Origin of the sequence: Sedimentibacter sp., from assembly GCF_032080165.1 — a bacterium.
Lineage (GTDB): Bacteria > Bacillota > Clostridia > Tissierellales > Sedimentibacteraceae > Sedimentibacter.
The window spans coordinates 173,014-230,684 of sequence record NZ_DAMASY010000005.1 but is presented as its reverse complement, the minus strand read 5'-3'; the positions used below and the strand labels follow the sequence as shown (position 1 = coordinate 230,684).

At 35.6% G+C, this 57,671-nt stretch carries 51 protein-coding genes, 1 pseudogene and 2 other annotated features (2 of these 54 only partly in view); of the genes and pseudogenes, 14 read left to right on the top strand and 38 right to left on the bottom strand.

Annotated elements, in window-relative coordinates:
- Positions 1–3,339: the 5' portion of an alpha-2-macroglobulin family protein gene (locus tag RT412_RS09340; protein WP_313340303.1), read on the bottom strand. 1,515 nt of this gene lie to the left of the window's left edge; only the first 3,339 of its 4,854 coding nucleotides appear in the window; the start codon lies at positions 3,337–3,339; its stop codon lies beyond the left edge, outside the window.
- 236 nt (positions 3,340–3,575) lie between these two features.
- Here RT412_RS09340 and RT412_RS09335 point away from each other — a divergent pair, with 236 nt between their 5' ends.
- Positions 3,576–4,256: a DUF3298 and DUF4163 domain-containing protein gene (locus RT412_RS09335; protein ID WP_313340301.1), complete on the top strand. Its 681-nt coding sequence runs from the start codon at positions 3,576–3,578 to the stop codon at positions 4,254–4,256.
- Between the two features lie 55 nt (positions 4,257–4,311).
- Here RT412_RS09335 and RT412_RS09330 read toward each other — a convergent pair whose 3' ends face one another.
- The gene (locus RT412_RS09330; RefSeq protein WP_313340425.1) at positions 4,312–4,806 is read right to left on the bottom strand and encodes a superoxide dismutase family protein; all 495 of its coding nucleotides are present in this window, start codon (positions 4,804–4,806) and stop codon (positions 4,312–4,314) included.
- Positions 4,807–5,004: 198 nt separating this feature from the next.
- Here RT412_RS09330 and RT412_RS09325 point away from each other — a divergent pair, with 198 nt between their 5' ends.
- Positions 5,005–5,172, top strand: a complete 168-nt coding sequence (locus tag RT412_RS09325) for a hypothetical protein (RefSeq protein ID WP_313340299.1) — start codon at positions 5,005–5,007, stop codon at positions 5,170–5,172.
- 82 nt (positions 5,173–5,254) lie between these two features.
- Positions 5,255–5,833: a cupin domain-containing protein gene (locus RT412_RS09320; protein ID WP_313340297.1), complete on the top strand. Its 579-nt coding sequence runs from the start codon at positions 5,255–5,257 to the stop codon at positions 5,831–5,833.
- 95 nt (positions 5,834–5,928) lie between these two features.
- Here RT412_RS09320 and RT412_RS09315 read toward each other — a convergent pair whose 3' ends face one another.
- Positions 5,929–6,213 carry a hypothetical protein gene (locus RT412_RS09315; protein ID WP_313340295.1) on the bottom strand — a complete coding sequence of 95 codons (285 nt, stop codon included), beginning with the start codon at positions 6,211–6,213 and terminating at the stop codon, positions 5,929–5,931.
- Between the two features lie 288 nt (positions 6,214–6,501).
- Between RT412_RS09315 and RT412_RS09310 the strand changes: the two genes are divergently transcribed.
- On the top strand, positions 6,502–7,425 hold the full coding sequence (locus RT412_RS09310) for an LD-carboxypeptidase (RefSeq protein WP_313340293.1): 924 nt from the start codon (positions 6,502–6,504) through the stop codon (positions 7,423–7,425).
- Between the two features lie 88 nt (positions 7,426–7,513).
- Positions 7,514–7,810 (top strand): metalloregulator ArsR/SmtB family transcription factor, encoded by a 297-nt coding sequence (locus RT412_RS09305; protein WP_313340291.1) that lies wholly within the window; start codon positions 7,514–7,516, stop codon positions 7,808–7,810.
- A 94-nt stretch (positions 7,811–7,904) separates the two neighbouring features.
- Here RT412_RS09305 and RT412_RS09300 read toward each other — a convergent pair whose 3' ends face one another.
- From RT412_RS09300 to RT412_RS09260, 9 genes are all read right to left on the bottom strand, one after another.
- On the bottom strand, positions 7,905–8,498 hold the full coding sequence (locus tag RT412_RS09300) for a 4Fe-4S binding protein (RefSeq protein WP_313340289.1): 594 nt from the start codon (positions 8,496–8,498) through the stop codon (positions 7,905–7,907).
- Positions 8,499–8,705: a 4Fe-4S dicluster domain-containing protein gene (locus RT412_RS09295; protein WP_313340287.1), complete on the bottom strand. Its 207-nt coding sequence runs from the start codon at positions 8,703–8,705 to the stop codon at positions 8,499–8,501. It abuts the gene before it with no gap.
- Positions 8,706–8,874: 169 nt separating this feature from the next.
- Entirely contained in the window at positions 8,875–9,117 is a 243-nt protein-coding gene (locus RT412_RS09290; RefSeq protein WP_313340424.1) for a LysR substrate-binding domain-containing protein, read from the bottom strand.
- Positions 9,118–9,190: 73 nt separating this feature from the next.
- Complete coding sequence (ligD, locus tag RT412_RS09285; RefSeq protein ID WP_313340285.1) at positions 9,191–11,596, bottom strand: DNA ligase D; 2,406 nt, start codon at positions 11,594–11,596, stop codon at positions 9,191–9,193.
- 4 nt (positions 11,597–11,600) lie between these two features.
- Positions 11,601–12,374, bottom strand: a complete 774-nt coding sequence (locus RT412_RS09280; protein ID WP_313340283.1) for a Ku protein — start codon at positions 12,372–12,374, stop codon at positions 11,601–11,603.
- A gap of 106 nt (positions 12,375–12,480) precedes the next feature.
- Positions 12,481–13,356, bottom strand: coding sequence for a YitT family protein (locus RT412_RS09275; protein WP_313340281.1), 876 nt, complete (start codon positions 13,354–13,356; stop codon positions 12,481–12,483).
- Positions 13,357–13,435: 79 nt separating this feature from the next.
- A complete protein-coding gene (locus tag RT412_RS09270; RefSeq protein WP_313340279.1) occupies positions 13,436–14,143 on the bottom strand; it encodes a B3/4 domain-containing protein in 708 nt (235 codons plus the stop codon).
- A gap of 170 nt (positions 14,144–14,313) precedes the next feature.
- On the bottom strand, positions 14,314–15,171 hold the full coding sequence (locus RT412_RS09265; protein WP_313340277.1) for an AraC family transcriptional regulator: 858 nt from the start codon (positions 15,169–15,171) through the stop codon (positions 14,314–14,316).
- A gap of 36 nt (positions 15,172–15,207) precedes the next feature.
- Positions 15,208–15,705 (bottom strand): flavodoxin, encoded by a 498-nt coding sequence (locus tag RT412_RS09260; RefSeq protein ID WP_313340276.1) that lies wholly within the window; start codon positions 15,703–15,705, stop codon positions 15,208–15,210.
- Positions 15,706–15,930: 225 nt separating this feature from the next.
- Here RT412_RS09260 and RT412_RS09255 point away from each other — a divergent pair, with 225 nt between their 5' ends.
- From RT412_RS09255 to iadA, 3 genes are all read left to right on the top strand, one after another.
- A complete protein-coding gene (locus RT412_RS09255) occupies positions 15,931–17,943 on the top strand; it encodes a sigma 54-interacting transcriptional regulator (RefSeq protein ID WP_313340275.1) in 2,013 nt (670 codons plus the stop codon).
- Positions 17,944–18,131: 188 nt separating this feature from the next.
- Positions 18,132–19,559, top strand: a complete 1,428-nt coding sequence (gene nhaC / locus RT412_RS09250; RefSeq protein ID WP_313340273.1) for a Na+/H+ antiporter NhaC — start codon at positions 18,132–18,134, stop codon at positions 19,557–19,559.
- 13 nt (positions 19,560–19,572) lie between these two features.
- Positions 19,573–20,715, top strand: coding sequence for a beta-aspartyl-peptidase (iadA, locus tag RT412_RS09245; protein WP_313340271.1), 1,143 nt, complete (start codon positions 19,573–19,575; stop codon positions 20,713–20,715).
- Between the two features lie 95 nt (positions 20,716–20,810).
- Here the strand turns inward: iadA and RT412_RS09240 are convergent, their stop codons facing one another.
- The 7 genes from RT412_RS09240 to RT412_RS09210 all read right to left on the bottom strand — a co-directional run bounded on the left by RT412_RS09240 (position 20,811) and on the right by RT412_RS09210 (position 28,318).
- A complete protein-coding gene (locus RT412_RS09240; RefSeq protein ID WP_313340269.1) occupies positions 20,811–21,458 on the bottom strand; it encodes an MBL fold metallo-hydrolase in 648 nt (215 codons plus the stop codon).
- Positions 21,459–21,625: 167 nt separating this feature from the next.
- Positions 21,626–23,149, bottom strand: a complete 1,524-nt coding sequence (locus RT412_RS09235; RefSeq protein WP_313340268.1) for a serine hydrolase domain-containing protein — start codon at positions 23,147–23,149, stop codon at positions 21,626–21,628.
- 53 nt (positions 23,150–23,202) lie between these two features.
- The gene (locus RT412_RS09230) at positions 23,203–23,886 is read right to left on the bottom strand and encodes a TetR/AcrR family transcriptional regulator (RefSeq protein WP_313340266.1); all 684 of its coding nucleotides are present in this window, start codon (positions 23,884–23,886) and stop codon (positions 23,203–23,205) included.
- Positions 23,887–23,950: 64 nt separating this feature from the next.
- A complete protein-coding gene (locus RT412_RS09225) occupies positions 23,951–24,535 on the bottom strand; it encodes an HD domain-containing phosphohydrolase (protein ID WP_313370369.1) in 585 nt (194 codons plus the stop codon).
- Positions 24,536–24,779: 244 nt separating this feature from the next.
- Positions 24,780–26,186, bottom strand: coding sequence for a HAMP domain-containing sensor histidine kinase (locus tag RT412_RS09220; RefSeq protein WP_313340261.1), 1,407 nt, complete (start codon positions 26,184–26,186; stop codon positions 24,780–24,782).
- On the bottom strand, positions 26,176–26,883 hold the full coding sequence (locus tag RT412_RS09215) for a response regulator transcription factor (protein ID WP_313340260.1): 708 nt from the start codon (positions 26,881–26,883) through the stop codon (positions 26,176–26,178). Before RT412_RS09215 ends, RT412_RS09220 begins: the two co-directional genes overlap by 11 nt.
- A gap of 85 nt (positions 26,884–26,968) precedes the next feature.
- Positions 26,969–28,318 carry an MATE family efflux transporter gene (locus RT412_RS09210; protein ID WP_313340259.1) on the bottom strand — a complete coding sequence of 450 codons (1,350 nt, stop codon included), beginning with the start codon at positions 28,316–28,318 and terminating at the stop codon, positions 26,969–26,971.
- Between the two features lie 211 nt (positions 28,319–28,529).
- Between RT412_RS09210 and RT412_RS09205 the strand changes: the two genes are divergently transcribed.
- On the top strand, positions 28,530–29,933 hold the full coding sequence (locus RT412_RS09205; protein ID WP_313340257.1) for a PQQ-dependent sugar dehydrogenase: 1,404 nt from the start codon (positions 28,530–28,532) through the stop codon (positions 29,931–29,933).
- 59 nt (positions 29,934–29,992) lie between these two features.
- On the opposite strand, the gene RT412_RS09200 is transcribed toward RT412_RS09205, so the two are convergent.
- The 10 genes from RT412_RS09200 to RT412_RS09155 form a co-directional block, all read right to left on the bottom strand.
- Complete coding sequence (locus RT412_RS09200; protein WP_313340255.1) at positions 29,993–30,574, bottom strand: DUF4256 domain-containing protein; 582 nt, start codon at positions 30,572–30,574, stop codon at positions 29,993–29,995.
- 47 nt (positions 30,575–30,621) lie between these two features.
- Entirely contained in the window at positions 30,622–31,638 is a 1,017-nt protein-coding gene (locus RT412_RS09195) for a DUF362 domain-containing protein (RefSeq protein ID WP_313340253.1), read from the bottom strand.
- A 127-nt stretch (positions 31,639–31,765) separates the two neighbouring features.
- Positions 31,766–32,455, bottom strand: a complete 690-nt coding sequence (gene sfsA, locus RT412_RS09190; protein ID WP_313340251.1) for a DNA/RNA nuclease SfsA — start codon at positions 32,453–32,455, stop codon at positions 31,766–31,768.
- Positions 32,456–32,459: 4 nt separating this feature from the next.
- Positions 32,460–33,881 (bottom strand): Asp-tRNA(Asn)/Glu-tRNA(Gln) amidotransferase subunit GatB, encoded by a 1,422-nt coding sequence (gene gatB / locus RT412_RS09185; protein WP_313340249.1) that lies wholly within the window; start codon positions 33,879–33,881, stop codon positions 32,460–32,462.
- Complete coding sequence (gatA, locus tag RT412_RS09180) at positions 33,878–35,338, bottom strand: Asp-tRNA(Asn)/Glu-tRNA(Gln) amidotransferase subunit GatA (RefSeq protein ID WP_313340248.1); 1,461 nt, start codon at positions 35,336–35,338, stop codon at positions 33,878–33,880. Before gatA ends, gatB begins: the two co-directional genes overlap by 4 nt.
- Positions 35,338–35,628, bottom strand: a complete 291-nt coding sequence (locus RT412_RS09175; protein WP_313340246.1) for an Asp-tRNA(Asn)/Glu-tRNA(Gln) amidotransferase subunit GatC — start codon at positions 35,626–35,628, stop codon at positions 35,338–35,340. The genes gatA and RT412_RS09175 overlap by 1 nt, the downstream gene beginning before the upstream one ends.
- A gap of 11 nt (positions 35,629–35,639) precedes the next feature.
- Positions 35,640–37,388, bottom strand: a complete 1,749-nt coding sequence (gene aspS, locus RT412_RS09170) for an aspartate--tRNA ligase (RefSeq protein WP_313340245.1) — start codon at positions 37,386–37,388, stop codon at positions 35,640–35,642.
- 218 nt (positions 37,389–37,606) lie between these two features.
- Positions 37,607–37,860 (bottom strand) — a binding site (T-box leader).
- Positions 37,861–37,947: 87 nt separating this feature from the next.
- Positions 37,948–40,038 carry a glutamine synthetase III gene (locus RT412_RS09165; RefSeq protein WP_313340243.1) on the bottom strand — a complete coding sequence of 697 codons (2,091 nt, stop codon included), beginning with the start codon at positions 40,036–40,038 and terminating at the stop codon, positions 37,948–37,950.
- Between the two features lie 368 nt (positions 40,039–40,406).
- Positions 40,407–43,616: a carbamoyl-phosphate synthase large subunit gene (gene carB / locus RT412_RS09160; RefSeq protein ID WP_313340241.1), complete on the bottom strand. Its 3,210-nt coding sequence runs from the start codon at positions 43,614–43,616 to the stop codon at positions 40,407–40,409.
- Positions 43,616–44,680: a carbamoyl phosphate synthase small subunit gene (locus tag RT412_RS09155; protein WP_313340239.1), complete on the bottom strand. Its 1,065-nt coding sequence runs from the start codon at positions 44,678–44,680 to the stop codon at positions 43,616–43,618. The genes carB and RT412_RS09155 overlap by 1 nt, the downstream gene beginning before the upstream one ends.
- A gap of 413 nt (positions 44,681–45,093) precedes the next feature.
- Between RT412_RS09155 and RT412_RS09150 the strand changes: the two genes are divergently transcribed.
- Both RT412_RS09150 and RT412_RS09145 read left to right on the top strand, forming a co-directional pair.
- A complete protein-coding gene (locus RT412_RS09150) occupies positions 45,094–46,413 on the top strand; it encodes a glutamine synthetase family protein (protein WP_313340237.1) in 1,320 nt (439 codons plus the stop codon).
- Positions 46,414–46,444: 31 nt separating this feature from the next.
- Positions 46,445–47,014: an ANTAR domain-containing protein gene (locus RT412_RS09145; protein ID WP_313340235.1), complete on the top strand. Its 570-nt coding sequence runs from the start codon at positions 46,445–46,447 to the stop codon at positions 47,012–47,014.
- Between the two features lie 75 nt (positions 47,015–47,089).
- On the opposite strand, the gene RT412_RS09140 is transcribed toward RT412_RS09145, so the two are convergent.
- Genes RT412_RS09140 through RT412_RS09130 form a run of 3 tightly spaced genes read right to left on the bottom strand, consistent with a single transcriptional unit; the run spans position 47,090 to position 50,091 of the window.
- Complete coding sequence (locus tag RT412_RS09140) at positions 47,090–49,255, bottom strand: hypothetical protein (RefSeq protein WP_313340233.1); 2,166 nt, start codon at positions 49,253–49,255, stop codon at positions 47,090–47,092.
- Positions 49,239–49,562, bottom strand: coding sequence for a hypothetical protein (locus tag RT412_RS09135; protein ID WP_313340231.1), 324 nt, complete (start codon positions 49,560–49,562; stop codon positions 49,239–49,241). The genes RT412_RS09140 and RT412_RS09135 overlap by 17 nt, the downstream gene beginning before the upstream one ends.
- Entirely contained in the window at positions 49,546–50,091 is a 546-nt protein-coding gene (locus RT412_RS09130) for a sigma-70 family RNA polymerase sigma factor (RefSeq protein WP_313340229.1), read from the bottom strand. Before RT412_RS09130 ends, RT412_RS09135 begins: the two co-directional genes overlap by 17 nt.
- 589 nt (positions 50,092–50,680) lie before the next feature.
- On the opposite strand from RT412_RS09130, the pseudogene RT412_RS09125 reads away from it, so the two are divergent.
- From RT412_RS09125 to RT412_RS09115, 3 genes and pseudogenes are all read left to right on the top strand, one after another.
- Positions 50,681–50,824: pseudogene (locus RT412_RS09125) on the top strand (HTH domain-containing protein); the annotation flags it as partial.
- Positions 50,790–51,050 (top strand): WYL domain-containing protein, encoded by a 261-nt coding sequence (locus tag RT412_RS09120; protein ID WP_313340227.1) that lies wholly within the window; start codon positions 50,790–50,792, stop codon positions 51,048–51,050. The pseudogene RT412_RS09125 and the gene RT412_RS09120, both read left to right, overlap by 35 nt.
- Positions 51,051–51,120: 70 nt before the next feature.
- Positions 51,121–51,804, top strand: a complete 684-nt coding sequence (locus tag RT412_RS09115; RefSeq protein ID WP_313340225.1) for a flavin reductase — start codon at positions 51,121–51,123, stop codon at positions 51,802–51,804.
- A gap of 81 nt (positions 51,805–51,885) precedes the next feature.
- Here RT412_RS09115 and RT412_RS09110 read toward each other — a convergent pair whose 3' ends face one another.
- From RT412_RS09110 to RT412_RS09085, 6 genes are all read right to left on the bottom strand, one after another.
- A complete protein-coding gene (locus tag RT412_RS09110) occupies positions 51,886–53,322 on the bottom strand; it encodes an amidohydrolase (protein ID WP_313340223.1) in 1,437 nt (478 codons plus the stop codon).
- 9 nt (positions 53,323–53,331) lie between these two features.
- Entirely contained in the window at positions 53,332–54,069 is a 738-nt protein-coding gene (locus tag RT412_RS09105) for an amino acid ABC transporter ATP-binding protein (protein WP_313340221.1), read from the bottom strand.
- Positions 54,059–54,724, bottom strand: coding sequence for an amino acid ABC transporter permease (locus tag RT412_RS09100; RefSeq protein ID WP_313340219.1), 666 nt, complete (start codon positions 54,722–54,724; stop codon positions 54,059–54,061). Before RT412_RS09100 ends, RT412_RS09105 begins: the two co-directional genes overlap by 11 nt.
- Positions 54,725–54,747: 23 nt before the next feature.
- Positions 54,748–55,608 (bottom strand): transporter substrate-binding domain-containing protein, encoded by an 861-nt coding sequence (locus RT412_RS09095; RefSeq protein ID WP_313340217.1) that lies wholly within the window; start codon positions 55,606–55,608, stop codon positions 54,748–54,750.
- A 66-nt stretch (positions 55,609–55,674) separates the two neighbouring features.
- Positions 55,675–55,920: a binding site (T-box leader), on the bottom strand.
- Between the two features lie 77 nt (positions 55,921–55,997).
- Complete coding sequence (locus RT412_RS09090) at positions 55,998–56,972, bottom strand: tocopherol cyclase family protein (protein WP_313340215.1); 975 nt, start codon at positions 56,970–56,972, stop codon at positions 55,998–56,000.
- A gap of 106 nt (positions 56,973–57,078) precedes the next feature.
- A protein-coding gene (locus RT412_RS09085; RefSeq protein ID WP_313340213.1) for a DUF2812 domain-containing protein crosses the window boundary here: on the bottom strand, positions 57,079–57,671 show its 3' portion. Its footprint extends 781 nt past the window's final position; only the last 593 of its 1,374 coding nucleotides appear in the window; its start codon lies off the right edge, out of view; it ends in the stop codon at positions 57,079–57,081.

The window sequence follows — 57,671 nt, the reverse complement described above, 5'->3', positions numbered from 1 at the left end:
CAAAATATTGGTATAATCACCTATTACACCTTTTTGATTTACAACCGTTTTCTTACCTGTTTCTTTGTTTACAACGCTTACGTTGTAATTTACCTCTTCACCTGCAACAGCAGCGGTTCCGAAGGTTCTTAAGGATACATTGATATTATCGTCCTTAAGATATTCCTCACCCATTATTAAATCCACAAAAAATGGAAGGCTGACAGTTATATTTTTTGTACCGCTGCCCACATAAAGCTTATCTGATATACCCTGGTACGTTATCCTCCAGGATGTCAGATTGTCAGGCAGCTTAAATTTTACGTCTGCCTTACCGTCCTTATCGGTGGTCACAGATGTGAAAGCAGTCGTGTCGTCAAAATCATCTCTGAACGCATTGTCATTACCGCCGCCGCCTCCCATTTCTGCCATGCCGGGACCGTCGGTGTACGGATCAACATTAGAAAGATATGATTTAATAACCCCGGGATACCACGCATATCTGTATGGACCAAAATATAAATCATTTAAGGTATTTACATTCTTTTCAAATACGGCAAAATACGCTTCATCTACGACACTTATATTTATATCCGCTACGCATGGTCTGTTGTTCTCATCAAATGCATGTATACTAAAGGTCGCTTCCTCCCCCGGCTTGTATTCCTCCTTATCGGTTGCAACATCAAAATACATTTGTCTTTCTGTCACATCATATGCTATATAATTATCAACAGGATACATATATCCGTTCTTGATGTATATTCCTTGTATTAATACTCTTGAAATATAATCCTCCTTGAAAGGGAATTGTATTTTTGTACTGTCAAAATTAATGTAGTCAACCAGTCCGTTACGTGCAAACAGCAATATGAGATTGTCGTTGTCGCTGTCGTTTATGTCAGTATTATCGTATACTAACTTCATGCTGACATTCTCGTTTAATCTGTAGTATTCCTTGTCGTCATCTTTCTCTAAGCTGTAGGACAATCTGCTGTATGGTGTGTATATTCCACCAATATACGTTTCCTCCTGAATCGTTCCATTTACATCATAATATGATGCTGTTATTTTGTAGCTTTTGTCCTTATCAAAATTAGGTATCTGTACATTCGCAACACCTCCGACAATATCTACATTTTCATTATAGACTGTATTTTCAATTCTGTTGTAATTATAATATATCTGATTAACCTTGTTTATGAAGTCGTAGTGTTCCCCTGCCTTTTCCTTTTCATAATATATTTCCGTCATCATTACGTTGACAGGTGCATCTAAAGTTTTACCTCTTAAAGAGTCGAAATCAACATAATCTGCATTGTAATCCTTGATTATTAGCTCATGGAGCATAATGTCCACTGTAGTAGGATTATCAGCATTCCTGTCCATCTCAAGCATTTTATTATTTGGAAAAACACTGAAGCTGTCATACAGGTTTACCGCCATATCTTCCGCTTCCTTGTTGTAGCTGCTGATATTTACAGTTACAGGTCTCCAGCCCATACTCTTAACCGCAGTATTTATATTGAAGGTTTTTTCTCCGTTTTCACTTAATATTACTTCCTGTTCCGTATTGCTGTAATCTATAAATCCGTATCCGCCATAACCATATGTATTCACTCTCACTTTTAAATCAGGAACGGGATTCCCGTCAAAGAAGTCAGCATTAATTTTATACGTTAAATCATCACCGCTGTACATAACTTTTTTGCTCAACTCGCCGCTCATTGTGTACAAGGGCTTAGTGTACTTTCTCACTTCCACATATTCCGAAGATATCTGGAAATCATTGTCGTATACATCAATACGCAGTCCGCCTGATGCCGCATTTTTTAATTCAAATTTAGTTTCATATGTGCCGATATCCGTTAAGTCAGCTTCCTTACTGTCTACAGCCATTCCCGTATACGTCTCCACAAGATCTATTCTGACCTTATTTACGGCACCCTCGTGCCTGCGTCTCGCAAATCCCCACACGTTGACGATGTCTGTAGGCATGTATACGGGTCTGTCCGTATCTATATACCTGAAATATTCTGCCGCATAGTTCATGTCTCTGTAATAATAGTATTTAAACAATTCACCGTCAGCATAAATAAAATCATTGTAGCCATCAGCTTCAAGCCTCATAAATATCGTTTTATAATCCTCAGCTTTTTTGTTTATTGCCAATGCTCCGTTTTCGTCAGTCACGCCTATCTTTTCACCATTTAGAAATACACCGGCATTTTTAATACCCTTGCTGGTAATGCTGTCTATTGCATACACTAAAATCTGCTCTCCAAAAATTGCATTGTACAGCATCATATCGTTTATCTGCATGAACAAACAGGAGCTCGTACCTTCTACGCTGAACTCCAATAAATAATAACCTTTTTTCAGTTCGCCGGGTAATTCAAACAATGCTTTGGAGCTATAAGAAAATTCTGTATCAACAAAGGGTTTTTGATTTATTGTATTTATATTGGTTAATCTGCTGCCGTTTTTGACATCATCAGGAAACTTGCCCGTTGCGGCATATTTATTAATATCGTTGGCAAATTCATCATCGCTCTTGTACTGATATATGTTTATTGTAAACTCCTCATCATTGTATTGATTGTTTATATTTGCGCCGATTGCCTTTACGTTGCCTTCGGCTATATTAATCAGAGGGTTTTCGAAGTAAATTTTAGCAAGTTCATCAGGCTCAGTCTTAAAGCTTAAAACATAATCCTCTTTCAGTTCCTCGGAGCCGTCATCCAATCCAAAGCCTTTTTTAATTGTTACGGTATATTTCGTATTATTCTCTAATTTTTCGGGCGCAAAAATAACAGAGTTTTCATTTTTGATAAATCGGCCCTCCACTTCAGGTACAATTTCAAAATATTCATCTATCTCTTTAAGGTTGCTAAGGGAAAAATACATTTCTATGCCGGAATGAACGGGAACATAATTGCTCTCACAGCCGGGAATCGTACTTTCAACCTTAAATTCTTTCTTCGTTTGAAACGCCCACGAATATTCGTAGGGCTCATCATTTAACTTGACCTGATAAATTTTATCATTCTCTAAACTGTTTAACGGAATGATATTAAAAACAGTTTTGGATATTTCTTCGATTTTAAATTCTTCTTCAGGAACTATCTGAAGGTTTTTCTTAACATAACTTTTACTTATGTTATCCTTGCTAACCAACTGAAAGCCTGTAGAATTATCAATTCCCTGCTTATCCGATTTTAATGCGGTAAGCTCAAATTTATTCTCATCATATTCCTTTTCAACCTCAACAGGCTGATTAACCTCAGTATTATCCTTCTTAGTACATGCTGTTATTATTAAAATGATACACAAAAGTAACGCTAAAATTCTTCTACTCATGATATCCCCCAATTTTATTTACTATTACAGCAACATTATACTTTAGTTTCAGAAAATTTTCTACCACAATATGTAATTAGTTTTTACTGTTTTTATTTTAAAATGCGGACAAATATTTGTCCGCGACATATGAAAACAGTATATACTAATTCGCTTCAAGGGAACTTTTTATGCGAATTAGTATTATTTCGTACCTTTATTAATTATCCGCATAGTATAATGCAGGAGGGATTTAAATGAATAAGTCAAAAAAAGCTGAAATAGGAATGCAAAATTTTGAGGAAACCTTTAGATACAATAATGTAGATGTTATGAAGCTTACTATCAAGTATCCGGTTATAAAGCTTCATAATAACCCGGATGCACAGGCAATGATAAATAACCAAATAGCTATTGAGGTAAACGAATACCACAGATATGTTTCCGACTTTCTATACAATCAGGCAGTAAACGACTATAAAGATTCACAAGAAAATAACTACCCATTCCACGGCTATGAAGCATATATGGAATATATAATTACTTACAACGATAATTGCTTTTTAAGCTATTATTATGACAAGTATGAGTATACCGGAGGAGCTCACGGTATGACTTTAAGAAGCTCAGATACATTCGAGCTGAGCAGGGGCACAAAAATTCCGCTGTATTGTTATTTTAAAAGGGGTTCAAATTACAAACGTAAGCTTACATTTGAAATAATTAAGCAGGCAGACGAAAGATTAAAAGAAAATCCCGGTATTTACTTTGATGATTACGAAGGATTAATTATTAAAAATTTTGATGAAGATAATTATTTCCTTTCACCGGATGGATTGTCCATATACTATCAGCATTACGATATAGCCCCTTATTCCACAGGCATAGTGGTATTTACAATTCCATACGAAACAATAGGATGGTATCCATCCTGCTAAAACCTAAATTAAACATAGAACATACAACCGAGGGGACTGTCATGTCCCCCTTTACTCATTGCAATACAATTTCTCTTATTATCCCGCAAGCTAATCTCTTTCCCGAATTTCCTGACGGCTGCGTCCTCGAATCATCAGGGTTCTGGTGAATGATGATTGATTTTCCGATTATATCGGATACATTAAATCTATCTGTAAAAAATGACATCCTTGAATATCCGTCATTAGAAAATAAATTAGGAAAATCTCCAGCATGGTTTCCGTGAGGTTGATTATCCGGATTCCAATGTTCTCCTGCAGCTGTAAAAGGTTCATCAGGATTTCCTACATCACATGTACCGTTTTCATGTATATGAAAACCAAATGGACCTATCGGACTATTTCCGTCCGCTGCAGGGCTATATGGAGGTAAACCGTATATTTCGGCGGAAACTTCGGTTCCCCCCGTAACATCTATAAATGTTACCACACCCTTTATGTCCGGTTCTAACGGTCCTCCCGATATAAATGCTGCCGCTCTGCGTTGTTTATTAATGCCTTTATTCCCCATAAAATCATTTTTTAAAAAATTGCATTTGTAATTTTTGTACATACTATCCTCCAATTTTCAATATATAATATAGTATGGAAAATCGAAAAAATAGTTACGTGATTGTTGGATTAACCACTTATTTCAGAGTCCAATTTATTCCACGATTAATTTGCTTCAATAGATGAAAAAATAAAAAGAAAAATAAGAGGATATAAAATGAAAAAAGAATATAATAAAAAAATATTTACAGAAGCAAAACAACCTATGGATCAAATAAGAGCAGATTCTGTTCAATATATGGAATTAAATGATTTTGTGGAATTGGAAGGAAAAAAATACAAAAAAACGGATGACATTGAAGATATAATAAATAAATTAAAATAATAAAAAAATGGAGGTTTATCTCACCTTTTGGATTTATATAACATAAGATATTATGATATATAAAAGAAAGGAATGAGTAAATTTGTATAACAGAGCTTATCAAGACCCATATTACAGCAATTACCCCTGGTATAACTATAATCCACCCTCTTATAATCCGTATTTTATAAATGAATATGTTTTTCCTTATATGCCGATGATTACGGAAATGAATGATTACATCAACTATGCACAAAATAACGGAATGCTTGAATTAATAGATTATGGACCAGAACCATTTGTAGTCAATATTAAAGAAGCAACACTGCAAAATGATAATTTCCGTACTGCATTATGGACGGGAGATAACCTACAACTTACATTAATGAGTATTCCTGTAGGAGAAGAAATCGGCTTGGAAATGCATCCGGATACTGATCAATTTATCCGCATTGAAGACGGTCAAGGACTTGTTCTAATGGGAGACACCGAAGACAATTTAGATTTTCAAGAAATGGTATACGATGATTTTATATTTATAATACCTGCAGGAAAATGGCATAATTTAATCAATATGGGCAATAATCCATTAAAGCTATACTCATTATATGCGCCCCCTAATCATCCGCACGGCACGGTACATGAAACAATAGAAATTGCAGAACAAGAAGAAAACCTTTAAATAATGTTAATCAGCAAGATATAGGCTGTTGAAAAAGTTTATCATGTAAGGCGCCGGAAGTCAGGCAACCGAAGCAGGAGGGCTTTTTCGGCTGCCTATTGAACTTCAATATAGACATCTACATTATAATTAGGCGATAAAAACGAATCATTATTATCTATTAATATTTTAATCGGAACTATGGTTTCACCATTATTGTTAAATGCCATTTGGGAAATATATTTAACACTACCCTCATATTCACGCATTCTGTCAGCTACGGGAATACTTTTCACCTTTGCTCCTACCTGTATATCTTTGATAAATTCTTCTAAATCAAATCCCTTTATATAAAGCTTTTCTGTTTTCGTCTTTGATATCTTGATTTCTTGTTCAGACAATTTATAAATACCACCGACAGATAAATCTCCGACTGTATAATCAACTCCGTCGATTTGGTCATTTTTAATTTTAAATGTACCGGATGGGGAATTTCTGTCAGAGAAGATAATTAGTTCAGCCTTACCTGTATATTTAGCAAAACTATCGCAATAAAAATGAGTATTATTCCAATAGCATTTTGAACAGTAAAACTTCTTTAGATTTTTTAATAATTAACCAAATTTAATATGCTTTCATATAATGATTAGATAGATAACGCATATATTATTTTTATTAGGAGGATATAAATGGCTATCAGACCACCTATTCTACGAGCCGGTGATACCGTAGGAATAGTTACCCTCGGCAGCCCTCGCGATGCCGAAACAATTGATTCAAGAATACAAACCCTTCAAACAATGGGTTTTAATGTTTTAGTGGGTGATACTGTGTATTCTGATGCCGGTATTGTTTCTGCATCACCGGCAGAACGAGCATCGGATTTAATGAATATGTTTATTAACCCTAATGTCAGAGCTATTATACCTACAAGAGGTGGTACAGGTGTATCAGATATTATTCCTTATCTTGATTATGATCTAATAAGACGTAATCCCACGATTATTACCGGATACAGTGATATAACAATATTATTAAACGTTCTGTATGTATTGGCAGATTTAATTACCTTTCATAGTTTACTGTTAATAGATTTTCGACCTACCACTCCTGCATATAACTTCAATCAGTTTTTTACGGCAACATCAACATTGACTTCACCCAGACGGCTTGAAAATCCTCCCGGAATGCCATTAATAAGCAGAGTTCCCGGAAACGTAACAGGCACCATAGTCGGAGGTAACCTTACATCGTTCGTAGATTCATTAGGAACTCCTTTTGAGGTTGATACTACAAATAAAATTGTATTAATTGAGGAAACTCACGAAGCAGCAAGCCGTGTTTACAGAATGCTTGCTCACTTGATTCACGCAGGTAAACTCAGAGATTGCGCAGGAATTATAATGGGAGAATGTTCAGGCTGTTATGCAAATTACGACAAGTCGTATGAAGATTTAGTAAACGAAGTAATAGTACCGTTAGGCAAGCCTCTCATGACTAACTTAGCTTCAGGTCATGGAATTTACAAAATGGCTATTCCAATAGGTGCGGTTGCAAATCTCAATACTTACAATAATTCTTTAACAGTTATGGAACCTACTGTTTCTTTGTAGGTCAGATTTTTCAGCGACCTGAAAACTAATATTGCTAATTTACGGGATTTTATATATAATAACTATGTACCTGACAATGGAGGTTAATATGGATAATTTTAAAGATAATGATAAAATTATGATTGAATATGCAGAAATGCTAAAAGCTTTAGCTCATCCCGTAAGATTATGTATAGTACATGGATTAATAAACTGTAACGGCTGTAACGTGTCAAATATTCAAAACTGTTTAAACATGCCTCAATCAACTATTTCTCAACACCTATCTAAGCTTAGAAGCTATGGTATTATAACAGGTGAAAGAAACGGATTGGAGATTATCTATAGAGTCAGCAACGATAAAGTAAAAGCTTTAGTTGAAGCTCTTTTCGAAGAATATAAATAAGCGACTGACACCAAATTTTTGATTTGGTGTCGCTCGCTTATGCTGTAAGTAAAGCCAATAAAAATCCCAGTAATTAATACTATGATTTGTTATATTAATTTTTATTATTTAAATTGTACTTAATAGTAGAAATCCCATGAGTCATAGTGCCCATTGGACAGTAAACACACCACGAACGGGGTTTATATAATAGCATCGTAATAATACCCAAAATTGTAGAAGTCAGCATCATACTGTAAAATCCGAATGCAAATTGCGCAACCCATGATGAAACAAAATTTGTATTAACCCAATGCCATGGCACCTTAAAAGTCCATAGCAGTGTAATAACTTCTTTTAAGTTTGATGTCCCTGCAAAAACTAAATAGGTGTTAAAGAGCATAATCATAAACATAGTCATAAAAAATGTTAAAAATCCATATCTGAATATATTGGATTTTAAAAAATGCGGCATAGGTTTATTCCTTGATAATTGATATTTATTGCCTAACAAATTCAACAGCTGACCTCTGCCACAATATTTATTGCAATAGGTTTTTCCTCCGCCCTTTATAGAAATTATAAGCGGTATGGTAAAGCATATTAACCCTAACCAGGCAAAAATAATGTTAAATAATCCTAATATAAGATAAATAACCGAAAATATATATAAATATTCATTCCATGATTTCTTTTTATTTTTCTCCATCTATGCCACCTCTTCACCTGATACAATTTCTATTGTAGATGCCGGACAAATTTTTACACATTTAGAACATCCTACGCATTTATTTTTATCAACTTCTGCAAAAACTCCTGCCACAATATTGATTGCACTTAACGGACAAGCATCTGTACATGTTCCGCATGCAACACACCCTTTCATGTTAACTTGAGCCTTTTTTCTTACTTTCATATATTACCTCCCTGAATTACATCGATTATTATATCATAATATTGCAATATATCAATATTGTTACTATAAATTTTTTATGTACTTTTTTCCAATAAAAAAGACATAGATATATCTTCAGTCTACGCCTTCAAAGATTTGGTGCCGGATGCTTGTGGTATATTTTATTTAGCTATAATGTAATATTACGGTAAAATTCTTCATTTCTTTTTTTCATCAAGCTGTTGCAAGGATATATGAAATATAACGGTCTTTCAATTGAATAACCTTTCAATGAAAGATAGGATAATTCACCAAGTTCAACTTCCCGCTTAGCAACTTCTTCGTACATAAATGAAATAGCATCCGAATTTTTTAACACTTTTTTTATAATTCCAAAACTGCTTATTTCAAATATTTTATTAAACGAAAGAATTGAATCGTTATTTTGATATAAATAGTTTTCAAAAGTTCGCTGTGAACATCCGGTTTATACCTTTTGGTTCAAATTATTTAATCATTTGACTGTTTTGGAAGAAATCTTTCCAAGGGTCATCTCTCTCAATTCTCAAGAGTGCATCCTCCATATTGATACCGTCAGGAGCAACCGTATACAGCTCATCCCAGGATATAGGCATGGATACCCTTGCACCTTCTCTCGCTCTTAGAGAATAAGGAGCAATGCTTGTAGCACCTCTGGAATTTCGAATCCAGTCTATAAATATCTTGTCTGTACGCTTAGCTTTTCTTATATTACTCGTGTAACGATCAGACCATTTTTGCTCCATAACTTCTGCAACACGTTTTGCAAAATCACGAAATGCATCCCAGTCTGCCACAGGTTTAAAAGGAACAACCACGTGATACCCTTTGCCGCCGCTAACCTTCAGATATGAATTAAGCGATAGCTCATCAAGAATACCTTTGATATCCTCCGCGCCTTGACGCACCTTGGCTAAATCCATGCCTTCGTCCGGATCTAAGTCAAATACCATCATGTCGGGCTTATCAAGCTGTTCAACAATGCTTCCACAAATATGAAATTCAAGTGTTCCCATCTGTGCTTCGTATATAAGCCCGGCAGCGCTTTCAATGTAAAAATAATCTTCTATTGTGCCTATTCCGGTACTTCCCGGGCTTGAATGCTTCTTATAAAAACAATTTTGAGATATGCCCTTTGGACAACGAACGATGCTAAGAATCCTATGTCTTACATAAGGAAGCATTCGCGCAGAAACCTTTGAATAATATCTAACAATATCTTCTTTTGTAATTTCCGGCTCGCTGAAAATTATTTTATCCGGACTCGAAATTTTTACTCCTTCAATAATAAGGTTACTTGAATTTAATTCAATTGGTTTTTCTTCATTTACTGTTGGCTGAAGCATCTCCTCTTCCCTTTCTCTTTTTATTTCCTCCGGCTCCTTGTCTGTTCTTAAGCCCTTGTAGCTTGCCTGCCTTAACAAATTATCCTTAGTCCATTCGGCAAATTTAATTTCAGCAACTAATTCAGGCTCAAGCCACGTAATCTTTTCATTTAACCTAATATCAGGTGTAATTTTAAAAGGTGAATCCGCCCTCTTTAAATTCTCAAATTTATTTTCAAGAACTATCATATTTTTTTCACTGATTCCGGTACCGGCGCGTCCTGCATATACTAAATCATCACCCTCATAAATCCCCAGCAAAAGCGAGCTTACACCTCTTGATCTTTTATCGGAAAGTGAATATCCGCCGATTACAAATTCCTGTCTCTTATCACATTTAAGCTTTATCCAGTCACCGTTTCTTGTTCCGCTGTAAACAGAATCGGCTTTTTTGCCTATTATTCCTTCCATGCCTGCTTCACATGCAGCGGCAAAGCTTTCTTTTCCATGTCCTCTGATATAACGACTGTAATACAAATTTTGCGGGGCATCTTTCATTATGCTTTCAAGCATTTCTTTTCTTTTAATTAAAGGTTGTTCTCTTAAATCCACCCCATCAAGTGCGAGCAAATCAAATATAATATAAGTCAGATTTTGAGATTCCTGATTTTTCATATAATTCTGCAGAGCTTGAAAATCCGTCTTACCGGAAGCATCCGTAATTACTGTTTCTCCGTCCAGGACCATAGCCCTTCTATCAGCCCAATCAATAATTACAGAGCTTATGTCATAAAATCGGCTTGTATAATCATTGCCGTTTCTGGTTACCAATCTTACGTTATTGCCTTCAACAAATGACATAATCCTATATCCGTCATATTTTAACTCATAGAGCCAATCTTCCCCCTCAGGAATATTCCTGACTAATTTGGCAAGCTGTACATCTGCTTTGCTGAAAGGATTTTTAATAACTTTTTCTTCTTTACCCTCTTCTATTTCTGTCATAGTTCGTCCGGTTCTTACACTAAAAGTAAATTCAGATATCCCGTCTGTATTTTTGACATAATCATCTTTTTCCTTCAGAAAAAGCCAATTATCTTTTTTTTCACCGGCTTTTGCTTTTAACCTGATTAAAGCCCACTTTCCCTTGAGACGCCTTCCTTTCAGAACAAATTTAAGCACGCCTTCATTGAGTCCTTTTTCTACATTGACATAAGGCTCCCAATATCCTTCATCCCATATCATGACCACTCCGCCACCATATTCTCCCTTAGGAATTGTGCCTTCAAAATTTCTGTATTCTAACGGGTGGTCTTCAACCTGTATTGCCAACCTCTTTTCATGAGTATTATATGAAGGTCCTTTGGGTACAGCCCAGCTCAACATAGCTCCGTTCCATTCCAAACGCAAATCATAATGCTTACTGCGAGCCAAGTGGTGCTGTACCACAAATCTGAGCCCCTCTTCGGAATTTTCTGTTTTTCCTTCCGGCTCTAAGGTTCTTTCAAAATTCCTTTTTTGATTATACTCGTTAAGAAATTCTTTCATAAAATTATGCCGATTCCTTATCTTTCTTCGCTTTCTCCACGCTTGCTTTTAATGCATCCATAAGATCGATTACTTTGCCTGTATTATCGTTCTCCGCAGCAACCACTTCCTTTCCGGAAATTTTTGCCTCAATTAGCTCACGTAACCTTTCCTGGTATTCATCTTTGTATTTTGAGGGATTAAACGGAGTATCCATTGAATTAATCAAAACTTTTGCCATATTAAGCTCCTGTTCCGATACTTCGAATTTTGTGTATGGTTTTTGTAGTTCTTTAATTTCATCAGCATAAAACATTGTGGAAATAAGTATACCTTCCTGACGTGGAATGATGGCCATAAGCGTGTCCTTCGTCCCCATTACGGTCCTTCCTATGGCTATCTTCTGTTCAGCCATAAGTGCGGAACGTAAAAGTTCAAAAGCTTTTTCACCCCCGGGTTCGGGGGCTGCCTGATAAGTTTTTTCATAATAAACCGGAGAAATTTGGTCTAATTGTGCGAAGTGCAATATCTGAATGGATTTTTCTTTTTCAGTCTTGATTTTTTCTATTTCTTCATCTGTGATAACGACGTACTTGTCCTTATCATACTCGTATCCTTTTACTATATCTTTAGACGTAATTTCCTTGCCGCAATGTCCACAGGTTTTCTTGTATTTTATTCGACTGTTATCTTCCTTGTGCAGCTGGTTAAAATGTATGTCATTGTCCTGAGTTGCTGTGTACATTGCAATTGGAATTGCCACCATGCCGAAAGTTATTACCGATTTACGTGATATCATATTGAAACACCTCCAAGGATATTGTTTCCAGATATGTTACAAGTATTCGGCAAATATTTAGATATATGACAAAATCATCAATCTATTAGGCTGTTGAAAAAGTTCATCATGGTCCTTCCATATTAATATCTATAAATCTATTACCTTTACCCCAAACCGATACAATTGGCATTACCTTTACAAATGCAGCTTGGTCCGTCTCTTTAATATACTTCTGTATCATTATTGACTGATTGGGAGAACAAACCGTTTCTATTTGAACCTTTTCATCATTTGTATAACCACCCTTTACCTTAAATACAGTTACCCCTCTTCCTAATTTATGCATTACAAATTTGCTGATATCTTCATATTGTGAGCTGATTATTTCAAGCTTGTACAATTTAGTACCAAAACCAAACATTGCATAGTCACAGACCTTTGTTACTATCATTTGGCTGATTACAGAATAAAGAGCTATATTTCTTCCGAATGTAAATGCAGAAATGATTATTACAACACCGTCCAACATTAACATAATATAGCTTACATTTATTGAAGGAAAAAACTTCTTGTTCAAAATTCTTGCTATAGTATCAGTGCCTCCGAAGGAAAACCCTTTTCTAAGTATCATTCCCACACCGATGCCATAAAAAATTGAAAAGTATATAGAAGCAAGAAGCAGGTCATTTTCTACAAACTTAAATTCAATATTTTGCATCACCAATAAGACAGTGGGATACAAAATTGAAAGAAATATTATCTTTACAATTTCTTTTTTGCCCATGAGCAGATAGGTAACAATTAAAATTATAAATGTAATAAAGTAATAAATATATGAATAGTTAATATTCATATATTTCTCCAAAATAATTGCTAAACCGGTTATACCGCTTGTTATTAGTCCGTTTGGCTTAAGTATGTAATTAACGGAAAATGCTGTAATTACGCATCCTGTAACCAAATAAACCATGTTACTAAATAACTTTTTTATATTTTCCATGCTTTCCTCATAAATATGATATTTTTAGTCTGTTCGATTTCTATTTTCAAATATTTATTTATTATACTCATATTGCCGTTTACTCAATAACTACTTCTTTATTGTTAATATCAAGAATTGAAGCTTTACACGTTCCGCCTAAATTATCCTGTACTATTTTTGCTAAATCCTCCAGCGCACTTTCAAACTCTTCTATTCTTTTTTCATCAACCGATTCAATACACAGAAATGCATTTTTCGTATTTTCCGTAAGCATAGTCCTTACGGATTCACGCCAATTCCAGCATCTGCATATTGCTCCCTGACTGTCTTTATATACTATTTCACCTTCATAGGGCGGCTCGCTTTTATCGGTTCCCAATGTAATAAAGCTTTCATCTCCGACTGCTTTTGTTAATCTTATATTACCGTCAAAGGTATCAATATCCTCACCGCCGCAGGGCAACGCATATTTTAAAGAAATAGAGTTGTAAATATCAACCAAAGGATTAATATTTCCTAAATGATTCCCGTTATAAACTCTCTTTAGTAATGATTCAATGGATGATCTTGCGCCCTTCTTTGTTTTGAATTTTTGAAATGCTTCTCTCCATACTTTTATAACTTCGTTGCTGCTGAACTCTTCATTCTTTAAATATTTTAAAGCATCTTTTTCCGAATTTAAAATCATATCCATATATTTGTCTTTATCTTTAACAGAGTTATCTATGCCGTGGCAAACAACTACACCGATCCTTGCATCAGGAAATATGTTCCAAAAATCATCTTCTGTTATAAATTTTTTCATTTGAATACCTCCATAATATTAAATATAACTTTTTTTCTATAATTTGTACACTTTAATTATATTATTTTAAAACCAAAATACAAAGTTATTTTATTAATTTCATCAAATAAATAAGCCCAATGTAATATCCATTGAGCTAAAAACTTGGGTTTCCCCATTTTTTCAATTTATTACTTTTTAATTATTGGAAGCCATACCTCGCATTTATAATCCGGAGCTTGTTGATTTCCTTCAAAATAAACCTCTATATCAGGTACATTTGCGTATTCATAACCGGATGTTGGCAGCCACTCTGTTATAATACGTTTTTGCAGCTCTTGTATAGCATATGGCATAGCACCGATACATTCAAAAACAGCCCAGGTGCATGCCGGCACCAGATATTCGTCCATTCCTTCAGGTGTTGCCTTATCTGTAGCTGCTGCAATGTAGTAAGCTAATTCCTTATCATTTGTATTAGCACTTACTCCTAATAGCCCATATGGTTCACAATTAATTAATTCAAGAATAGAAGGTATAACTCCGCTTTGGATCGTTTCCTGCCAAAAAACCGGAACCTTTGCAAAGCACTCTTCACTGCTCATGCTAAAATTTTCTTTAACACCAACAATCTTAAATGCTTCCTTTGTTATAATTTTGTAATTCATTTCACTATCTCCTTTAATTGTTATTTTGAAGCTGATACGAGGATATGCTTTTAAGGATACTCCCTGTCTTTTAGCAGCAGTCGGAGAAATTCCATGAACATTTTGAAAAGCTCTGTTGAAAGCAGTAGGTGAATCGTAACCATACTTGAGAGCAATATCAATAATTTTATCGTTTCCGGTCTGTAAATCAAAAGCTGCCATTGTTAACCTTCTCCTCCTGATGTATTCAGAAAGCGAAACATCTGCAATATAAGAAAACATCCTTATAAAGTGAAAGGTTGAACAGCATGCTATCTGCGCCAGTTTATCATAGCTAATCTCTTTATCAAGGTTTTCTTCAATATAATCAATTGCTTCATTCAATCTTGATATCCATTCCATCGTATCATCTCCCTACAATTTAAAGTATATAGCGTTTTATAAATATAATCCTCTCAATTCTTGCACCAAAATGAGAGTTTGGTCAAGCCATTTTCTGACTTCTTCCGGTTCAGCAAGACCGTTTACTGCAATACCGGGTACAATTATGGAATTTGGACACTCTTTAGAAATATCATTTTCAATTTGTCCAAACCCTCCGCCACCGTGAGTACAAAACGGAATAATAGTTTTGCCTGCCAAATCATGCTGCCTGATAAAACTCGTAACAGGCGGAGCCAATGTTTTAAACCAATTGGGTGTACCTATAAATATTGTCTGATAATCATCTACAGATTCATTTCCTGAGATCAACTTGGGGCAAAATCCCCGTTCAATCTGGTTTCTTACTTCCTTTACCGCTGTATTGTAATTAAAGGAATAGTTATTGTCAGGCACTAATTCCCTTATATCACCATCTATCTGTGCTGCAATTTCAAATGCTAAGTTCATTGTATTCTGAAAAAGCGAATAATAAACTACCAGTGCTTTTTTCATATGTTATATTTCCTTTCTTAAAAGCCTACATATATAATACTTCATGACTATATGTCTTAGTCAAGTATTAATGTTATGTTTTTAAGACCATATGGATTGTTTTTCAGAAGCTTAAGCTCATTTTATATTGTAAAAATTCTGGATTTTGTTATAATTGATATATTAATTCGGAGCATATAAGTTGGTAATCGTAATTCACATAATAAATTGAAAGCGGTGAATGAAATGAAGAAAATACTTATTATCAGTGAAGGTATAAATACAGGAGCAATAATATCAAATCAACTAAAAAACCTGTTTGATAAATATGTAAATACAGAAAGTGTAATTGTATCCGAGTTGAAGTCAAAGAAGCCCGAGGCGGACTTAGTGCTGTACACCAGCTCCCATTTCAAAAATCAGGCTTCAAGATATATAGATTCAAATATACCTTCACTAATTGCAAGAAGAATTGTAAATCATAAAAACATAAAAGAAATAATAAGCATCGATGAAAATAAAGATGTGCTGTTTGTTAATGATAGTTATGAGTCAACAAAAGAAGCGATTGAACAGCTCATTGAACTTGGGCTTGATCATGTAAGGTATAATCCGTATTATCCGGGATGTACCGTATGTCCCGATTTGCAGATAGCGATTGTTGCGGGAGAAAGTCAGTTAGTTCCTTATAAGCCTGAAAAACTGATTGATATAGGCTCAAGGATATTAGATGTTCAATCTGTTCATGAAATAGCATCTGTTTTAAAAATTGAAAAGCAAGTAAACGACAGCGCGATAAAAGAATATATAAGAGATATAATTGATATTTCAAAAGAAATTGATGAAAGCAGAAAAGCTTATTATGAATCCGAGCAAAAGCTGCAGCTTATTGTAAACAATCTGGATTACGGAGTTTCATTTATTAGCAGTGAGGGAAAAATAATTAGTGTAAACTCTAAATTTGAATATATATTTGGGTTTAAGAAAAAAGATTTGCTTAGAAAAAATATACTCGACTTAATAAATATAGACCTGTTCAGCATTAATGATAATATAAAATTTGTATGCAAAATTGAAAACAGAGAAATATCAATTGAAATAAGGCAAGTCAACTTTTTAAAAAAATACGGATATATAGTTTCAGCTAAAATAAATAGGGATATACCTGCAACTGACATAAAATACAATCAGAGAATTAATGCATATATTCAAAGGAATCTACATAATTTCAATGATTATATTACAATTAATGCAAATGTAACAGAAATGATCGGCAGGGCTCGAAAATTTTCAAAAAGTGACGGAACCGTACTGATAACAGGAGAGAACGGCACCGGTAAGGAAATATTGGCACAGGCAATACATATGAATTCGTACAGAAGTAGCAAATCGTTTGTCCCCATTAACATTGCAACCTTGACATCAAGTCTTGTTGAAGCAGAATTGTTCGGGTATGAAGAAGGTACATTTACCGGAGCCATAAAGGGTGGAAGAATGGGAATATTCGAGATAGCAAACGGCGGAACTATATTTATTGATGAAATAGGAGATATACCCATTGATATACAAACTAAGCTATTAAGGGTTCTTGAAGAAAAACGAATAAGAAAAATAGGCGCTGCAGATGAATTGACAGTAGATGTGAGGGTTATTGCTGCGACCAATAAAAACATAATTGAAATGATAAAAGAAAATAAGTTTAGACAGGATTTGTTTTACAGGTTAAATATACTGCCCTTAGAAACAATTCCCTTACGCAAAAGAAGAGATGACGTGGAGTATCTTCTGAAGCATTTTATAAATATTAAATTGACGGATAAACAAATACAGTCCCTTGATGAGTTTTTTGAAGAAGAAACCATAGATTTTTTATTAAACTACCAGTGGCCGGGCAATGTCAGAGAAATGTTGAATCTTATTGAATATTTGGTATTGATATATGAAGGAGAGAAAACAGGTATATCATTGCTTCACAGCTATATGCGTAATACCTTGAAAACTGATGATGTGTTTCTGGATTCTTATTCTATATGGGTACTTAACTTATTAGCCAAAAATGAAAGTATCCCTTTAGGAAGAACAAAAATTGCTGAAATTGCATCGGAAGAAAATGAAAAAATCGGCGAAGGAAAAATACGTAAAATATTAACAGAGTTGAAAAGCAAGCAGTTAATCTCTGATTATAAGAAGCAAGGTTCAAGAATTACCAAGAAGGGTAAAAGAGTAATTGAAAAATATTCAGACCATAGATGGTTATAATTAGCCATGGTATGGTTTTTTTTATCCATCAAAATACATGATGCTTACAAAACAATCAGATTAAAATAAAAATGTATCCATAAATCAATGGATATTATTGATATTTTTAAAAATATTACTTATAAATATAATTGGCATAATAATTGCTAAATAAATTATATCTAAATTTATAAGGAGATGAATAAATAATGAACAAAAAAGAAAGAGTAAAGAAAAAACCAACATTTACTCAAGCAATTATGCCAATAATTTTCATGATGGTCACATTAGTAATCGGAGTAGGTTATATGAAGCTTAAAGCTGAGCCGATACTTATCCTGATTGCATTTTTGGCAGGAGGTATAGCCATTAACTTAGGATATACCTGGGATGAAATGCAAAAGGGGATCATTGAAAAAATTTCAATGGCAATGCCTGCTATTTTGATCTTATGGAGTGTTGGTGCCCTTATTGGATCATGGATGTTTTCAGGCGTTATTCCGATGATTATTTATTACGGTGTAGAGATTATAAATCCTAAATTTTTACTGGTTACGGCATTTTTAATAACAGCAGTATTTTCCACTATAACAGGGACATCCTGGGGCTCGGTAGGAACCATAGGAGTTGCCATAATGGGAATAGCAGGAGGCTTAGGAGTTTCTCTTCCGGCAACAGCAGGAGCCATAGTCGCCGGCTCATATTTTGGCGATAAATTATCACCGTTGTCAGATACGACAAATTTAGCTCCGTTGGCAGCAGGTGCCGCATTGTACGATCATATAAAGCATATGCTTTATACAACGATTCCGGCTACCATAGTATCTTTAACAGTATATTTTATTGCCGGATTAGGATCAAGCGGTGCGGGAAATACAGCAGAGATGGTAAGCACGCTTCAAAATACTCTTAATTCTATGTTCAACTGGAACATTGTACTTCTAATACCTGTAATTTTGATATTAGTGGGTTCATTTGTTAAATGGCCTACAATACCGACCATGCTATGCAGCTCATTGATTGCTGTTTTGATAGGAATTTTTATGCAGGGATTTACTTTGAAAAACGGATTTTTGTCGCTTATTAACGGGTTTAATGTTACAATGACAGGATATGAAGGAGAAGTAATAAAAGATATCATGACATTATTAAACAGGGGCGGTGCAGTATCCATGGCGGGAACCACAATACTGGTGTTTTGTGCTATGGGCTTTGCCGGAATCATGAGCATAACAGGTATGTTAGATACAGTTCTTGAAGCAATTACACGAAGGGTGAAATCTACAGCGGGTATTATAATTTCAACAATAGCTTCATGCTTTACAGTCGCATTTGTTACAGGTAATTCCTATTTATCTATTTTACTTCCGGGACAGCTGTTTAATTCTGTTTATGAAAAATATAACCTTCAGGCAAAAAATTTATCAAGAACTCTGGAAGATTCGGGTACAGTATTGGTTCCCCTTGTTCCATGGTCCGCAGCAGGAGCGTATATGACTGCCACATTGGGTGTTGATACCCTTGCATATCTGCCTTGGGCAGTATTATGCTACATGGGAATTGTATTTGCCATAATTCTGGCATTTACAGGAATTGGTATTGCATATATAGATCCGTCAAAGAAAAAAACTAATTAAGGTGAAGCGCATTATGATATTAATAAAAAATATTGAGGTCTATACACCAGAATACATCGGTGTAAAAGATGTCTTGATTATAAATGATAAAATTGCACTAATAGAAGACAGCATACATAAGTTTAATGAAAAAGTAAATGTTATTGATGGTAAGGGGAAAAAGCTTATACCCGGATTTATAGATAATCATGTCCATATAACCGGCGGCGGCGGTGAGGGAAGTTTTAAAACTCGGGTTCCGGAAATTACATTGTCGAAGCTAATAGAATGCGGAACTACCACAGTAGTAGGTCTTCTTGGAACAGACTCGATAACACGAAATATTGAAAATTTGGTATCTAAAGCCAAGTCATTAAAAGAGGAAGGAATATCAGTTTATACATTAACTGGTTCATATGGATATCCTTCTGTTACAATTACAAACTCAGTAAGAAAAGACATTGCTTTTATCGATGAAATAATAGGTGTAAAAATAGCCTTATCAGACCATCGTTCATCAAGTATTTCATGTGATGAATTGGCAAGACTTGCTTCAGATGCAAGGGTTGCCGGGATGATGTCGGGGAAAGCCGGAATTGTTACTGCTCACATGGGTAATGGCGATACCGGAATCGGATTAATAAATGAAGTGCTGGAAAAAACAGAAATACCTGTCAAAACAATAAGGCCAACTCATGTAAACAGAAAAAGAAAACTGTTGCTTGAATCTTTCGATTATGCCAAAAGAGGCGGCATAATAGATTTAACATGTGGTATGTCAGAAGAAATGTCACCTTCAAACGTAATTATGGAAGCTGAAAAAATGGGGGTGCCGCTTGAAAATATAACTGTGAGCTCAGATGGATACGGAAGTTGGTCAAATTATGACGCAGCAGGGAACATGTTGGAAATAGGTGTTTCATCCGTAAGCAGTCTATACAATGAATTCAAAAACATGGTTAACAATCTGAATTTCAGTGTTGAAAATGCACTGCATTTCTTCACCGTCAATGTATCTAAAGCACTTGAAATATATCCTAAAAAAGGAGTTATTCAGGAGAATTCAGATGCAGATGTATTGATTGTAAATGAAGAAATGAATATAGTATCGGTAATTGCAAACGGAAAATTAATGTTAGATAACGGAAAACTTATGACTAAGGGAACATATGAATAAAGAATGCAGGACGCCTTTACCGCTTAATGATACATCAGCGGTAAAGGCATTTTTGTCTGTGCTCAATTTAGGCAATGTTTTTATTCAAGAAAATATTAATCCGTCATTCTATCTAATATTTTTCGTATTACATCCTTGTGCAGCACCTTATTATGTCCTGAAATGCAAATGTCGAAATCCATCTTCTCGTATTTCTCCATTGTACTTATATATACGTCTTTTTCACAACTGATGCTTGGAACAATCTCATCCATGTTGTCGCCAATATTGTCTCCAAGCACAAGCACTCCATCTTCTTCGTCCATGATACTTATTGAATCAATGGTGTGACCGGGAGTATGAAATATCCCGATTTTATCCTCAGGGAAGTATAGCTCATTCTGAAAAACTAAATTCGGAAGACACATCTCGACTATACCGCGGCTGTATCGGCTGTTTCTATGCATCATTCCATACCATTCCGACAAAATCATCTCTCTGCATAGTGTATGAGACACAATTATGCAATCTTCAAAGGAACAGTTTCCCCATATATGGTCCCAATGATAATGTGTGTTCACAACTATAGTCTTTCTGCTGCCATTCTTCATATACTTCATAACATTTTCAACGTTCTGGGGACCCAGTCCTGTGTCAATCACATAATTGTTTTTTCTTCCCTTTATCAAATAAAAGTTTAAATCCCACTCCAATTCATCATATGTAAATAAAATACCTCTGTTTTTTATTTTTTGAATTTTCATTATCTCTTCTCCTGTCTTTTTTACTTAACTAATTTACGGAAAATTATCTTTTGATCAATCAAATCAAACGTTATCAATAAATTGTTTTTCCATAATTGATCAGAATTCAATTCAATCATCGTAGGAAATGGCAATCCTACTCAAGGCACAAAATCATGGTACAAATCTTATGATACCAATGATTTTGCTGCTTCAGGAAAAAAGGATAATAACAGCATAGTTATTGCGAATGCCAAAATAGAAACTCCCAACCAGACGGATGCTATCGGAAATACAGACGAAATAAATAGGTAATCCTGCCTGATGCACCATAATAATCCTGCTATCAATGCGATAGATAATCCGCTTTGTATGATTCTTAAAAGCAGGAAATCCTCTGAAAATGGTGAAAACCTTCGTTGCTTGGTAATAAGTTCCTCTACAAATCTACATAACTTCAACAGCAAATAAGTCCAAATTATCCAGATTAATAACCATAATAAATATACCCCATATATAATCCGGCTCATTCCAACTTCAGAAAGTCCGCTCCATTCTGCCCAATCACTTAACAGGTAGGCAATAAACGGCCAGCTTCGCTGACTGTTTGTCAATATAACAATACTATCTCCCGTTTCAGGTACTGAGTGAAAATGAGTCATCCATCCGGCACCTTGACCTCCGTGAGAAACTGCATAATTCCCATCAGATAAGTTTTCAATATAGTATCCCAAGCCGTACGATTCAAAAACATTACTGTAAACACCTAATTTTTCAACCATTGGAGTATAAAGCATATTGATACTTTGCAGGCTAAGTTCTTGTTGTTTTTGTGGCAAATTGAACATCCCTGCTACTGTAAATGCAGCTATATCACCTATTGTGGAAAAAAGACCGCCTGATCCTTTTTCGGGGTATATATATACCGGTACAAATTTACCTTTCAAATCATAGCCAAAAGGAACAGCGGGGTTAAACTTTTCACTCCAAGTAAAACCGGAACTGTACATACCCAAGGGAATTAGAATCTCCTGTTTCATATATTCGTCAAAATCACGCCCTGTAACCTCTTCTATCAATAATTCTAGCAAATTAAACCCTGTATTTGAATATGCAAATGATAAACCGGGCTCTTGTTCCAATATCGCCTCTATTGATAAAACATCCTTTAATGAAGGTATTTCCTCCGCAGGTAAATATCGTTTAGTAAAATCACCTAATGGTAAACCGGAGCAATGGCTGAGAAGCTGCCTTACTGTTATATCTTCCTCGGAAAACACTGATTCAGGGAAGCTCCAGCTCTTCAAATATTGTTTGACGGGACTATCTAAATCTATTTTCCCCTGCTCCGCCAATTTCATTATTCCCCAGGCAGTAACCGGTTTTGATATGGATTCAACCCTTAAATAAGTATCCGTTGTCATTTTTCGCCCTGTTTCAAGATCAGCATATCCGTATGCTTCTGTCCAGATAACCTCTCCATCCTTTACAAGAGCAATATTGGCTCCCGGTATATTATAATCCTTCATTATATCAGGAATACGTTCATCAAGATAAGCTGTAAAAATTTCTAATGGTGCATCTTTTTCAGCTTTGGTAATTGGATGTAACCTTGAAACAGACACAACAAATATAAAGGATATTATCATAGCTATTAATATCCTACCCCATGATTTTAAATAAATTGATTTGTACATGCTTTTAGTGTTCATATAATTTTCTCCGAGATCCGCACTATTTCTCCTTTTTATATTTATTAACAAGCTTAATCTTTATTACGTATGGGTTCTATTATATCATCCAGTAATGCGGTATATACTTCTTCCAAGGGACATTCTTGACGCATGAACTTATAAATAATATATGGACTAAAATATATAGACAACAAATGGAGCGCTGCCTTTTTAATATCTATATCCGATTTGAATTCTTTCTTTTCAATTCCTTCTTTCAATAAATTTAAAAAGATTTCTCCTACAGTTGGTAAATCTATTTTTGAAGAATCCGAGATCAATGTTCCGTTGTTTGGGAACTGATATATATAATCTGCTTTTGTATATTCCACTTCTTTTATGATATTCATATCACGCCTTAATATATGACTGATAAAAAGAGGCATTTGATTATCATATTGATTGTCTTCTTTTACTGTAAAGTCAAAGACAAATTTAATCCTGTCATAACTGGAACATTTTTTATATTTTTCAGTATTCAGTTCAACAAACAGTTTTGCACAGAACCACCATCCATAATAGGTATAAATATGTTCCTTCGCAGGAAAATAATTAAAAAATGTTCCTCTTGATATTTCCGCCACGTCACATATCTCATCTACAGTGATGTTATCGTAATCTTTTTTCATATTTAACTCTAAAAAGGTTTGTAAAATTTTATATCTTGTTTTTGCAAAATTTAACTCTCTCAATGTTAATTTTATCTGCCTGCTCATTTTAACTCCTTGTAATTATGTATTACCGATATAAATTAACGGTAATAGTTTTAATGTCTGTTTTTTACTTTTGATTCGCTAACAATCTTTTAAATAAGCAGTAGCTTTTTCTGAAAATATAAGAATCTATTGCTTTTTCTTCCATTTCTTCCATTAATCTTAAGGGGTTTGCTATACAATAAGGTCGATATATTCTATGTTGTGTAATAGCATCAAATATATCTGCTATCCTGATAATTCTGCTATGCAATGGAATATCTTCTCCCATTATTTTATCAGGATAACCTGTCCCATCCCAGTTCTCATGATGGTGTCTGATTGCTCTTGCTTTTTCTATACTATTATCATTATTATCTACCACAGATAAATATAATTCCTGCGAATAAATGGCATGCCGTTGCATAATCTCCCATTCCGAAGGTAACAACCTGCCCTTTTTATACAAAATAGTTTCCGGGGTTTTACTTTTTCCAATATCATGATATAATGCCTCTTCATAAAGCATCTGTTTTTCTCCTTCATTCAGCTTCATTTCATCGGCCATTTTTATTGCAATATTGGCAACATTATTAGAATGTATAAATAATTCTAAAGAAAAATCATGCTTCATTAAATTAAGGTAGCTGACATTTTTAATATTCTGAAACATATATCACCACCTAAGAATAACTTTATAAAACATTGAGCTAAGTGTGCTGAGATTTTTATACTTTAGTATATTTTTTTACTTCAATCAAACATTATTATATTATTTGCATTATTTTCTGTCAACCATTATATAAAAATAAACTGCTGCTCAACTAAATGTTAGTTTTTGCAACAGTCCATTCAATAAGATTATTACCCGTCATTCAACGTTAATAAATCATTATATCAACTTAAAAATCTCACCCTCATACCTTAGGAAGAGTAATAATAAATGTGCATCCCTCGTTTAAATCCGTTTGTATATCCATATTTCCGCCATGCCGCTTAATAATTTTGTATGCTATTGAAAGTCCGAGACCTGTTCCGCCTGTTTGAGAATTACGGGAATCATCCACTCTTATAAAAGGATCAAAAATATTTTTTGCAATATCGGAAGGAATTCCGATGCCGTTATCCTTAAATAAAATTACTGCATTGTCCTGCTCTTCATATAAGCTAACAGTTAAATTTGTGCCTTCAGGGTTATATCTGATTAAATTATCGGTCAAATTATATAATACGCGGTTCATTTGAACGATATCTACCATAATATATATGGATTTTTCAGGTATATTGAAGTTATATTCAAAGTTTTCTTTCTCTAATATAGGTAACAAATCCGCACAAGTTTGTCTTAAACATTCACATATATCTATCTTAAGAAGCTTAATGGAATAATCAGCACTTTCTAATTTTGCAAATTCAAACAAACCATTTAATAAATGACTTGCTCTTTTACTGTTTTTTAAAATAATTTGAAGATAATCACATAGATTCTTGTCTGATTCCTCTGATTTTTGCAGGCAAAGCTCAGTATATCCAACAACACTTGCCAAAGGATTTTTTAAATCATGAGAAATATCCATTATCATTCTTTTTCTTTCAAGCTCCGTCTGTTCTCTCAATGCTGTTTCTGTCTCGATTTTTTGTGCCATATCATTAAAAGTATCCTGCAAATCCGCAAACTCATTTTTTAAGTTCAAATTGACTCTTGCTGAATAATCACCCTCCCTTAAACGTTTAGTACCATCCAGCAACATTTTTAATGGTTTAGTAATACTGACGGATGAAATTCTCGAAAAAATAACGGCGAATATTCCCAGCATAAGTAAATAAAGGATAAATATTGCAATGAATGCTCCGGATACATTTTTAATATCTTTTGATGCAGCTTCTTTATTGTAAACAAAGGATATATCCAGTCGTATAGAGGTAGGGAAAGTTATTACCAGCCAAAACTTACCCTGTGGGTTATACAATATATCATAGCTGTACTGATGTCCCTTTTCTTTGCTTCTAACAAGAAAGTCAGTGAATTCACCCACGGTAAGCTTTTTAGTTCCAAGTGTATCTAAGCCCTCTGAAAATACTACTTCATGTTTGTCATTGATTACCTGAACGCCCCCTCCGTTTTGAACAACGGGCTCTGTGTCAATATCTGTATAATCATCTTTCATTAACAAGCTTGCGGGATATATATTTTTTACAAGCGTTTTTGAAATGACGTCATTGGCAAAGCCGGAGAGTAAATATACAAATACAGCAGTTAAAATTGACAGAAGAAAAACTATAAGATAGTTTCTGAAAAATTGATTGGAAATCTTACTTTTCATTGCGAACACCTGTTTTATGAAGCTTATATCCTATGCCACGTATAGTCTTTATATATTTAGGATCTTGAGGATCGATTTCAATTTTGTTGCGCAGATGACTGATATGAACCATAATTGTATTATCATCATAGTAATAATCATCATCCCATACCGCATTGTAGAGCTGCTTTTTTGTAAATACTTTTTCCGGATTTTCCATAAGATGTAACAAAAGCTTGTATTCCTTAGCATTAAGCTCTATCTGTTCATTTTTTACATAAGCGCAGCAGCTGTCCTTGTCAATAGTCAAATCACCATACTGAAGCAAATTATTATCCTCTTCTTTTAAGGCTAAATAGTCATGATTTCTTCTAAGCTGTGCCTTAACTCTTGCCAGCAGCTCATTCATTGAGAATGGCTTGGAAACATAATCATCGGCACCCATTTCAAGGCCAAGCACCTTATCCATATCGTCTGCTCTGGCTGTAAGAAAAATAACCGGAATGGTGCTTTCTTCTCTTATTTTTCTTAATAAATTAAACCCGTCAAGCCGCGGCATCATAACATCCAAGACAGCTAAATCAAAATCTTGCTCTTTTAATATTTTTAATGCTTCAATTCCATCAACTGCGGTATTGACAAAGTATCCTTCATTCTCCAAGGCTATCTTTATGAGATTTCTGATATCAGCTTCATCTTCAGCAACAAGAACCTTCATTTTACACCTCACTTCCTAACAATATTATTTATACAATGTTAACATCAATATAACATAAAAAAGCTAAGTAATAAATCAGCTGAATTTAAGTTATATTCTTTATCCATTTTTTAGATATAATCCTCGGTATGATTAGTATAATTTTGATTAATTCCTCTATTGTTACTATTGCATATATCAAATAAACCGGTATATCTAACAACAATGCTCCTATAAATGCAATCGGAACTCCTACAACCCATACTGTACCGGCATCTAATATCATCGCATATGTTGTATCTCCCCCACCTCTTAACACTCCTACTATCCCTGTGGCACCCAATACTCTGATAAAGAAGGTTAATCCCATAACAATCAGCAGATTTCTGGATGTATTGTACAAGTTCTGATCTAAGCCGCTGAACAGCTTTAATGTTAAATTAGGTGTCAAAGCCTGAATTATACCCAAGACAAGTCCTAATAGCATTGCCAATGTCATGAAATTCTTTGCATATCCATACGCTTCTTCCTCATCGCCGCTGCCGATTTTGCTTCCAATCATTACAGTACAAGAATTAGCCAATCCTCTGACTAAGACAAAGAAAACATTTTGTATCGTATTGGTGATTTGAATTGCCGCTGTTGCTTCCTCTCCAAGCTTTGCATATGCAATCGAATACATTACCTGACCTAAAGACCATGCTCCCTCTGCTAATATTACGGGATAGGTCGTTTTAATATATTTATTAAAAAATTCCTTGTTCCAACTGAACAATTCTTTCATACTTGCTGCTAATACGCCGTCTTTAGAATAAACCGCATAAAGAGTAACACCTAATTCTATAAATCTTGCAATAACCGTTGCCAATGCGGCACCCTTTACACCCATTGCCGGAATTCCAAGCTTTCCGAATATTAATATATAGTTTAACGTTGTATTGGTAATAAAAGAAATAGCAGAAATCTTCATCGGAATTTTTGGTTTTCCTGTAGTTCTTAAGGCAATACTAAATGCAAAGGTTAATGCGGTAGGAATATATGACAGTGCTACGATTCTTAAATAATTACTGCCTAATCTTATTACCTCCGGCTCATCAATCAGTATTCTCATTATAAATTGCGGGAACAATACTGCCGTTACAGTAAAAACAGTTCCCAATAATGCGCTTAAGGATACTGCAAGTCCCAAAACCTTTCTGATGCTCGGTATATCCTCCTTACCCCAATACTGAGCAATAAAAATAGAAGAACCGCTATTAATACCAAAGACTATAAGGACATAAAAGAAAAAAAACTGGTTTGCCAACCCCACGGCAGCAATACTTGTTTGACCCAAGCTGCTAATCATCAATGTGTCCACCATATTCACAGATGAAGTGATTAAATTTTGTAATGCAATTGGTAATGCTATGGCGAGCATTGTTTTAAGAAATATTTTATCTTTAAAAAAATTCATAAGTACTCCGTTAATTTATATTATTTGAGTTTTCCCATGCAGTCAACAAAAATAAGTGTGCATTATATAATAATACAATTTTAACTGATAACATTCAATAAAAATTTAAGCACGATTATTAACAAGGTTAAGATATATCCTCATTGAGTACTAAGAAAATATTACGAAACATATATTTATAGAGAAAACAATAAAAGGAGTGTTAAAATCATTGAACAAGGTTAATGTCAGTTTACGTACCATTGTTAGTAATATAAATTTGCCAACTGTTATAAAAACAACTATGCTTCCGGGTGACTCAGTCGAAAGTTTATTTATTGCAACGCAGATAGGAGAAATTTTTTATATTAGAAGTGGAATTATAGGGCTTTTCTTAGACATTAGACAGCGAATCATTGAGTTAGGTTCCAATGGTGAATATGATGAACGAGGGCTGTTGGGTTTAGCCTTTAATCCTAATTTTTATTATAATGGTCTTTTTTATCTTCATTATTCATTAGCCGGGACACAAGGCCCGGGTGCGCTTTCGGAATTTTTTATGCCGGACCCATGTAACCCAAGTACCTTGAATCTGCAGTGGTTCAATAGAGAAAATCAATATGATCATATTGATACTGTTGAAGAATGGATATTACAAAACGGTCAATCTTATAAACTTCGTACATTACTGAACTTAAGAAGACCGTTTATGAACCATAATGGTGTAAACAGTTTAAACTTTTCACCGGAAACAGGAAACTTAGTATTAACTACAGGAGATGGCGGTTCAGGCTACGACCCTTTTAATTTAAGTCAGGATATCATGGAAATTGCAGGCAAAATAATTGAAATTGATGTAAGCATTAATACTTTTATCGATAATCCACCTGTTGCCACACGCTTTAATGAGCTTCCCGCAGCTATTCAAAGAACGCTTACGGTAACAGCCAAAGGAGTTCGAAACATACCTGGAATTGCATATCAAAGATTTTATGAGCAATTTGTCAAATACGTTGGAAATGTTGGTCAGGATTTAGTAGAGGCGATTTTTTCATATACTTACTATAAACCTATACCTGTAACGGAAATTATTCAAGCTTTTTTACGAAACCGTGAACCTGATCAGGAAGATTTTATTAATCTTGGATGGAGAGGATGGGAAGGTGATTTTCCAACTACAATTATAAATAACTGTTCTGAAAATTCTTCCTTGGTTGAGGAAACTATTTCATATTTTAATGAAGCAGTAAGGCTTTCGGTTAGCCGTATTCATCCACTGACTTGTTATTATCATAGAGATGAGCGTCCTGATAAGTTCAATGGTTCATCACTTACAGGAATACAGCCATATATGGGAATTGAAATTCCGGATTTAACAGGGTGTATTGTTTTTACCGATTTTGCCGATAGAGATGAATCCCCGACAAGAGGGGTTTTAGCTTATACTAAAGTAAGAGCTGATTGCAAGCTAAGCGATTACAGTGTTATTGAAACAGATTATAACTTCGGTTCTCAATCAGCTTATTATGTCAGCTTAGGAACAAATCTTGATCAATCAAAACTATATTTAGGTGTTTATGGCTCTTCGAATGTGACCAATTTTAACCAAGGCACTGTTTTTGAAATTGTTAACTAACAATAAATCAACCTCAATTCCGAAATTTTTCCGAATTGAGGTTGTAATCCAAAGCAATTTTATGCCCTTAATACTCCACGAAATCCTCTGGCACCATAGTAGGATTCTGCTCCGTTGTGATATACAAATACAGTATCGTAGCGGCGGTCACAGAAGATTGCCCCTCCAAGCTTTCTGATTTTTTCAGGTGTTTTAACCCAGCTTGATGTTTTCATGTCAAATTTTCCTAATTTCTGCAGTTCTCTGTATTGCTCTTCGGTTAAAAGTTCAATTCCCATATCAGATGCCATATCCATAGCATTATTTTCCGGTTTATGCTCTTTTCTGAAGTTCATCGCTTCACGGTCATAACAAATACTCCTGCGGCCTTTCGGACTTTCAGCCGAACAATCAAAAAAAATATATTTGTTGGATTCTTTATCGTAGCCAACGGCATCCGGTTCTCCTCCGGTCCGCTCCATTTCATTGAGAGACCATAGCTTTTCGGGATTAGCTTCCAATCTTACCTGCACCTTATTCCATTCAAGGTTATTATGACGATTCATGTTTTTCTCAAAACGATCCTTCAATGTTCTAAGCAGCTTATCACGTTGTTCAATTGACAACTCTTTATTACTGTTTATTTCATTTGTATCTGTCATGTAAACCCTCCTTATTTATTGTTTATTATTCGCTTTATCGATATCCATTAATAAATAAGCTCATACTCCATTGTTCCCAAGCCGATTTTTTCTGCGTGCTTAAGCGTCTTCCTGCCTTTGTCAAAAAGCTTATTAGATTCATTTTTCTGCATTATATCCAGACATGCAGTATCCAGAGCCACAGGGTCCTTTCCGGCAAGAATACCTATATTCTCTGCAATAGGTTTCATATGTGCTCCGGTGCAGTCACAATCCTTAGTTATATTGTGAACAAATGTAATATATATAATATCCTTATCTTTCGCTGCTCCATATGCATACTCTGCAAGCTTCTCTAAAAAGTTAGAACCACCCCAGGTATTTTCAATGGCACCTTGTGGACAAACAGCTATGCAACCAGCACAGCCAATACATTTACTGCCGTCAATAACTGCGGTATCAGGTGTAGTAATTGCGTTGTAGTCGCATTTATCAGCACATATGCCACAGGATATGCATTTATTTTCATCTATTACAGGAGATATCCCCGAGTGCTGCTCAAGCTTTCCGCCTCTTGAGGCGAAGCCCATTGCAAGCTGCTTCAATGCGCCGCCGAAGCCGGCTGCCACATGACCTTTAAAATGGCTCATAACTATGAACTGATTATAATTTCCATAACCCTTACCTATCTTACATTTTTTTATGTAATCCTTGTTGATTTCAATTTCATTATATTCTGTTCCGATATCTCCGTCAGCAATAATGATGGGAATCTGAGTAAACCCGTGAGCTCTGGCTGTCTTTATATGCCTTTCGGTAGTTGTTCTGGACCCTTTATATAATACGTTGGACTCAATATATGAAGGAGAAACTCCGATTTCTTTGAGATATTTTATAGCTTCATCATAGCACTTTGCAGGAATAAATGTCGTATTTCCCTTTTCTCCAAAATGAACCTTAATAGGCACTTCCTTTTCAAACTTATGACCTGTTTCTGAAACTATTTTTTTCAATAGCTTTACGGCATCTTTTCCAAGTTGATCATAATCAGATTCTTTGTTTTCAATAAAATATACCTTACTCACATTGCACCTCTCTTTTATCTGTTATTGTCTCAAACTATTCAACGTATATTATACCACTAAAAAAACTTGCTACGCAACTTCGTTTTGCCGGCTGAACGGCAAGGTCGCAGGGGAGCTTTTCAGCAGTCTACAAAACAATGTCTACCATATCTCCCGCTGCAATACTATCTCTTTTTACTTTACAATCCAATGCAATTATTTTGACACCCTTTTTCTTAATGCTTTTCAGAGTTTCTCCAAATTCCTTATGAGTTTTATAATTAGGTATAAAATATAACACATCCTTCATCTGTATAATGAAGCATACGTAAGCTTCATAGCCGTCATCTATGCTGTCCCCAAGCTCATTTAAATGCTTTAATCCTCTTTCGGTAGGTGCATCGGGAAACATAACGACACCATTTTCCTCTAATGTAACTCCCTTTACTTCCACAAATATTTTCTTATCATCTGCTTCAACATAAAAATCAAATCGTGAATTTTTATATTTACATTCCGGCTTTATTAACGTGATATTATTAAACAGTTCTCCCTTTAACAGCATTTCATGAAAAACCTTATTGGGCGCCTGACTGTCTATGTTAATCAATCTTTCACCTTTAAATACCGATATCAGATCGTACTGGGTTTTCCGGGTTTTACGGCTTGAATTGCGGAATTCCTGAACATAGACAGAAACACCCTCCGTTAATAGTTCCTTGCACCGCCCCGTATTCTTAACGTGGCATATTTCCTGTGCTCCGTCAATTTCAATATTTGCAATAAATCGGTTTGGCCTGCTGATAAATTTCGCCGTTTTTATATTATCGTATAACATTTAATTAATTTTCCTTTGTAATAATCTCTTTAACAATTTGAGTTGCCAAAGCGGCATCGGCTTTTCCTTTTGATTGCTTCATAATAAAGCCGATAATCGCTCCGATAGCTTTTTCTTTTCCTGCCAAGTATTCTGCTACGGCTTTTTCATTTGCATCTACCGCCTTTTGACACAGGCATCTTAAATCATCCTCATCTACCCCTTGCATATCTTCTTCAGAAATAAACGATGATGCTGCCTTTCCTTCATCCAGCATCTTTTCCAAAGTATTTCTTGCCACCTGAGAAGTAATCTTTTTCTTTTCTGCAAGTATAACCAGTTCCGATAAATATTTTGGAGGAATCGAAATATTAAACTCTTCCTTTTCCGATTCGGTTGAAAAACGTCTGAATATCTGGCTCAATATATAGTTAGAAACCATCTTGGGACTTTCAACTCCCGCAGATGCTTCTTCAAAATAATCAGCAATTTTTTGATATTTAATCAGGAGCTCTGCGTCATCAACCGGTAATCCCAATACTTCAACAAATCTCTTTAATCTCTGCTGAGGAAGCTCAGGCAAGCTTTTCTTACAGCGATCAATTTGATCATCCGAAATTGAAATAGTAACTAAATCAGGTTCTCTGAAATATCTGTAATCATCGGCATCTTCCTTGCCCCTCATGCTTTCGGTAATATTTAAGCCGCTGTCGTATCTTCTTGTTTCCTGTTCTATCTCCCCGCCGCTTTCCAATACATCTATCTGTCGCCTGAATTCATATTCCATTGCTTTTGCTATAAAATTGATTGAATTCATATTCTTTATTTCAGTTCTTGTTCCATACTTTTCCTCGCCTTGTTTTCTTACGGAAATATTCACATCACACCGCAGGGAACCCTCTTGCATTTTTACATCCGACACTCCTGTATATTTCATGATTAATCTCAGCTTTTCAACATATTCTACTACTTCATCTATACTTCTGAAATCCGGCTCTGTTACTATTTCAATGAGAGGAACACCGCCTCTGTTATAATCTATATATATATCACCTCTCTGATGAACTAATTTACCTGCATCCTCTTCGATATGAATCCGATTTATATTAACTTTTTTTCCGGAATTCAATTCTACGTATCCGCCTTCACATAGCGGCTTATCATATTGGGATATCTGATAGGCCTTGGGCAAATCAGGATATACATAGTTTTTACGATCCATCTTGGATATATTTCTGATACTGCAATTTGTTGCAAGACCTGCCTTCACGGCATACTCCACTACCTTTTCATTTAACTTAGGTAATGTTCCGGGAAGCCCTACGCAAACAGGACAGCAATGAGTATTCGGTTCACCTCCGAATTCGGTTGTGCAAGAGCAAAATATTTTTGTTTTCGTAGAAAGCTCTACATGCGTTTCTAACCCGGCAACTAATTCCCAGCTCATATCCTCACCCCTGACTCTGATTCTTTGTATATTTCATCTTTTGCATACTGCTCATATTGATATGCCGCATTCAATATTTTAGCATCGTCAAAGCTTTTACCGATTATCTGCATTCCTATGGGAAGACCTTTGTTATCAAATCCGCACGGTATTGACAAAGCAGGCAAACCTGCAATGTTTACAGATACTGTGCAGATATCGGTCAAATACGTCTCAATAGGATCCTTTGAGGTATAATTCGTCTCAAATGCAGTCATGGGCACGGTAGGAGTCAACATAACATCGCATTCAGTAAACGCATCCTTAAAGGATTTAACTATTGAACCTCTCAGCTTTTGTGCTTTCTTATAATATGCATCATAATAACCGGCACTTAAAACATAGGTTCCCAATAATATTCTTCTTTGTACCTCTTTACCGAATCCTTCACTTCTTGTCCTGCTTATCATATCATTTACATCCTTGTAATTATCAGTTCTGTAACCGTATCTGATTCCGTCATATCTTCCTAAATTTGAAGATGCCTCGGCGCAGGCAAGGATATAATAGACAGGCAAGGCGTATTTTAACGAAGGGAGTTTAAATTGTACTATTTCGGCTCCTAAGCTTTCATAAGCTTCAATTGCCTTTTTTATAGAAATCATAACATCTTCTCTAACTCCATCAAAATATTCCTCTGCAATTCCGATTTTCATTCCTTTGATGCTGTTATTTAAAGTATCAACGGCTTTAACCCTGCTTCCTGCTGATGTAGCGTCTCTTTTATCGTATTTGGAAATCGCATCGTAAATTATAGCCGTATCTTCTACACTGCCTGCAATCGGTCCGATTTGGTCAAAACTTGAAGCATATGCAATGAGCCCGTAACGGGATACGGCACCGTAAGTTGGTTTTAATCCTACCAAGCCGCAGAAGCTTGCAGGTTGTCTTACGGAACCGCCGGTATCAGACCCCAGACCGTACACTGCTATATTTCCGGAAACTGCGGATGCTGCCCCTCCTGAGCTTCCTCCTGCCACATGAGCTGTGTTGTGAGGATTTAAGCTTCCTCCGAAGCATGAAGTTTCGCAGGATGAACCCATTGCAAATTCATCCATGTTTGTTTTACCCAAGAGAACTGCATTCTGATTTTTTAATATTTCCCACACAGTAGCATCATAGACGGGAACATAACCTTTCAATATTTTGGAGCAGCATGTTGTTTCTACATCCTTAGTGGAAATATTGTCCTTTAAGCTCATTGGTATTCCTTCAAGGAGTGAAATTTTTTCACCTCTTTGTATTTTTTCATCTACTGTCTCAGCTGTCTTTAATGCCGTTTCCTCAGTTATATTAACGTAAGCATTGATAATACCATTCTCTTTTTTTATTGAATCTATATATTTTTGTGTTAATTCAATACAGGATATTTCCTTATCAGTCAAAAGCTTGTTTATATATTTTATTTTACCCGGCATTATCTTTCACTCCTTCTTTTAACAAAGAAATATCCGTCCAAGCCGCCTTCTCTGTTTTTCAATATAAGCTCTCTGTCATAAGATTCAGCAATTTCATCTTGGTGAAAGGCATTAACTATATTGTTTATTTCATCGAAACCTTCTGATTCAACGTCCGTAACGGCAGTATTGATTGTGTTTGCAAATTCTATAATTTCACCCATGTCTTTTGTTAATTCATCAATTTTACTTTCATCAATTGAAAGCTTTGCAAGCTTAGCTATTTTTAGTATATCATCCTTACCTACCACTTTATCAGCTCCTATCTGATTTTAATATGGACTTCCCTTAACTGCCGTTCATTCGCGGCATTGGGAGCATTTGTCAATACATCCTGGGCATTGCTGTTCATAGGAAACGCTATAACCTCTCTGATATTTTCTTCTCCCGTCAGCAGCATTACCATTCTGTCGATTCCCGGCGCCATTCCCGCATGAGGAGGTGCTCCATATTTGAAAGCATTGTAAAGAGCAGTAAATTTAGATTGCAAATCGTCCTCGGTATATCCTGCAAGCTCAAACGCCTTAACCATAATATCAATATCGTGGTTTCTCACAGCACCTGATGATAATTCTATTCCATTACATACTATATCATATTGATAAGCAACAATGTCAAGCGGGTCTTTATGCAGCAGCGAATCTAATCCCCCCTGAGGCATTGAAAACGGGTTGTGGGTAAAGGATAATTCTCCTGTGCTTTCATCTGTTTCATACATAGGAAAATCAACCACAAAGCACATTTCAAACCTGCTTTCATCAATTAAACTCAGACGCTTTCCAAGTTCGGTCCTTATCTGACCTGCCAATTTAGGTGCATATTCCTTATCATCCGCTATGAAAAACAATACGCAGCCCGGCTCTAATTCGGCTCTTTCTATTAAGATTGCTTTGTCTTCTTCCTTCAGGAATTTGTCAATAGGTCCGTGAAATTTCATTTCTTCATCTACCTTAATATAACCGAGACCCTTCATTCCGATTGTTACGGCATATGACAGCATATTTTCAAAAAAGCTTTTTGATTGTGAAGCACAATCTTTAACATTGATTGCTCTGACAGTCTTCCTTCTGAACGGTGCAAAGCCGGTTTCTTCAAATATATCGCTTATATCGATAATGGTTAACGGGTTCCTTAAATCCGGTTTGTCTGTTCCGTATTTTATCATTGCCTCCCTGTACGGAATTCTCACAAAAGGCGGCTCAGATACCTCCTTGTCAGAGAACTTAGTAAATGTTTCATACAATACCTCCTCGGCTACATTCAGTACATCCTCCTGTGTTGCAAAGGACATTTCGAAATCCAGCTGATAAAATTCACCCGGTGAACGGTCTGCTCTTGCATCCTCGTCTCTGAAGCAGGGAGCTATCTGAAAATATTTATCGAATCCGGATACCATAAGCAATTGCTTAAACATCTGAGGAGCCTGAGGCAATGCATAAAATTTCCCCGGATGCTTTCTGCTCGGTATAATGTAATCTCTCGCACCTTCTGGGGACGATGATGTCAATATAGGAGTCTGTATTTCCAAAAATCCTAATTCCTCCATTTTCGCTCTTAAAAATGAAATAATTTTAGAACGAAGTATGATATTTTTTTGTGCTTCTTTATTTCTTAATGCTAAGTATCTGAATTTTAATCTCAAATCTTCTTTTGTTTCTTTTGAAGAAGCTATTTCAAAAGGAAGATTAGCCCGTGATTTACTTAATACTTCAATCGCTTCCGCATCTATTTCTATCGTTCCTGTCTCAATTTTTTCATTGATTGTATCCTCATCCCGTTTTATAACTTTACCTGAAACACTGATTACACTTTCCTTAGCAATATTTTCAATTAAGCTTTCATTTTCAACAACTACCTGGACTAAACCGTATTGGTCTCTTAAATCAATAAATTTTACTCCTCCGTGATCTCTTACATTTTCAAACCAGCCGGCTAATTTTACTTCTTTTCCGATATCACTTTCTCTTAATTCTCCGCAGTTGTGTGTACGGTATATGTTTTGTTTTGTCATAATATTTCCTTTCTGTTTTTTATAATTTTGGTTGACATTTACATGCATATGTTAATTCAAATTCAAGGATACGCAGGCTCCATCACAAATTTGTCTGCTCCCTTTGGTCGCACAAATTTGGATTATGCTGCATTAGGTCTACCATCCATTTGTTCATCGCTGTCGCTCAAACAAATGGTGGTAGCACCATAAAAGAAAGTCCCAATAAACATAATGTTTATTGGGACGAAAGTTTCCGCGGTACCACCCTAATTAGCTATAAAGCTCACTCGAAAGACACTGTCATGTCTTTGCCGCTTTATCGCTCGGTTGCGTCTGAGCCTACTTTTGTTTGAAGTGTTTAAAATACTTAAAACAATTTGGGTCAAAAGCTCAAGGATGTTCTTCATAATAAGTTTATTGTAATAGAATCCCACCATCTCTATCTCTCTGTGACTAAAACTTATACTACTCTTCCTGTCATCGCTGTACTAATATTTATACTGTTTTATTTTATATAATTCTATGCAATATTTTAAAATTGTCAAGTGTTTTTTGCAAAATTATTAAAATAATTTCATCATACGCTGAACAACAATTCTCCGTAAGTCGGATACGGCCAATACTTTTGTGCAGTATTAATCTCCAACTCATCAACTGTTATACGTATTTCCTGCATTTTTGAAAATACCGAATTTCTGTAAAATGAAGCTGCTTCCTTTATATCTTCATAGTCTTTCACTTCAAGAAGTAAATTATCCAATAACTCCGTATTGTTGTACAATAAAGCCGAAAGCAATGAAAGCTTGGTAACTAAAGCTTTTTCAACATCACAGTTCGCATCAGACAGGAAGGAATTTTTAGAAGCTGCTGTTTCACATAAGTCATTAATATAAGATGATACAGCAGGCAATATATCCTTTTTTATCATTTCTGTCATAGTCAGTGCCTCGATATTTAAAACCTTGCAATAATCTTCTATACATATCTCCAATCTTGAATGAATCTCTTTTTCCGACAATACTCCAAATTTTTCAAGCACTCTGATATTTTTATCAACTGCAAAATATGGCAATGATTCAGGTGTAGATTTTAAATTTAATAAGCCTCTTCTTTCAGCCTCCTTAACCCACTCATTCGAGTAATTGTTACCGTTGAAAATTATCCTTTTGTGATTTTTAATTGTATCTTTTATCAGTATTGCTAATGCTTCATTAAAATTATCTGATTTTTCTAATATATCCGCAAATTGAGACAGCTCTTCGGCAACAATGGTATTCAATACAATGTTAGGTCCAGCTATCGATAATTTTGATCCAACCATGCGAAATTCAAATTTATTTCCCGTAAAAGCAAACGGCGATGTTCGGTTTCTATCCGTCGTATCCTTAGGAATAACAGGAATTATATCTACACCTATTGTCATTTCTCTCTTGTATTCTTTATCATAAGCCACATCTCCCTCTATGGATTCTAAAACTGATGTAAGCTCATCTCCCAAGAAAACGGATATTATAGCGGGAGGTGCTTCGTTGCCGCCTAATCTGTGGTCATTCCCTGCGGTTGATACTGATACCTTCAATAAATCCTGATATTCATCCACCGCTTTTATAACCGCAGCTAAAAACAGTAAGAATCTTGCATTCTCACGGGGAGAAGTACCCGGTTCCAGAAGATTAATTCCTTTATTGGTTGACAATGACCAGTTGTTGTGCTTACCGCTTCCGTTTATTCCGGCAAATGGTTTTTCATGAAGCAGGCATGCCAATCCATGCTTTGAGGCAACTCTTTTTAATAATTCCATTGTTAACTGATTGTGGTCACAGGCAACATTAGTATTGGAAAACACAACAGCTAATTCATGTTGTGCAGGTGCAACCTCGTTATGTTCCGTCTTTGCAGGTATGCCTAATTTCCACAATTCGCTGTTAAGCTCCTTCATAAACTCCTGAACTCTCGGCTTAATAGTTCCAAAATAATGATCTTCCAATTCCTGTCCTTTCGGCGGCTTAGCACCGAATAATGTCCTGCCTGTAAATATTAAATCCTTTCTCTTATTAAACAATTCCTTATCTATTAAAAAATATTCCTGTTCGGGTCCCAGCGTCGTAGTAATTCTTTTAGTTTTATTGTCGCCGAATAATCTTAATATTCTTAAAGCCTGTTGGTTCAGAACTTCCATAGAACGCAGAAGCGGTGTTTTCTTATCAAGAACTTCCCCTCCGTAAGAGCAAAAAGCCGTAGGGATACACAAGACAGAATCCTTTATAAATGCGTAGGATGTAGGATCCCATGCTGTGTATCCTCTTGCTTCAAAGGTTGAACGTAATCCCCCCGAAGGAAAGCTTGATGCATCAGGTTCACCTTTTATCAGCTCTTTACCTGAAAACTCCATAATTATTTTACCATCATCAGTTGCCGATATAAAGCTGTCGTGCTTTTCTGCAGTAATACCAGTCATCGGCTGGAACCAATGAGTAAAATGTGTAGCACCCTTTTCTATCGCCCAATCCTTCATGGCATTTGCAACTACATGTGCCACATTTATATCCAAGCTTTTTCCTTCCTGAATTGTTTTTTTCAATGCCTTGTACGTTACTTGAGGCAATCTTTCCTTCATTACTTCATCGTTAAAAACCATGCTTCCAAAAATCTCTGAGATATAACTCATACTGTCCTCCTTTAATCACATAATCGCAGGGGAATGCATCAAATTTATTTGTTCACTTCACTCACATAAATTTGGCATTCTGTGCGTTTGACCTACCATCGATTTCTTTCTCCCTTATGGTCGAAGAAATCGGGTTAGGGTATAAAAAAGGGCGCAGTAGGAATATCCTACAGCGCCTTTGCTGATTTTATAGAAGAATTATATTCTCCACTTTTAATTTTGTCAACAATTTTTTAAAACTTTTTCATCAATAGGGTAGGTTGCTGAAAAAGTTCGTCCTGCAAGGCGCCGGAAATCGGGCAACCGCAACGTATTCAGACATACGTGAGGATTGACCGGTTGAACGGCAACGAAGCAGGCGGGCGTTTTCAGCAACCTGCGGATATATTGTATATATCCACATCACTATCATAAATATCAGATTCTATAATCTCTATCAAAGCTGCTACGGTATCTAAAGAAGTCATTACATTTATGGAAGCTTCCACTGAGGTTCTTCTTATTTTGAAACCGTCCGTACCGGAGTTGTTAGCTTTAGTAGGAATATCTATAACCAATCCTATTTCTCCGTTTTTAATGAAATCTATTATATTGGGGGACTTATCCGTCACCTTATTGACAACCTTAGCTTCAATTCCTGAATTATTTAAATATTTAGCCGTATTTTTTGTAGCAACAATTTTATATCCCAGCATATTCAGCTTAATTGCAAGCTCTTTGAAATTTTCTTTATCCGCATCTCTGACGGTAGCAAGTATTTTCTTGCTTTTATCCGGAATCTTCAGTCCCGCGGCAATGAAACCTTTATACAAAGCTTCAAAGTATGTCTTTCCGATACCCAACACTTCTCCCGTGGATTTCATTTCAGGTCCTAAGCTCACCTCAACACCCGTCAGCTTTTGAGTTGAAAAGACGGGTACTTTTACTGCCGTCAAGGATGATTCCTTATATAATCCGGTTCCGTATTTCATATCCTTTAATTTTTCTCCCAACATAACTCTTGTTGCAAGCTCAATCATGGGGATTTTAGTAACCTTGCTTATGTATGGAACAGTTCTTGAGGAACGCGGATTTACTTCAATAACATAAAGGTCATCCTTATATTCTACGAATTGAATGTTTATCATCCCTATTGATTTTAACGATTTTGCTATATTTTTTGTAATTTCTTCAAGCTTTAATTTAGTATGCGAACTTAAATTCTTTGGAGGATAAATTGCAATGCTGTCTCCCGAATGTATTCCCGCTCTTTCTAAATGCTCCATAATACCGGGAATCAATATATCATCTCCGTCACATATTGCATCGACTTCAATTTCTCTTCCCACTAAATATTTGTCTATCAGCACAGGATTTTTAGAATTTTTAAAAGCATTTTCCAAATATACAATAAGTTCTTCTCTTGTGTGAGTTATTTCCATTCCCTGTCCTCCTAACACATAGGATGGTCTCACAAGAACAGGGTATCCTACTTGCTCAGCTGCCTTTATTCCATCATTTAAATTTAAAACCGCTTTTCCGGTTGGTCTTTTTATATTTAAAGATTCTAATATTGCATCAAATTTTTCTCTGTCCTCGGCAACATCTATCTGTTCAGGGTTGGTGCCCAGAATCGGTATGTTCTTTTCTTTGAAAAAATTAGCAAGCTTAATGGCTGTCTGCCCTCCGAATTGAAGTATTACACCGTGCGGCTGCTCTTTTTCCACTATATTTAATACATCTTCCTCGGTCAAGGGTTCAAAATACAGCTTATCTGCTATATCAAAATCTGTGCTGACCGTTTCGGGATTGTTATTAATTATGATTGTTTCTACTCCGCATTTTTGCAGTGCTAATATACAGTGAACGGAACAGTAGTCAAATTCAACTCCCTGGCCAATCCTTATAGGACCTGAACCTATAACAAGAATCTTCTTTTTGTCTGATGTCTGCACTTCATCATATTCATCATAGGTTGAATAGTAATATGGGGATATTGCCTCAAATTCGCCGGAGCAGGTATCAACCATTTTATAGACAGCTTTAATATTAAATTTCATTCTTAAATTGTATATGTCATTTGGACCCGAACCTGTTAAATCTGCAATACCCTTATCAGAAAACCCCATTTTCTTTAGCTTTTTAAGCCATTTATCATCTAAGGATTCTATTTTTGTTTTTCTCAGCTTTTCTTCCTCATTGACTATGTTATTGATTTTATGCAGGAAAAATTCATCTACCTTGGTCAACTCCGCTATCCTGTCAATTCTGTATCCTCTCCTTATAAGCTCTGCTATATAAAACAGCCTTTCATCATCCGGAGTTTGGATCATAGCTTTTAACTCAGATATGCTTTTTCCTGATGCCTTCTTGCTGTATAAATTATATTGTTTTATTTCTAAAGAGCGAACTGCCTTTAACAGAGCGGATTCAAAATTATTACCTATAGCCATAACTTCGCCGGTCGCCATCATCTTTGTTCCTAAAATTCTGTCGGCATAAAAAAACTTATCAAAAGGCCATTTAGGAATTTTTAAAACAACGTAATCTAAGGATGGCTCAAAGGCAGCATAGGTTTTTTCCGTTACGGAATTTTTAATTTCATCCAGAGTATATCCCAATGCTATTTTAGTAGCTACTTTTGCTATGGGATAACCCGTTGCTTTTGAAGCAAGAGCCGATGAACGGCTTACACGCGGATTAATTTCTATAACTACATATTCAAAATTATCGGGATTCAACGCAAGCTGCACATTGCAGCCGCCTTCTATGCCGATTGCATCTATAATTTTGATAGATGCTGTTCGAAGCATTTGGTATTCTACATCCGACAAAGTCTGTGACGGAGCAACAACTATGCTGTCTCCCGTATGAACACCTACAGGATCAAAATTTTCCATATTGCAAATCGTAATGCACGTTCCGTTTTTATCGCGCATTACTTCATATTCGATTTCTTTCCAGCCCTTGATGCTCTTTTCAATTAGTACCTGTTTATTCATGCTTAGCTGCAGACCTTTTGTCAAAATCTCCGTCAATTCATTTTCATTGTTGGCAATTCCGCCTCCGCTGCCTCCCAATGTATATGCCGGTCGAATTATAATTGGATATCCGATCCTGCCTGCTGCTTCTTTTCCCCCTTCAAAATCGGTGACTATTTCCGAATCCACTATCGGCTCCCCGATTTCATTCATTACTTTTTTAAATAATTCTCTGTCTTCTCCCTTTTTTATGGAATCAACACCGGTTCCTATAACTCTTACGTTATATTTATCCAATATTCCCTTATCATAAAGTTCCACCGTTAAATTAAGACCTGTCTGCCCTCCCATTCCGGAAATTATGCTGTCAGGACGCTCTTTAGCTATAATTTTTTCTGCAAACTCAACCGTTAAGGGTTCAATATATACTTTATCTGCAATATCCTTATCCGTCATTATTGTAGCAGGATTCGAATTTATTAAAACTGTTTCTATTCCTTCTTCTCTCAATGCTCTGCATGCCTGTGTACCTGAATAATCAAATTCTGCGGCTTGCCCTATAACTATAGGTCCCGAACCGATAACCAATACTTTTTTAATACTTGTATCCAGTGCCATTATTTTACTCCTTTATATATATCTATAAAATCATCAAAGATAATATTAGAATCATGTGGTCCCGGACATGCTTCAGGATGATATTGCACGCCCATTACCGGTAAATATTTATGCTTTATCCCTTCTATAGTTCCATCATTTATATTTACGTGAGTTACTTCTATATCTTTAGTAAGAGAGCTTTCTTTAATCATATATCCATGATTTTGTGAGGTTATGGTTACCTTTCCCGTCTTTAAATTTTTAACCGGATGATTGCATCCTCTGTGACCGAATTTCATTTTGGTGGTTTCACAGCCTAAAGCTAATGCAATCAGCTGGACGCCTAAGCATATTCCCGTTACAGGCATTTTATCGATTAAAATTTTTAAATTATCAATAACTTCCGGTAAATCCAAGGGGTCCCCGGGTCCGTTTGAAAGGAATATCCCGTCTAATTTATAATTTAAAATCTCATCGGCTTTAGTAAATGCCGGGAATATTGTAACCTTACATCCTTTATACAGGAATGAATTTACAATATTATTTTTGATACCGAAGTCTAAAATTCCAACGTGTAGCTCTCCTTCGCCCATTGTTTTAATTTCTTTTACAGTTACCTCCTCAACTGCCGACTTGTTTGAAAAATTGTTAAAATATTTATATACATCTTCTTTTTCAATATTGTTTGTAGTTATAAGTCCTTTCATTGTACCCGCATTTCTTATAACCTTGGTCAGATGCCTCGTATCAATACCTTCGATTGCCATTATGTTATTTTTCTTCAGATATATGTCCAAATCAAATTCGCATCTGAAATTATTAGGTTCAAGACATCTTTCTCTGATTATAAAGCCTTTAACCTTAGGTGAATCAGACTGAGAATCATCTATATTAATTCCGTAATTACCTATCAACGGATACGTCATAGAAACAATTTGACCATAATAAGACGGATCTGTTAAAATTTCCTGATAGCCAGTCATTCCGGTGTTAAACACCACTTCACCTACTGTATCTGAAATTTTGCCGAAGCAATTGCCTTCAAACATAATCCCATTTTCTAATATTAGTTTTCCTTTCATATCTGCCTCCATCTCATAATAATAAATTTGTTGAATAAGTAAAAAAAACAGCTATAAACACTAATAACAATGTTTATAGCCGTTCGGCGAAATTAATTTTTTTTCAATAATTATTATATTTATTAATTTGACATTTATAAAATCTATATTTTTAATAGGTTTTTTATACATAATTAGTCCTCCGAAAATCATTATATAGAAATTTATCACACATAAGCAGAATTGTCAATATGCATTTTTAAAAATATTTTAGTATATTTTTAAATTATGTTTTCTGATCTCGATTTGCCGTAAACGCTTTCAAATACACTGAATCAAGATATTTATCTTGAAAATCAACATAAAATAATTTTATAAAAATTGATTTAATTTCGCTGTTCAATATGATACAATATTCTCGGAGGTGTATTATAATGAAATTTACCGAAAATGAAGTTATTCAATTTGTAAATGAAAATGATATTAAATTTGTCAAATTGGCTTTTTGTGATATTTTCGGAACAATGAAAAATATATCCATATTGTCCGATGAGCTGCCTCGCGCATTTGAAAACGGTATTTCTTTTGATGCTTCATCAATAAAAGGATTTATGAACATTGAAGAATCAGATCTATTTTTGTTTCCCGACCCTTCAACCTTATCCATACTGCCATGGCGACCTCAGCAAGGCAGGGTTGTAAGATTGTTGTGCTATATAAATCATCCCGACGGAAGACCCTTTGAAGGTGACGGAAGACTTATACTGAAAAAAGCCATAGATGCAGCCCGGAAATCAGGATATAAAATCGAAATAGGTCCCGAATGCGAATTTTATTTATTCTTACAAGATGAAAAAGGATATCCGACAAAGGTTCCTCATGACTATGCAACGTATTTAGATGCCGCTCCTGTTGATAAAGGGGAAAATGTCAGAAGAGAAATTTGCCTGACCTTAGAACAAATGGGAATACTTCCTGAAAGCTCTCATCATGAACAAGGTCCGGGGCAAAATGAAATAGATTTTAAATACAGTGATGCCATGATTGCAGCAGACAGCTTAATCACTTTTAAATCGGTGGTAAGAACCATAGCAAACATTAACGGTTTGCATGCATCCTTCATGCCTAAGCCCCTTAAAGAATTTAGCGGAAGCGGTTTACATATTAATATATCTTTATTAAAAAACAATATAAATTTATTTGACAATCAATTGTTTAGTCACACACCTGAGTCAGACAGTTTTATTGCCGGAATATTGGACAAAATACCGCAAATCACCTTGTTTTTAAATCCTTTAATCAATTCATACGAACGTTTTGGCAGTCATTCTGCTCCTAAATATGTAACTTGGTCATCTGAGAACCGCTCGCAGCTCATTCGTATTCCGGCTGCCAACGGTAAATATTCGAGGATTGAGCTTAGATCACCCGATCCAAGCTGTAATCCGTACCTTGCATTTGCTCTGTTAATTTATGCAGGTCTTGATGGAATAAAAAACAAATATGAACTTGATAGTCCTGCTGATTACGATTTGTATAAGGCAGAGGATAGTGTAGTCAAGAACTACAAAAAATTACCTGCAACATTGGCGGAAGCAATCGAAAACGCAGAAAAAAGTGATTTTGCCTGCAATTGTTTACAGTCCGGAATCGTCGAAAAATATATTCAGTTCAAGAAGGAGCAATGGAATCAATATTTATCGTCTGATGATAAAGAAAGTTTCGAATTTAACACATATTTTTATACTGTTTAATTTTTTAAATACTGCTCGGGAGGTGATTTTCATGGATAGTGTGTTAATTGTATCTAATTCTGACAAGGGCATAACACTTTTGACCCAACTGTTAAATGATAATGGCATAACCAAAATAACTTCCGTTAAAAGCGGGGCAGAAGTTCGTCGTCTGATTAATATGACTGAATTTGATTTGACAATTATAATTACTCCCCTACCCGATGAATTCGGGGACAATTTAGCAATCACTATAACTGAAATCAGTACCTCCGGAGTAATTTTAATAACCAAGCACGAAGTTGCTGATGAAATCGAAGCGAAGGTTGAGGATTACGGTATTTTGGTAGTATCAAATCCAATAGTAAGACAGGTATTTTATCAAGCGCAAAAATTAGCCCTTGCTACTAAAAAAAGATTGTCAGGACTTAAAAATGAAAACATACGACTGCAAAATAAAATTGAAGAAATCCGTCTTGTCACGAGAGCTAAATGCGTACTTATAGAATATCTCAATATGACCGAAAATCAAGCCCACAAATATATTGAAAAGCAAGCAATGGATTTAAGAACTCCAAGAAAAGAAATTGCGCAAAACATTCTGAAAGCATATGAAACATAAATTAATGCAACTGTCCATAAAAAAGCTTCTGAATTCCGTACCTTTAAGTATCATAGCTCAGAAGTTTTTATCAATTTAAACGTAGCGATTCCAGTGGTTCTCAAGATAAATTTCATATAGAATTGTCTTAATATTGTCATTCTCGATTTGCTTTACGGTTTCATCGTAAAGGGATTGACCGTTTTCATAATGCACACCTTTAATCAGCTTTAATAAAAAATCGTTGAAAACCTGTCTGTCCCGAGCCGTTGGAGGATTTTTCCCAAGCTCTCTGACAGCATTAATAATTTTATTTGATGCCAATCTGGACAGATAATAGTTCTTTGACTGTAAATTTTCCGCTGCTTTCGTATAATCTCCAAAATACATATTAAGATAAACCAATTTGTCAGAAACACTGTCCGTTTTGTCAAGCATTTCTCTTGCAGCCTCGTAATTCCCCAGAGCAATATAGTATCTGCTTAAAAAGTAATATTCATTTTCGTCAATATCATCCTTTGCCTGCTCAAATGCTAATCCTATAATTTCACTGTTTTCCTTTATTTCATCCCGACTCATTATATTAAGCGTATTAATAAGCATTTTATTATCTCCGGTTATACTTCCGTATCTTTTTTCATATTCATAAGCTTTTTCAAGATTCTTCTCATCCAATTTCCATCCTGTGCCGTAAATCCTCACAAGGTATCTTAATGCTTCTACATCATGGGGGTTGTCGTTGAGTATGTTTTCATAATGAGCAATTGCTCCGGTGTAATCTCTGCGAAGAATCATTTCTTCACCCTTTGTAAGCTTTCCCTCAACGGTTACGCTGGGTATGCTGTCGTAATATGACCTTAACGGTATGCTGCTGGTTATAAGCTTGCCGTCACCGTCAAAGGCGTTTACAACTATGGGATATTCAGCTCCGGGTAAAAATGCTCCGAGCACTGTAAGGGGCTCAATGCTTGTTCCGTCTCCTCCAAAGCGTATAATAAATTGATTTCTCAGCATATCTACGTTAAAAACGGCATAATTAGTCGTAAATTGCCTTTCTCCATTTTTATCTGATGCAGAGCTGCGAAAGCTCGTTCCGCTTTTTTTATATGGTTCTTCCGATACAACCGGTTCCACTGTATAATAAGCAGCACCATCTACCTCTTCCCACGATACCGTAAACTCTTCTCCGGCTACAATCTGTCCCGGCTCCGGCAAGGTTACATCAAAGGTTTTTCTGAATATAAAGTCAATTTTTCCGCCGTTGCCTTCAAGCTCCGTATATTGACGATTTGAACGTTGCAGCACCTTGTCAGAAAGCAAGGAGCTGTCAACACCTATACCGATGCTGTACAGACCGTCCTTCAGTCCCAACGTCTCAAACTCACCGTTCTCGTCGGTTATGCCGATATAGCTTTCTCCTCTGCTGTGCATACTTCCATCTGCCTTCTGTACATATATTTCAACAAAGGGCATCGGCTTTCCTTCAAAGGTTACAGTTCCCGTTATAACATTGTCTCCTCTGAAATCATCCATGACACGGTCAAACCAGAAGCTTCTGTCATAGTACCCCATTGAGCCGAACACACTTCCTTTCCTATTCCAATAGTTACTGTCATTATTAAATTCATTGTAGAGTTGTTTAGCTTTTTCGTAATTTCCATCAAATAGTTCTATTTCTGCCCTTAATATACCAAGATTGACATCAGCAAGCTCTGAGTTTTCATATTTGGCAATTACTCTTTTAGCACCTTCCCTGTCCCTGCTTACATGAAGAAAAAAACCATTGTATATATCAGCAATGTAAACAATCTCTTCTTCGCTGCTGTTCTGTCCGAATGAAATCCATTCCTTGAGCATTTCGGCATCTCCTACATCAATTGCCAAATCGAGAAGCATTTTATAGGAATCTATATAATATGTTTTTTCACTGTTCTTCGGAGCTTCCTTCATGATGCCCAAAAGTACGTTTTTTGCCTTTTCTACATCCTCAGGACTCGTATTGTCTCCTCCGCCCCAGCCGGTTAAAAAAATACTGTATTTCGGAAAGCTTCTTAACAGGCTGTCTGCATAAATATATCCTCCCTTAACATTTGAAGTAGTGGGATAAGAAGCATATCTTTCATAAAAAAGCGTTGCCTTATCCGGATTACTTTCCAATAAATTTGCAATACTGAGAATTGCCGTAGGTATACCCCATGCAAACGTCAGGGAAATTAACAACAAAATAAATATAAGTGTTTTTATTTTAATTTTTATCTTCATTTTTCACCACCTCATATCTTTCCCTTACGATTATCTGAGAGCCTTCTACGTTTATAATTTGCCTATCCTGCAAATCAAACAGGTTTTTAGGTATTACAGTAATAGCGAACAGTGCAGCCAGGCCTATTATCGCAGGTGCTAACGGTATCTCAATTTCTTTATTCAAAAATTCATTCATTCTCTGTGATAATTTTATCTTTTTATTTTTAAGTATATTGTCTATTGCCGTCTGAGACAAAGTCATGTCAAAGGTATCTTCTTCCATAATCCTTTTTAATTCTAATCCAAGCTTATCTTTTTTCTCCATTTAACTGACCTCCCTTCAGCAATTTCTCCTTTAAAATATTTCTCCCTCTTGACAGGCGGCTTTTTATTGTACCTTCCTTTTCATTCAGTATATCGGAAATTTCCTTTACAGAAAAATTATCAAAGTAAAAAAGTACCAAGGTTTCTCTGTAAACCGAATTAATTTCGAAAAGCTCTTTTCTCAAAAGCTCCCTGTCTATATTCTTTTCCACATATGATTCGACTGACTCAGCATCGTTGACCCATTCATCCTCAAGAGAAAGAAGCTCCCGCTTCTTTCTTAACCTGTCTCTGCATAGGTTAAGTGCTATGGTATAAATCCAAGTATAAAGCCCTGAATTTTCTTTGAATGTGTTTAGTTTTTGAAAAATCTTTATTAAGGTTTCCTGAACTACATCCTCCGCTTCCTCTCTGTCTTTCAGTATCAGGCAGCAGGTTCTCAACAGTTTGTTTCCATACTCTTCAACAACTTGTCTATAGGCATCTTCATGCCCTCTCTTTAAATTATTAATCAATAACTTTTCTGCCACCATCAACCCTCCTTACTTTTTAGACGTTATCTTGCAAAATAGGTTGCAAGTAAATACTAAAAAATATTATATCATTTTATTTTTACTAAAAGTAAAAAAATCAAAAAGGCAGTCCGTCATAAGACAGTATGGAAACTTAAACTGTTAATGGGCGTCTGCTAAGTGAAATGTCAAAAACAAGTGTATCGTTCTTTGTGGGCGATACGCTTGTTTTTTGTTTTGTATCCTGATAAGTAGAGAGAAATATTTGAATAGGAGGGCAAATATTATGCCGAAAAGAGAACGCAATTTGCGGCTTCATATCATGGTAACGCATGAAGAATTAGCCGTCATACGGGAACGCATGGCAAAAGTGAACAGTCAAAAATAAGGAATGAGCGACAGCGAAATGACGCAACATTAGCCGGGTTTGGGGAGGCTCCCGAACAAGCAATTTTGAGGATTTTGCCGCAAGTGAAAATCCTCAAAATGTGCAAGTGTGTGTACACTTGCCCTGCTTGCCGTTTTGCGGAAGGGCTGAAAAAGGGTAAAAAGAAACAAGACATACATATGTCCTATTCCTATGTTATAATGGTATAGAGGTGAGCATATGAAAATAGATCGTCTAATCGGTATCATTACAATCCTTTTGCAAAAGGAAAAAGTAACAATTTCGCAATTAGCAGAGCGATTTGAGGTTTCATGCAGGACTATCCAGCATGATATTGATAATATATGTAAAGCTGGTAGCCCTTTTTGACACGAGTGTAAAATATAGACTGATTGATGAATATGGTCCGGAATGTATAACATTTGATAATCAATCCGGCAAATTACTATTTGAAAACACTTTCACAAATCGTAATTACTTACTCCAATGGATACTAAGTTACGGGGATGCCGTAAAGGTTATAGAACCTATTGAGTTAGTCGATGAAGTTTGCCTAAATGCAAAAAATATATTAGCTCAATATAAGTAATATGACATACTGTTGTCGTATTACATTTGTTACTATATATGTAGATTAAAATAAAAGAGAGGAATTCATTATGAAAAAGGAAATTTCTATTTTTGAAAGGCCGGAGAGACTTGCCGGATATGAAACTAAGCAATACTTGGAAGCCTGTGGCAATATGTCATGGTATGATTTTGTGACAGCCATGCCGTCGTTGGTATTCGTCGTTACAGGTTGGAAATCGAACGGTAAAGAAAACGCCTGTCTGCATTCTTGGTCTACCTTTGCGGGCAGCGGAGCTGACAACTTCATCTGTATCATGGGAAAAGTCGATAAAGGCGGGCATATGTATCAATCACTGAAAGAAACGAGGGTGTGCGTGTTAAATTTCCCCTCAAACGACATTTATGGCCGCTGTATTAAAACGATTGGCAACAATCAGTTTGAAACAGACGAAATCACCGCCTCCGGTTTAACGGCGGAGAAAGCCTCAAAGGTTAATGCGCCGCGAATCAAAGAGTGTTTTTTGAATATCGAATGTGAGTTTTTATGGGAACATGAGCTTTTCGAGGGAAGCAAAGAAGTGGCGGTTGCATTGAAAGCCGTCAACATTTGTATGGATAGCGAACGCTACGACCAAAGTAAGCATGGCAGATACGGAAAAAATGGATATTTATATCAAATTGACCAACCGACCAATCCAGAAACAGGAGAAACCACGCCAATAACTTACGGAACATTGGAACCGGGCGCTCCCCTTGAGTGGATTACGAAATAAGCATTAGCTTCGTGATAATAAAAAATATCATTAAATGTTTGTATACATCTATGCAATTTCATAATTGATTGGTATATGATATTAATACTTCCCGATAGGCGGTTTTACGCTGTCAGGCAAAGGGCATTCATAAGCTCCCCCATTTTGTTTTAATACAAGATTTTTAGCTTTTGTAATTACCTCAGGATTTTGCATTGTCTTAATTGCAGATAATACCATAACCTTTACAACTGTAAGCAGACCCTTGTATGCAATCTGGCTTTTAGACTGTCCGGTCATTTGCCATGTATGCCCTATATTGCCTATACAAGCGGTTGCAACATTGAAATTAATAGTTGGCACAGCATAGCATACGTCTCCCACATCTGTAGAGCCTGATACATATTTAATGTTATTCCCATCGTATGGATGAACTTCAGAGTCCAATGGCTTATCCAATATTTCATCCATGCGTTCTTCACCATATTCTTCTATTATATATTCTTTTATTGATTCTATTGTTGAGTCATTATAGCTGAATAAATATGCTTTTGCTAATTTATAATCCTCTTCATCCCACTTTGGAGCGCCCACTTCCTTAAATGCTTCATCGGCAACCTCTGCCAAGGCAGCATTGGGTATATAATCAGAAAATGCCATCGTTATTTCATAGTCAACCTCCGTTTCTGTCATAAGAGCAGCTCCCTTCGCTACCTTTACAACTCTTTCAAACAATTCCTTTACCTGAGCCACCTTTGGAGAACGAACTTCATATTTTATTAAAGTTCTGTCCTGTACAACATTAGGAGAAACTCCACCTGCATCCACATAGGCGTAATGTATTCTCGCCTGGTCAATTATATGTTCTCTTAAATAATTAACCCCCACACTCATTAGTTCTGCCGCATCAAGAGCGCTCCTCCCAATATGAGGAGACCCACCCGCATGAGAAGTCAGGCCTTTGAATTTAAAATTAGCACCCATAATTGCAACCGTCCTATCAGATTGCACCTGATTAATAGCAGACGGATGCCAGGTATATACGAAATCAACATCATCAAAAAGTCCATCTCTGACCATAAATTGTTTTGAGCCTGCTCCTTCTTCTGCAGGACAACCAAAATAAATAACAGTTCCATTTAATTTATTGGCAGCTAAATATTCTTTTGTAACTAAGGCAGCACCCAAAGAGCCTGCACCCAAAACATTATGACCGCATCCATGTCCGGGTTTTCCTTCCATAACCGGAGTTCTTTCTGTACATCCCGCTGCTTGACTTAATTTATCAAGTGCATCATATTCACCTAAAAAACCAAACACCGGCTTCCCGTTTCCGAAGCTTGCCGTAAATGCGGTAGGCATATCTGCCACACCTCTATTTATTATAAAACCTTCATCTTCCAAAACTTCTGTCAAAAGATTAAAAGATTTATACTCATTATACGGAAGCTCTGAAAACTCCCATATCCTGTCGCTGACATCAATTATTTTTTCTTTCTTTTTTTTAAGTATTTCTTCTATAGATTTTAATTCATTCATAATAACCCCCTATAATACCTTACTTAAAAATTCTATTGTTCTAAGATTTTTCGGATTGTTAAAAATCTCATCCGGAGTTCCCTGTTCCTCTATAATACCGTCGGCCATAAACATGACTCTGTCACTTACTTCTTTTGCGAATCCCATTTCATGAGTAACTATAACTATGGTCATTCCCAATAAAGCCAAGACCCTGATAACCTCCAAAACTTCCTTTACCATTTCCGGATCTAATGCGCTGGTGGGCTCATCAAACAACATTACCTTAGGATCCATAGCTAACGCTCTTACAATTGCCAGACGCTGCTTTTGACCGCCCGACAGCTTTGTGGGATAAACATCTCTCTTATCTGTCAATCCGACTCGTTCCAGAAGCTCTTCAGCTTTCTTTTCTGCTTCTTCCTTCTTCATTTTCCTTTCAAGTACAGGAGTTAAGGTGATATTATCTATAACCTTCAGGTGCGGAAAAACATTAAAAAGCTGAAATACCATACCGATTTTTTGCCTGTGCTTGTCTAAGTCAATTTTTTTGTCAGCTAAATCTACTCCTTCAAAATAAACCTTGCCGCTTGTTGGCCTTTCCAACAAATTCAAGCATCTTAAAAATGTACTTTTCCCGCTTCCCGACGGTCCTATAATGGAAACAACCTCTCCGTCGTATATACTCTCTGTTATGTTGTTCAGTACCTTCAGATCTCCAAAGGATTTATTCAAGCCCTCAACCCTTATTAATTCTTTAGCTTTCATTGGCTTGGAGCCTCCTTTCAAACACACTTAACCCTTTGGTCAATACCGTCGTTACTATCAGATAAATTATGCCGGCAATTATTAATGAGGGTATTGCCAGAAAGGTTGCTGATTGAACAGTCCTGTAGGATGTCATAAGCTCCTGTACAAAAAACACCGATGCCAGAGATGTTTGCTTGACCATTGATATATATTCATTTCCCAGCGCAGGAAGTATATTTTTAACAGCCTGAGGAAGAACAATTTTTTTCATTGTATTTGTACTTGATAATCCCAGACTTCTTGCAGCTTCAACCTGACCTTTATCAACTGCTTGTATACCTGCCCGTATAACTTCTGCCACATAGGAACTTGCATTTACGATCAGTGCAATTATAATGCATGCTGTATCACTTAAATTGATTGGTACTGCTTTAGGTAGTACTAACCAAAAGAAATATAGCTGCAAAAGTATGGGTGTGCCTCTAAGTACGCCTATATATGCAGATGTAATTAAATCCAGTATCTTAATTTTTGATAATTTCATAATGGCTATAACCGTTCCCAATATGGTTGCCGCAAATACCGTCAATGCAGCAAGCCACAGAGTTCCAATCAATCCGTCAACATATACATAGTTGTACTTATTCCATAGCATTATCACTGTTTCAATCATACCCTCACCTTAACCCTTCATAATTATAAGCCTAATTTTTTTGCATACTCGGTATATTCTTCATACCATTGTTCATATTGTCCCGAGCTTACTACTTCATCTATAATTTCATTGATTTTTTCAGCAAGCTCATCTTCACCTGACGGCATTCCTATTCTTGTCCCGCTTAATTCTTTATCCACTTCAAATTCAAAATTTTCTACTATTGCCAGACCGCTCCCCGTGTTTGCATCTATATATAATTGGGCCATCGGTATGGAAACAACACATGAATCTGCCTTTTTTTCCTCAACCATCAATATCCCGTCCGTTGTGGCAGATACCCTCTTAAACTCTTTATACTCAGGTATCTGTTCGTTTACAAATAACTCCTGTAACGATCCGCTTTGTGCAACTACTGTTTTGTCAGCTAAATCCTCAGCATTTCTTATTTTATCCGCATCCTCTTTTCTGATCAGCAGACCATATCCGGGTGCATTCTCTGCAAAGTAGTATCCCTTTGACATAATCATCGCTTCCGCTCTGGCGGGTGTATATGCTAAAGCAGAAATAGCTAAATCATACTTACCTTCCGTAATACTGCTTAAAACTGCTGTGAATTCCAAAGGAATAATTTTTAACTCCACTCCTAATTTTTCTGCAATATACTTTGCCAATTCTATATCGCTGCCTACATATTGCTCGCTGCCGCTTTTGAACGGGTCAATAAACTCATTCGGCGCAAAATATGGCTCTGTAACCACTTCTATGTACCCTCTGCTGATTATTTCCTCTAAGCGATTAATACTCGTTTCGTTTGCTGCTTTCTTTGTACAGCCGCTTGACAAAACTAATGTTACTGTAAATACAAACATAACCAAAACCATCTTAAAAAATTTTTTCATAATAATCTCCTCCTGTTTTTCAATAATGGGCTTTGCCATAAAAAAACTCCCGTTCTCTAAGTTTCCTTAGAGGACGAGAGTATTAATCACGTGGTTCCACCTCTTTTTATTGATACTTCGCAGTATCAACCTCAAAAAGTACTATCATACTTTTGCACTGTAACGGGTGCGAGTTCCCGAATCCAACTACTTCCAAAAGGTTTCATCGATTAGCTCAAAGATGTGTTCAATACAAAATATTTATGTGCTTTCACCAACCGCACACTCTCTAAAAAACACGATGTATCTACTATTTCTTATCTCAGCTTTATTTTTATTAATGTTTAATAATTTTTATAAAAATAACACAGTTATTTTACTTTGTCAATACCTTCTGAAAAATATTTTTATTATCTTAAACCCTGCATCATAACTTCAATAGCACATGGATCGCCTTTTCCCTCAAACAGAATTTTTGAGTTTTTTAATAACCTTATATCTGCTGAACCTGTTAATCCTTCTTTTATTATTATGTCCATTGCTCCATTAATTGGTGCCTTTAATGACCCTGAGTCCCGACAGATAACCGAATTAATTAAAAGCTCATATGCTCCCTTGACAATAACAAGCTCCAATAAGCTTTCCGAATAGTTTGCTTTTACTATCTTGCTGTTGTTATAGGTTGCAAATCTGTACTCATGACCATTAAACGACAAGTTACAAATAAATCCCTGAAAAGAAGCGCCAAGAAACGGTATATGAGCAAGTGAAAACATAATACTTGCGTCTGTATCATCAAAATGATTGGATTGAAGCCATATGTATTCTTTTGGAAATGATGTACCCCAGTCTTTTTCTATGTAACCTTTACCTTCATTAAAATCAATAACCTTGTTATTAACTGATATAGAACCTTTTAAATTATGATCCATGCTTATAATATCATGATAACATTCCATAAAGGGCAGGTATGAAAAATACCCCATTGCATCAGGTGACAATATAGTTCTGTTGATTTTAGTAAATTCAGAAAATTTAATACTTCCTGTGATTAAGTATTCATCATTTGTAAGATTAAGCTCTATGCCTTCGTTAGTAAATATATTATTTCTTATTGTCAAACAAAAGGGTTCATCGGTATATTTAAAATCACCTATTGAGAATTTATAATATTGGGTATTTAGTGTTTCACCATCAAATTTTTTAGAAATAATAATTTGAATAAATGCATGGGAATCCGCATCATTTTTCGAAATTCCCGGTATAATACTGATTATATTTTTTAAATCATATGATACGTGTTTAAAATACCATCCCTCGAAATATTTTTCATCTTTCTTTTTGCCTTGAAATATCAGAGGATTCTTCTTATACTTTAATACCATTTTATTATCCAGCCTTCAGTTAAATATTAATTTGAATTAAAGTATCATCAATTATTAATAATTTCAAGGCAGTTTAAAAAAATAATTATCAGATTCTTGATAACTTTTAGTTCTTCAATTGAACATCTGAAAAAAATCTCTCAATCATTAATTCTCTCGTTTGTCTGTCATTAAAATCTATGTCTCCTGACAAATGCAGCACTGTGTTTCCTTTTTGGATTGTAATTTCATCCCTCTCCTCTGTCAGAGCCAAGTTATCTGCATCCCATAAGCTCTTCAGCTCATCATCCGTGATAATGGTTCTATTAAATATAGTCATTCCATGCCACTTAAATCCTTTTTCTATATCGTTAGTTATTCCGTTAAATATTATCTCGGCAAAGTATGGAGCTATTGTCTTATAATATTTAATTCTCATACGCTTTACAGAACCATTTACTTCACTTTTCTCAAAATATTCATAATACTTTGGAGTAACAGGGCTCATGCCGGGCTTAAATTCCCTTTGAATCGAGCTGCCATGCTGTGTATTCAATATCTCCTCAATTGAAACCGCGGGATAGCCCTTAGGTATGGAGTCTGTTATGTATATTTCTTCATTCTTTTCCAACACAAATGGACCTACTATATTTATGAATACAACTGCAATAATCATAGCAATTATCACATACAGCACACTGTTCTCTTTCTTGATTGATT

Excerpts from the sequence above, each read along its gene's own strand:
- carB (WP_313340241.1), bottom strand. The coding sequence starts at position 43,616 with ATGGCACTGGATACAAGTATTAAAAAAGTATTGGTTATCGGTTCGGGA.
- RT412_RS09110 (WP_313340223.1), bottom strand. The coding sequence starts at position 53,322 with ATGAATGAATTAAAATCTATAGAAGAAATACTTAAAAAAAAGAAAGAA.
- gatA (WP_313340248.1), bottom strand. The coding sequence starts at position 35,338 with ATGCCGGGTAAAATAAAATATATAAACAAGCTTTTGACTGATAAGGAA.
- RT412_RS09145 (WP_313340235.1), top strand. The coding sequence starts at position 46,445 with ATGGATAGTGTGTTAATTGTATCTAATTCTGACAAGGGCATAACACTT.
- RT412_RS09090 (WP_313340215.1), bottom strand. The coding sequence starts at position 56,972 with ATGGTATTAAAGTATAAGAAGAATCCTCTGATATTTCAAGGCAAAAAG.
- RT412_RS09105 (WP_313340221.1), bottom strand. The coding sequence starts at position 54,069 with ATGAAAGCTAAAGAATTAATAAGGGTTGAGGGCTTGAATAAATCCTTT.
- ligD (WP_313340285.1), bottom strand. The coding sequence starts at position 11,596 with ATGAAAGAATTTCTTAACGAGTATAATCAAAAAAGGAATTTTGAAAGA.
- RT412_RS09260 (WP_313340276.1), bottom strand. The coding sequence starts at position 15,705 with ATGAAAAAAGCACTGGTAGTTTATTATTCGCTTTTTCAGAATACAATG.
- RT412_RS09220 (WP_313340261.1), bottom strand. The coding sequence starts at position 26,186 with ATGAAAAGTAAGATTTCCAATCAATTTTTCAGAAACTATCTTATAGTT.
- gatB (WP_313340249.1), bottom strand. The coding sequence starts at position 33,881 with ATGAGCTGGGAATTAGTTGCCGGGTTAGAAACGCATGTAGAGCTTTCT.
- RT412_RS09255 (WP_313340275.1), top strand. The coding sequence starts at position 15,931 with ATGAAGAAAATACTTATTATCAGTGAAGGTATAAATACAGGAGCAATA.
- RT412_RS09265 (WP_313340277.1), bottom strand. The coding sequence starts at position 15,171 with ATGGAATGGATATCAAGATTGAATGAAGCAATTGATTATATTGAAGAA.
- RT412_RS09200 (WP_313340255.1), bottom strand. The coding sequence starts at position 30,574 with ATGACAGATACAAATGAAATAAACAGTAATAAAGAGTTGTCAATTGAA.
- nhaC (WP_313340273.1), top strand. The coding sequence starts at position 18,132 with ATGAACAAAAAAGAAAGAGTAAAGAAAAAACCAACATTTACTCAAGCA.
- RT412_RS09330 (WP_313340425.1), bottom strand. The coding sequence starts at position 4,806 with ATGGGGAATAAAGGCATTAATAAACAACGCAGAGCGGCAGCATTTATA.
- RT412_RS09135 (WP_313340231.1), bottom strand. The coding sequence starts at position 49,562 with ATGGAGAAAAAAGATAAGCTTGGATTAGAATTAAAAAGGATTATGGAA.
- RT412_RS09225 (WP_313370369.1), bottom strand. The coding sequence starts at position 24,535 with ATGTTTCAGAATATTAAAAATGTCAGCTACCTTAATTTAATGAAGCAT.
- RT412_RS09150 (WP_313340237.1), top strand. The coding sequence starts at position 45,094 with ATGAAATTTACCGAAAATGAAGTTATTCAATTTGTAAATGAAAATGAT.
- RT412_RS09235 (WP_313340268.1), bottom strand. The coding sequence starts at position 23,149 with ATGAACACTAAAAGCATGTACAAATCAATTTATTTAAAATCATGGGGT.
- RT412_RS09100 (WP_313340219.1), bottom strand. The coding sequence starts at position 54,724 with ATGATTGAAACAGTGATAATGCTATGGAATAAGTACAACTATGTATAT.
- RT412_RS09215 (WP_313340260.1), bottom strand. The coding sequence starts at position 26,883 with ATGAAGGTTCTTGTTGCTGAAGATGAAGCTGATATCAGAAATCTCATA.
- RT412_RS09120 (WP_313340227.1), top strand. The coding sequence starts at position 50,790 with ATGATATTGATAATATATGTAAAGCTGGTAGCCCTTTTTGACACGAGT.
- RT412_RS09275 (WP_313340281.1), bottom strand. The coding sequence starts at position 13,356 with ATGGAAAATATAAAAAAGTTATTTAGTAACATGGTTTATTTGGTTACA.
- RT412_RS09280 (WP_313340283.1), bottom strand. The coding sequence starts at position 12,374 with ATGATATCACGTAAATCGGTAATAACTTTCGGCATGGTGGCAATTCCA.
- RT412_RS09115 (WP_313340225.1), top strand. The coding sequence starts at position 51,121 with ATGAAAAAGGAAATTTCTATTTTTGAAAGGCCGGAGAGACTTGCCGGA.
- RT412_RS09165 (WP_313340243.1), bottom strand. The coding sequence starts at position 40,038 with ATGAGTTATATCTCAGAGATTTTTGGAAGCATGGTTTTTAACGATGAA.
- RT412_RS09335 (WP_313340301.1), top strand. The coding sequence starts at position 3,576 with ATGAATAAGTCAAAAAAAGCTGAAATAGGAATGCAAAATTTTGAGGAA.
- RT412_RS09310 (WP_313340293.1), top strand. The coding sequence starts at position 6,502 with ATGGCTATCAGACCACCTATTCTACGAGCCGGTGATACCGTAGGAATA.
- RT412_RS09240 (WP_313340269.1), bottom strand. The coding sequence starts at position 21,458 with ATGAAAATTCAAAAAATAAAAAACAGAGGTATTTTATTTACATATGAT.
- RT412_RS09295 (WP_313340287.1), bottom strand. The coding sequence starts at position 8,705 with ATGAAAGTAAGAAAAAAGGCTCAAGTTAACATGAAAGGGTGTGTTGCA.
- RT412_RS09300 (WP_313340289.1), bottom strand. The coding sequence starts at position 8,498 with ATGGAGAAAAATAAAAAGAAATCATGGAATGAATATTTATATATATTT.
- RT412_RS09230 (WP_313340266.1), bottom strand. The coding sequence starts at position 23,886 with ATGAGCAGGCAGATAAAATTAACATTGAGAGAGTTAAATTTTGCAAAA.
- RT412_RS09270 (WP_313340279.1), bottom strand. The coding sequence starts at position 14,143 with ATGAAAAAATTTATAACAGAAGATGATTTTTGGAACATATTTCCTGAT.
- aspS (WP_313340245.1), bottom strand. The coding sequence starts at position 37,388 with ATGACAAAACAAAACATATACCGTACACACAACTGCGGAGAATTAAGA.
- RT412_RS09210 (WP_313340259.1), bottom strand. The coding sequence starts at position 28,318 with ATGAATTTTTTTAAAGATAAAATATTTCTTAAAACAATGCTCGCCATA.
- RT412_RS09155 (WP_313340239.1), bottom strand. The coding sequence starts at position 44,680 with ATGAAAGGAAAACTAATATTAGAAAATGGGATTATGTTTGAAGGCAAT.
- RT412_RS09305 (WP_313340291.1), top strand. The coding sequence starts at position 7,514 with ATGGATAATTTTAAAGATAATGATAAAATTATGATTGAATATGCAGAA.
- sfsA (WP_313340251.1), bottom strand. The coding sequence starts at position 32,455 with ATGTTATACGATAATATAAAAACGGCGAAATTTATCAGCAGGCCAAAC.
- RT412_RS09095 (WP_313340217.1), bottom strand. The coding sequence starts at position 55,608 with ATGAAAAAATTTTTTAAGATGGTTTTGGTTATGTTTGTATTTACAGTA.
- RT412_RS09140 (WP_313340233.1), bottom strand. The coding sequence starts at position 49,255 with ATGAAGATAAAAATTAAAATAAAAACACTTATATTTATTTTGTTGTTA.
- RT412_RS09325 (WP_313340299.1), top strand. The coding sequence starts at position 5,005 with ATGAAAAAAGAATATAATAAAAAAATATTTACAGAAGCAAAACAACCT.
- iadA (WP_313340271.1), top strand. The coding sequence starts at position 19,573 with ATGATATTAATAAAAAATATTGAGGTCTATACACCAGAATACATCGGT.